The 56,515-nt window shown below is 61.1% G+C and carries 58 protein-coding genes (2 of these 58 only partly in view); 57 read left to right on the plus strand and 1 reads right to left on the minus strand.

Features of this window, described 5'->3' with window-relative positions; translation table 11 throughout:
* The 42 genes from rfbG to flhB all read left to right on the plus strand — a co-directional run.
* A protein-coding gene (gene rfbG / locus CAG25_RS12595; protein WP_011333026.1) for a CDP-glucose 4,6-dehydratase crosses the window boundary here: on the plus strand, positions 1–188 show its final stretch. 895 nt of this gene lie to the left of the window's left edge; the window shows 188 of its 1,083 coding nt (coding positions 896–1,083); the start codon falls outside the window, past its left edge; the stop codon is at positions 186–188.
* Positions 185–745: a dTDP-4-dehydrorhamnose 3,5-epimerase gene (gene rfbC / locus CAG25_RS12600; RefSeq protein WP_085611546.1), complete on the plus strand. Its 561-nt coding sequence runs from the start codon at positions 185–187 to the stop codon at positions 743–745. The genes rfbG and rfbC overlap by 4 nt, the downstream gene beginning before the upstream one ends.
* On the plus strand, positions 742–1,968 hold the full coding sequence (locus tag CAG25_RS12605) for a class I SAM-dependent methyltransferase (protein WP_085611545.1): 1,227 nt from the start codon (positions 742–744) through the stop codon (positions 1,966–1,968). The genes rfbC and CAG25_RS12605 overlap by 4 nt, the downstream gene beginning before the upstream one ends.
* Positions 1,965–2,816 (plus strand): NAD(P)-dependent oxidoreductase, encoded by an 852-nt coding sequence (locus CAG25_RS12610; protein ID WP_085611544.1) that lies wholly within the window; start codon positions 1,965–1,967, stop codon positions 2,814–2,816. Before CAG25_RS12605 ends, CAG25_RS12610 begins: the two co-directional genes overlap by 4 nt.
* Positions 2,813–3,886 carry a class I SAM-dependent methyltransferase gene (locus tag CAG25_RS12615; RefSeq protein WP_085611543.1) on the plus strand — a complete coding sequence of 358 codons (1,074 nt, stop codon included), beginning with the start codon at positions 2,813–2,815 and terminating at the stop codon, positions 3,884–3,886. The genes CAG25_RS12610 and CAG25_RS12615 overlap by 4 nt, the downstream gene beginning before the upstream one ends.
* 17 nt (positions 3,887–3,903) lie before the next feature.
* Complete coding sequence (locus CAG25_RS12620; RefSeq protein ID WP_064378606.1) at positions 3,904–4,641, plus strand: cephalosporin hydroxylase family protein; 738 nt, start codon at positions 3,904–3,906, stop codon at positions 4,639–4,641.
* 55 nt (positions 4,642–4,696) lie between these two features.
* Positions 4,697–7,612: a TIGR00180 family glycosyltransferase gene (locus CAG25_RS12625; protein WP_085611542.1), complete on the plus strand. Its 2,916-nt coding sequence runs from the start codon at positions 4,697–4,699 to the stop codon at positions 7,610–7,612.
* 30 nt (positions 7,613–7,642) lie between these two features.
* Positions 7,643–8,644, plus strand: a complete 1,002-nt coding sequence (gene pseB / locus CAG25_RS12630; protein WP_085611541.1) for a UDP-N-acetylglucosamine 4,6-dehydratase (inverting) — start codon at positions 7,643–7,645, stop codon at positions 8,642–8,644.
* Positions 8,641–9,798: a UDP-4-amino-4,6-dideoxy-N-acetyl-beta-L-altrosamine transaminase gene (gene pseC, locus CAG25_RS12635; RefSeq protein ID WP_085611540.1), complete on the plus strand. Its 1,158-nt coding sequence runs from the start codon at positions 8,641–8,643 to the stop codon at positions 9,796–9,798. The genes pseB and pseC overlap by 4 nt, the downstream gene beginning before the upstream one ends.
* A 31-nt stretch (positions 9,799–9,829) precedes the next feature.
* Positions 9,830–10,450, plus strand: a complete 621-nt coding sequence (locus tag CAG25_RS12640; protein WP_085611539.1) for a pseudaminic acid biosynthesis-associated methylase — start codon at positions 9,830–9,832, stop codon at positions 10,448–10,450.
* Complete coding sequence (gene pseF, locus CAG25_RS12645; protein ID WP_085611538.1) at positions 10,447–11,142, plus strand: pseudaminic acid cytidylyltransferase; 696 nt, start codon at positions 10,447–10,449, stop codon at positions 11,140–11,142. The genes CAG25_RS12640 and pseF overlap by 4 nt, the downstream gene beginning before the upstream one ends.
* On the plus strand, positions 11,139–12,641 hold the full coding sequence (gene pseG, locus CAG25_RS12650) for a UDP-2,4-diacetamido-2,4,6-trideoxy-beta-L-altropyranose hydrolase (protein ID WP_085611537.1): 1,503 nt from the start codon (positions 11,139–11,141) through the stop codon (positions 12,639–12,641). The genes pseF and pseG overlap by 4 nt, the downstream gene beginning before the upstream one ends.
* Positions 12,638–13,690, plus strand: a complete 1,053-nt coding sequence (gene pseI, locus CAG25_RS12655; RefSeq protein WP_085611536.1) for a pseudaminic acid synthase — start codon at positions 12,638–12,640, stop codon at positions 13,688–13,690. The genes pseG and pseI overlap by 4 nt, the downstream gene beginning before the upstream one ends.
* Before the next feature lie 226 nt (positions 13,691–13,916).
* Positions 13,917–14,843 carry a ketoacyl-ACP synthase III gene (locus CAG25_RS12660; protein WP_085611535.1) on the plus strand — a complete coding sequence of 309 codons (927 nt, stop codon included), beginning with the start codon at positions 13,917–13,919 and terminating at the stop codon, positions 14,841–14,843.
* An 86-nt stretch (positions 14,844–14,929) separates the two neighbouring features.
* Positions 14,930–16,222 (plus strand): motility associated factor glycosyltransferase family protein, encoded by a 1,293-nt coding sequence (locus CAG25_RS12665; RefSeq protein ID WP_085611534.1) that lies wholly within the window; start codon positions 14,930–14,932, stop codon positions 16,220–16,222.
* Positions 16,219–16,485, plus strand: coding sequence for a hypothetical protein (locus CAG25_RS12670; RefSeq protein WP_064594345.1), 267 nt, complete (start codon positions 16,219–16,221; stop codon positions 16,483–16,485). The genes CAG25_RS12665 and CAG25_RS12670 overlap by 4 nt, the downstream gene beginning before the upstream one ends.
* Before the next feature lie 243 nt (positions 16,486–16,728).
* A complete protein-coding gene (locus CAG25_RS12675) occupies positions 16,729–17,589 on the plus strand; it encodes a flagellin domain-containing protein (RefSeq protein ID WP_007958307.1) in 861 nt (286 codons plus the stop codon).
* A gap of 71 nt (positions 17,590–17,660) precedes the next feature.
* Positions 17,661–18,017, plus strand: a complete 357-nt coding sequence (locus CAG25_RS12680; RefSeq protein ID WP_085611533.1) for a flagellar protein FlaG — start codon at positions 17,661–17,663, stop codon at positions 18,015–18,017.
* 80 nt (positions 18,018–18,097) lie between these two features.
* Positions 18,098–19,564 (plus strand): flagellar filament capping protein FliD, encoded by a 1,467-nt coding sequence (fliD, locus tag CAG25_RS12685; RefSeq protein ID WP_085611532.1) that lies wholly within the window; start codon positions 18,098–18,100, stop codon positions 19,562–19,564.
* Positions 19,565–19,693: 129 nt separating this feature from the next.
* Positions 19,694–20,092, plus strand: coding sequence for a flagellar export chaperone FliS (gene fliS / locus CAG25_RS12690; protein ID WP_007958302.1), 399 nt, complete (start codon positions 19,694–19,696; stop codon positions 20,090–20,092).
* 10 nt (positions 20,093–20,102) lie between these two features.
* Positions 20,103–20,399 (plus strand): hypothetical protein, encoded by a 297-nt coding sequence (locus CAG25_RS12695; protein ID WP_039765621.1) that lies wholly within the window; start codon positions 20,103–20,105, stop codon positions 20,397–20,399.
* Positions 20,400–20,571: 172 nt separating this feature from the next.
* Positions 20,572–22,047: a sigma-54 dependent transcriptional regulator gene (locus CAG25_RS12700; protein WP_039765583.1), complete on the plus strand. Its 1,476-nt coding sequence runs from the start codon at positions 20,572–20,574 to the stop codon at positions 22,045–22,047.
* Positions 22,048–22,156: 109 nt separating this feature from the next.
* A complete protein-coding gene (locus CAG25_RS12705; protein ID WP_039765586.1) occupies positions 22,157–23,368 on the plus strand; it encodes a PAS domain-containing sensor histidine kinase in 1,212 nt (403 codons plus the stop codon).
* A gap of 5 nt (positions 23,369–23,373) precedes the next feature.
* On the plus strand, positions 23,374–24,765 hold the full coding sequence (locus CAG25_RS12710) for a sigma-54 dependent transcriptional regulator (RefSeq protein WP_064600713.1): 1,392 nt from the start codon (positions 23,374–23,376) through the stop codon (positions 24,763–24,765).
* A 128-nt stretch (positions 24,766–24,893) separates the two neighbouring features.
* Positions 24,894–25,223 (plus strand): flagellar hook-basal body complex protein FliE, encoded by a 330-nt coding sequence (fliE, locus tag CAG25_RS12715; RefSeq protein ID WP_011333048.1) that lies wholly within the window; start codon positions 24,894–24,896, stop codon positions 25,221–25,223.
* Positions 25,224–25,238: 15 nt separating this feature from the next.
* Positions 25,239–27,026, plus strand: coding sequence for a flagellar basal-body MS-ring/collar protein FliF (gene fliF, locus CAG25_RS12720; RefSeq protein WP_007958290.1), 1,788 nt, complete (start codon positions 25,239–25,241; stop codon positions 27,024–27,026).
* A complete protein-coding gene (fliG, locus tag CAG25_RS12725) occupies positions 27,019–28,038 on the plus strand; it encodes a flagellar motor switch protein FliG (RefSeq protein WP_007958288.1) in 1,020 nt (339 codons plus the stop codon). Before fliF ends, fliG begins: the two co-directional genes overlap by 8 nt.
* Before the next feature lie 4 nt (positions 28,039–28,042).
* Entirely contained in the window at positions 28,043–28,849 is an 807-nt protein-coding gene (gene fliH / locus CAG25_RS12730; protein ID WP_085611531.1) for a flagellar assembly protein FliH, read from the plus strand.
* Complete coding sequence (gene fliI, locus CAG25_RS12735) at positions 28,839–30,197, plus strand: flagellar protein export ATPase FliI (RefSeq protein ID WP_011333051.1); 1,359 nt, start codon at positions 28,839–28,841, stop codon at positions 30,195–30,197. The genes fliH and fliI overlap by 11 nt, the downstream gene beginning before the upstream one ends.
* 6 nt (positions 30,198–30,203) lie before the next feature.
* Positions 30,204–30,653 (plus strand): flagellar export protein FliJ, encoded by a 450-nt coding sequence (fliJ, locus tag CAG25_RS12740; protein WP_085611530.1) that lies wholly within the window; start codon positions 30,204–30,206, stop codon positions 30,651–30,653.
* A gap of 101 nt (positions 30,654–30,754) precedes the next feature.
* Complete coding sequence (locus CAG25_RS12745; protein ID WP_011333053.1) at positions 30,755–31,054, plus strand: STAS domain-containing protein; 300 nt, start codon at positions 30,755–30,757, stop codon at positions 31,052–31,054.
* Between the two features lie 5 nt (positions 31,055–31,059).
* Entirely contained in the window at positions 31,060–32,763 is a 1,704-nt protein-coding gene (locus CAG25_RS12750; protein ID WP_085611529.1) for a fused response regulator/phosphatase, read from the plus strand.
* A 30-nt stretch (positions 32,764–32,793) separates the two neighbouring features.
* Complete coding sequence (locus CAG25_RS12755; protein ID WP_085611528.1) at positions 32,794–33,141, plus strand: Hpt domain-containing protein; 348 nt, start codon at positions 32,794–32,796, stop codon at positions 33,139–33,141.
* Positions 33,142–33,246: 105 nt separating this feature from the next.
* A complete protein-coding gene (locus CAG25_RS12760; RefSeq protein WP_085611527.1) occupies positions 33,247–34,608 on the plus strand; it encodes a flagellar hook-length control protein FliK in 1,362 nt (453 codons plus the stop codon).
* A 224-nt stretch (positions 34,609–34,832) separates the two neighbouring features.
* Positions 34,833–35,336 carry a flagellar basal body-associated protein FliL gene (gene fliL, locus CAG25_RS12770; protein WP_064594377.1) on the plus strand — a complete coding sequence of 168 codons (504 nt, stop codon included), beginning with the start codon at positions 34,833–34,835 and terminating at the stop codon, positions 35,334–35,336.
* 9 nt (positions 35,337–35,345) lie between these two features.
* Positions 35,346–36,314, plus strand: coding sequence for a flagellar motor switch protein FliM (gene fliM / locus CAG25_RS12775; RefSeq protein ID WP_003222890.1), 969 nt, complete (start codon positions 35,346–35,348; stop codon positions 36,312–36,314).
* Positions 36,315–36,371: 57 nt separating this feature from the next.
* Positions 36,372–36,830: a flagellar motor switch protein FliN gene (gene fliN, locus CAG25_RS12780; protein WP_011333057.1), complete on the plus strand. Its 459-nt coding sequence runs from the start codon at positions 36,372–36,374 to the stop codon at positions 36,828–36,830.
* A complete protein-coding gene (gene fliO, locus CAG25_RS12785) occupies positions 36,831–37,289 on the plus strand; it encodes a flagellar biosynthetic protein FliO (protein WP_007951949.1) in 459 nt (152 codons plus the stop codon). It begins immediately after the preceding gene.
* On the plus strand, positions 37,289–38,047 hold the full coding sequence (fliP, locus tag CAG25_RS12790; RefSeq protein WP_039765605.1) for a flagellar type III secretion system pore protein FliP: 759 nt from the start codon (positions 37,289–37,291) through the stop codon (positions 38,045–38,047). Before fliO ends, fliP begins: the two co-directional genes overlap by 1 nt.
* The gene (gene fliQ / locus CAG25_RS12795; protein ID WP_007951951.1) at positions 38,044–38,313 is read left to right on the plus strand and encodes a flagellar biosynthesis protein FliQ; all 270 of its coding nucleotides are present in this window, start codon (positions 38,044–38,046) and stop codon (positions 38,311–38,313) included. The genes fliP and fliQ overlap by 4 nt, the downstream gene beginning before the upstream one ends.
* 3 nt (positions 38,314–38,316) lie before the next feature.
* On the plus strand, positions 38,317–39,102 hold the full coding sequence (gene fliR, locus CAG25_RS12800; RefSeq protein ID WP_085611525.1) for a flagellar biosynthetic protein FliR: 786 nt from the start codon (positions 38,317–38,319) through the stop codon (positions 39,100–39,102).
* Between the two features lie 3 nt (positions 39,103–39,105).
* Positions 39,106–40,245, plus strand: coding sequence for a flagellar biosynthesis protein FlhB (gene flhB, locus CAG25_RS12805; protein ID WP_074687541.1), 1,140 nt, complete (start codon positions 39,106–39,108; stop codon positions 40,243–40,245).
* A gap of 225 nt (positions 40,246–40,470) precedes the next feature.
* Here the strand turns inward: flhB and CAG25_RS12810 are convergent, their stop codons facing one another.
* The gene (locus CAG25_RS12810) at positions 40,471–40,845 is read right to left on the minus strand and encodes a DUF6124 family protein (RefSeq protein ID WP_085611524.1); all 375 of its coding nucleotides are present in this window, start codon (positions 40,843–40,845) and stop codon (positions 40,471–40,473) included.
* Between the two features lie 526 nt (positions 40,846–41,371).
* On the opposite strand from CAG25_RS12810, the gene CAG25_RS12815 reads away from it, so the two are divergent.
* The 15 genes from CAG25_RS12815 to CAG25_RS12885 form a co-directional block, all read left to right on the plus strand.
* Positions 41,372–42,040 (plus strand): hypothetical protein, encoded by a 669-nt coding sequence (locus tag CAG25_RS12815; protein ID WP_085611523.1) that lies wholly within the window; start codon positions 41,372–41,374, stop codon positions 42,038–42,040.
* A gap of 186 nt (positions 42,041–42,226) precedes the next feature.
* Complete coding sequence (gene flhA, locus CAG25_RS12820; protein WP_085611522.1) at positions 42,227–44,356, plus strand: flagellar biosynthesis protein FlhA; 2,130 nt, start codon at positions 42,227–42,229, stop codon at positions 44,354–44,356.
* Between the two features lie 11 nt (positions 44,357–44,367).
* A complete protein-coding gene (gene flhF, locus CAG25_RS12825) occupies positions 44,368–45,708 on the plus strand; it encodes a flagellar biosynthesis protein FlhF (RefSeq protein WP_064594406.1) in 1,341 nt (446 codons plus the stop codon).
* Positions 45,709–45,821: 113 nt separating this feature from the next.
* Positions 45,822–46,652 carry a flagellar synthesis regulator FleN gene (fleN, locus tag CAG25_RS12830; protein ID WP_003222917.1) on the plus strand — a complete coding sequence of 277 codons (831 nt, stop codon included), beginning with the start codon at positions 45,822–45,824 and terminating at the stop codon, positions 46,650–46,652.
* The gene (fliA, locus tag CAG25_RS12835; RefSeq protein WP_007951959.1) at positions 46,649–47,389 is read left to right on the plus strand and encodes an RNA polymerase sigma factor FliA; all 741 of its coding nucleotides are present in this window, start codon (positions 46,649–46,651) and stop codon (positions 47,387–47,389) included. Before fleN ends, fliA begins: the two co-directional genes overlap by 4 nt.
* A gap of 167 nt (positions 47,390–47,556) precedes the next feature.
* A complete protein-coding gene (locus CAG25_RS12840; protein ID WP_003183998.1) occupies positions 47,557–47,928 on the plus strand; it encodes a chemotaxis response regulator CheY in 372 nt (123 codons plus the stop codon).
* 18 nt (positions 47,929–47,946) lie between these two features.
* On the plus strand, positions 47,947–48,735 hold the full coding sequence (locus CAG25_RS12845; protein WP_011333071.1) for a protein phosphatase CheZ: 789 nt from the start codon (positions 47,947–47,949) through the stop codon (positions 48,733–48,735).
* Positions 48,736–48,789: 54 nt separating this feature from the next.
* Positions 48,790–51,060, plus strand: coding sequence for a chemotaxis protein CheA (locus CAG25_RS12850; RefSeq protein WP_085611521.1), 2,271 nt, complete (start codon positions 48,790–48,792; stop codon positions 51,058–51,060).
* Positions 51,061–51,109: 49 nt separating this feature from the next.
* Complete coding sequence (locus CAG25_RS12855; protein ID WP_085611520.1) at positions 51,110–52,246, plus strand: chemotaxis response regulator protein-glutamate methylesterase; 1,137 nt, start codon at positions 51,110–51,112, stop codon at positions 52,244–52,246.
* Positions 52,246–52,986, plus strand: a complete 741-nt coding sequence (locus CAG25_RS12860) for a flagellar motor protein (protein ID WP_064600715.1) — start codon at positions 52,246–52,248, stop codon at positions 52,984–52,986. Before CAG25_RS12855 ends, CAG25_RS12860 begins: the two co-directional genes overlap by 1 nt.
* A 12-nt stretch (positions 52,987–52,998) precedes the next feature.
* Positions 52,999–53,889 carry a flagellar motor protein MotD gene (gene motD, locus CAG25_RS12865; protein WP_011333075.1) on the plus strand — a complete coding sequence of 297 codons (891 nt, stop codon included), beginning with the start codon at positions 52,999–53,001 and terminating at the stop codon, positions 53,887–53,889.
* Between the two features lie 43 nt (positions 53,890–53,932).
* Positions 53,933–54,721, plus strand: coding sequence for a ParA family protein (locus CAG25_RS12870; RefSeq protein WP_011333076.1), 789 nt, complete (start codon positions 53,933–53,935; stop codon positions 54,719–54,721).
* Between the two features lie 2 nt (positions 54,722–54,723).
* Positions 54,724–55,677, plus strand: coding sequence for a CheW domain-containing protein (locus tag CAG25_RS12875; protein WP_085611519.1), 954 nt, complete (start codon positions 54,724–54,726; stop codon positions 55,675–55,677).
* Positions 55,678–55,763: 86 nt separating this feature from the next.
* A complete protein-coding gene (locus tag CAG25_RS12880) occupies positions 55,764–56,249 on the plus strand; it encodes a chemotaxis protein CheW (RefSeq protein WP_007959223.1) in 486 nt (161 codons plus the stop codon).
* Positions 56,250–56,515: the 5' portion of a DUF2802 domain-containing protein gene (locus tag CAG25_RS12885; protein WP_085611518.1), read on the plus strand. It continues 127 nt past the right edge of the window; the window shows 266 of its 393 coding nt (coding positions 1–266); its start codon is at positions 56,250–56,252; the stop codon falls past the right edge of the window.

A 56,515-nucleotide genomic window follows, 5' to 3' on the forward strand; every position in this document is an offset into this window, starting at 1 on the left:
ACCTGCACGAAGCCGGTCTGCTGCGCCTGGACAGCAGCCGCGCCCGTCAGGTGCTCGGCTGGCAACCGCGCTGGACGTTGCAGCAATGCCTGACCCAGACCCTCGACTGGCACTTGGCGTGGCAGAACGGCGACGACATGCGCACCGTGACCCTCGGCCAACTGAACCTGTACCGGGGCGCGCTGTGAGCGAGTTTTCCTTGAAACCGTTGCCGCTGGCCGGGTTGTTCAGCGTCCAGCACAGACGCTTCGAAGATCAGCGCGGGCACTTCGCCCGGCTGTTCTGCGAAGGCAGCCTGAAAGCGTTCGGCAGCGAATTCCACATCCGCCAGATCAACCATTCCTGCACCCGCGAGAAGGGCAGCGTGCGCGGTCTGCATTACCAGAATGCCAATGCGCCGGAAGCCAAGTTGATCACCTGCCTGCGCGGTGAAGTGTGGGACGTGGCGGTAGACCTGCGCCCGGACTCGGAAACTTTCCTGCACTGGCACGCCGAGCACCTGAAGGCCGGCGACGGACGCAGCCTGCTGATTCCGGCCGGCTTCGCCCACGGTTTCCAGACCCTCACCGAAGACGCCGAGCTGCTTTACCTGCACAGCGCTGATTACGCGCCGGAGCACGAGGGCGGTCTGTCGGTGAACGATCCACGGCTGGCGATTGCCTGGCCGTTGCCTGTCAATAATTTGTCAGCGCGTGATTCCAGCCATCCCGCGCTCGATCAACACTTTGCTGGAGTGCGTCTATGAACTGCCGTGGGTGCGCTGCACCGCTGAGCCTGCCGCTGATCGATCTCGGCACCTCGCCACCGTCCAACGCCTACGTGCATGCCGATCGGCTGGAGCAGGCCGAACAATGGGTACCGCTGAAGGTCGCCGTGTGCGAGCAATGCTGGCTGGTGCAGACCGAGGATTACACCTCGGCCGACAGCCTGTTCGACGCCGAGTACGCCTACTTCAGTTCGTTCTCCAGTACCTGGCTGGCTCACGCCGAGCGCTACGTGGCCGAGATGGTCGAGCGCTTCGGCCTGACCGCCGACAGCCGCATGGTGGAGGTCGCCGCCAACGACGGCTACCTGCTGCAATACGTGGCCGGTCGAGGCATCCAGTGCCTGGGCGTCGAGCCGACCCGCAGCACCGCGCAGGCAGCACGGGAAAAAGGTCTGGAGATTCGTGAACTGTTCTTCGGTCGCGACACCGCCGCCCAGCTGAAAAGCGAAGGCTGGGCCGCCGACCTGATGGCCGCCAACAACGTGCTCGCTCACGTGCCGGATATCAACGATTTCCTCGGCGGTTTCGCAACGCTGCTGAAGCCGACCGGCGTCGCCACCTTCGAGTTCCCGCAACTGCTGACGCTGATGGCCGGCGCGCAGTTCGACACGCTGTATCACGAACACTATTCGTACCTGTCGTTGACCGCCGTGCAGACCCTGTGCGAACGCAACGGCCTGGAAGTGTTCGACGTCAGCCAGCTGACCACCCATGGCGGATCGCTGCGGGTGTTCGTCCAGCGCAAGGATGGCGAACGCCGCGCAGTGCAGCCGACCGTGCAACAGCAGTTGCAGGCCGAGCTCGACGCTGGGGTGAAAACCTCCGGGTACTACGCGACGCTGGCGCCGGCTGCCGAACGTATCAAGCATGATCTGCTGCGTTTCCTGTTGCAGGCCAAGGCCTATGGCAAGCGTGTAGTCGGTTACGGCGCCGCTGCCAAGGGCAACACCTTGCTCAACTACGCCGGGGTCAAACCGGATCTGCTGGCCTGGGTCGCCGATGCCAACCCGCACAAGCAAGGCAAGTTCCTGCCGGGCAGCCGCATCCCGATTGTCGCGCCGTCGCAGATCGATATCGAGAAGCCGGATTACGTGCTGGTGCTGCCATGGAACCTGTTGCACGAAGTCAGTCAGCAATTGGCTCAGGTGCGTCAGTGGGGCGGACGCTTCGTGATCGCCGTGCCTGAGTTGAGCGTGCTGTGAAGGTTCTGGTCACCGGGGCCACGGGCTTCGTCGGTCGTCATCTGGTCGCGGCGTTGCTGGCTCGTGGCTGCACGGTGCGGGCGGTTGCGCGCGATGTGCAGAAAGCTGCGGACATGCCGTGGATCAAAGACGTCGAGTTCGTGAGCGCGGATATTCACGCGGCGGATCTGAATGTCGCGGCGCTGACCAAGGGCGTCGATGCACTCGCGCACCTGGCCTGGCCGGGGTTGCCGAACTATCGGGCGCTGTTCCATTTCGAGCACAACCTGATGGCTGACTACCGCTTCATCAAAGGCGCGGTAGAGGCGGGCGTGAAGCAGGTGTTGGTGACTGGCACGTGCTTCGAGTACGGCATGCAGAGCGGCCCGTTGAGCGAACAGAACGACGCGCAGCCGGCCAATCCCTACGGTCTGGCCAAGCACACGCTGCACCTGTTTTTGCAAAATCTGCAGCAGGAGTATCCGTTCACCCTGCAATGGGCACGGCTGTTCTACCTGCACGGTGAAGGGCAGAACCCCAACAGTCTGTTGGCGGCGCTGGACCGGGCAATCGACGCCGGCGATACGACGTTCAACATGTCGGCGGGTGAACAGTTGCGGGACTTCCTGGCGATTGAAACGGCTACCGCGTACCTCGCCGCGATCCTGCGCAAACGCGACTTCGACGGCACGATCAACTGCGCCAGCGGCCAGCCGGTTTCGGTGCGGGCACTGGTTGAACAGCGCGTACGTGAACGCGGCGCGACCATCGGCCTGAACCTCGGCCACTACCCGTATCCGACCCACGAACCGCTGGCGTTCTGGGCGGTGACCGAGCGCCTGCAACAGTTATTGGGAGAGCCGCAATGAGGCACGAGTTGTATCGGGTCACCGACCTGCCGGTGCTGCAAAACCGCACCTTTGCCGATCCCGAATCGGCGAAGGCATCGGCCAGCGCCGACATGTTGCTGGTGCAGGATGAGCGCAGCGGTCTGATCTTCAATGCGGCGTTCGACGCCGACAAGCTCAGCTACGACGCCGACTACCAGAACGAGCAGGCGCATTCCGGCCAGTTCCAGAAGCACCTGAGCGATGTCGAATGCATCATTGCCCGGCACTTCAAGGGTCAGGAACTGATCGAAGTCGGCTGCGGCAAAGGCTATTTCCTGGAGCTGCTCAAGGGCCTGGGTTATCGCATCACCGGCATCGATCCGGCCTACGAAGGCGAGAACGCCGACGTGATCAAGGCCCCGTTCACCCTAGGCCTGGGCCTGGAGGCGGACGCCATCGTGCTGCGTCATGTGCTGGAACACATTCAGGATCCGCTGGGTTTTCTGGCGGTGATCGCCGAAGCCAATCAGGGTGGCGGGCAGATCTACATCGAAGTGCCGTGCTTCGACTGGATCCTCGAACACCGCGCCTGGTTCGACCTGTTCTACGAGCACGTCAATTACTTCCGCCTCGATGACCTGCGCCGGATGTTCGGCACCGTGCACGAGGCCGGTCACCTGTTCGGTGGCCAATACCTGTACATCGTCGCTGACCTTGCCACGTTGCGCCTGACCCCGGAACAACCGGTGCCACGCCTGGCCTTGCCGGACGATTTCACCGCCAGCCTCGAGCGCGCGGTGCAGATCATCCAGGGTGCACCCGAGCAGGGTTCGGCGATCTGGGGCGCCTCGTCCAAAGGCGTGATCTATTCGCTGTTCCTGCAACGCGCCGGCGTGGCGGTGGATCGCGTGGTCGATATCAACCCAGCCAAGCAGGGGCGTTACCTGCCCCTGAGCGGCGCCCGGGTGTCCTCGCCGCAAGAGGCGATGGACGCCTTGCCCGAGGGCGCCAACCTGTTTGTGATGAATTCCAATTACCTCGAAGAGATCAAGCGGATGACCGGTGGACGTTACGTCTATCACGCCGTCGACAGCGCTTCGTTCCAGTGACCCTTGAGATTTTGAAAATGACCGACAACAGCATCAACAAAGCTTTCGAAGCCGAATGCCGCGAGCAGATCGCCCAGCAGGGTGACGACCAGAAACTCACCGGCCTGGCCCGCGATTTCTTCAACGAATCGGCCAAGCACAAGTACAGCTACCACTTCTCGTGGATGGGCCGTCCGATCATCCAGCTGCCGCAAGACATGATGGCCATGCAGGAAATCATCTGGCAGGTGAAACCGGATCTGGTCATCGAGTGCGGCATCGCCCACGGCGGTTCGATCATCTACTACGCCTCCCTGCTGGAACTGCAAGGTCACGGCGAAGTGCTGGGCATCGATCTGGACATCCGTGCGCACAACCGCGAAGCCATCGAAAGCCACCCGATGAGCAAGCGCATCAAGATGATCGAAGGTTCGAGCATCGACCCGGCCATCGCCGCCCAGGTTCGCGCTGCCGCCGAAGGCAAGAAAGTCATTCTGGTGCTCGATTCCAACCACACCCACGACCACGTGCTCGAAGAGCTGCGCCTCTACGCGCCACTGGTTTCGGTCGACAGCTACTGCGTGGTGATGGACACCGTGGTTGAAGACATGCCGGCCGATTTCTTCCCGGATCGTCCATGGGGTCCGGGCGACAACCCGAAGACCGCCGTTTGGAAATACCTGGAAGAGAACAAGGATTTCGAGATCGATGTGCAGTTGCAGAACAAGCTGTTGATCACCGTGGCGCCGGACGGCTATCTGCGTCGCGTTCGTTAATTCGCAACATCACCAAAGCGTTGTCTCGGCGAGTCGCCGGTTGTGGAGAGAAGTTATGCAAGGCAAGTACAGTTCTGAACTGACGCTACCGCTCAACGAGCTGTTGACCGTAGTGCTGATTACGCACAATCGTCCGGCGTTCCTGCGTCGGGCGGTGAAGTATTACAGCAGCCTGCCCTGCAGAATCATGGTGCTGGACTCCACGGCCGAGCGGCCGGAAGGCGACTTCTCCGCAGTTGATTACCACCACGTGCCGCAGTTCGCCTACTGGGGCATGCAGGCCAAGCTGGCCTATGGCGTGGAGCAACTGACCACGCCGTACATGGTGCTGGCGGCCGACGACGACTTCATCCTGCACGATTCGCTGGCCGAGTCGGTGGGCTTCCTGCAGGCGAATCCGGATTACGGCATGTGCCACGGTTACTGCATGATGTACCTGACGCTGGGCGGTGGCGTGAGCTACTACCGCCGCGACAAGAAAGTGCAGGAAGACTATGCGTCCGAACGGGCGCAGGACCGCGTCGTCGACTACATGAGTCAGTACATCCCGCCGTTCTACGCGGTCACCCGTACCGACCTGATGAAAACCTGGCATTCGGCATTGCCGCCGGGCACCAGTTTCCAGTGGCAGGAAATCGGCCATGTATATTTCCTGCTGGCCAGTGCCAAGGCGCGAATCCTGCCGATCCCGTATGTGGTTCGTGAGATCAACTATGGCAACTCTGAGCACAGCACAGAGGTCTACCACTCGCTGACCTATATCGATGCGAAATCCGTGGCCGAACGCGAAGCCTTCGCCGAGTTCCTCGCGGGTCTGCCAACCGGTATCAAAGACTTGAACGCAGAGCAGGGCAAGGCGTTTGCCCTGCAAAGTTTCGAGGCGATGGTCGACAGTCTGCAAAGCGGCCGCGCCCTGACGGCGGAGTTGATTATCCAGTCGACGTGGAACCAGGAGCTCAAGCGGCCGGACCGCCGCTTCGGCCCCCTGCAGTACGTCGAAATGCCGTTCTACAACCAGGCATTCTTCGATCGTCTGGAGCAGTTCGAATTCATGCTGCACGCGATGCCGGCCGGGCGCATTCAACTGGAAAAACTCGAGGGTGTGTGGACGCGTCAGGCGCACCTGATCCAGGCGCGCAACAACGATACCCCGGCCAGCGTGCTCGACCGTCTGTGGCAGGCCCATGATCTCAATGCGTTCAACCGCACCGTAGCCAAGCGCCTGGCCGAGCAACTGGAGCTGTCTGGCGAAAGTGAGGAAGCGCTGAAGATGCGTGACTGGATCGCACGTCTGGAAACGCTGACCGTCGCCGATCACCATCAGGTGTTCGACCAGATGCAATCCGGGCGTCTGCTCAAGTGGCTGGAGTCGCGTCAAGCCGATGCGGTGCAGATCGGGTCGATTGCCGAACATCTGGCCGTGAACGGTGGTGGTCCGCAATTCGGCATTTTCCTGCTGGATATGGATGACGACATCGACAAGTTGCAGGTCAGCCTCGACAGCCTGCTCGAAGGTCAATGCAAGGCGTTTCGCATTGTCGTGTTCACCACCGGTGAAGCACCGGCGGCGACCACTGCGCAGAACACGCTGCACTTTGTCCGCGTGACTCCCGAAAATCTGGTCGACAAGCTCAACCAGAGTGCTCGTCAGTCGCCTTGCGACTGGTTGCTTCTGGCTGAGGCGGGGGATGAGTTCACTGCCGGCGGCCTGTTGCGCGCCAGCCTGGAGCTGATGAACGCTGGCGGTATCAGCGCCGTGTCCACGGACGAGATTCAGCGCCGGGAAAACGGTGCGCTGATGGATGTGTTCCGTCCGGGCTTCAATCTCGACCTGTTGTTGAGCCTGCCGGGCCTGATGGCGCGGCACTGGCTGATACGGCGTGAAGTGTTGTTGGAAGTTGACGGCTACCGGGCCGATTTCAGCAAGGCGCTGGAGTTCGATCTGCTGCTGCGCATCATTGAACAGGGTGGCCTGAACAGCCTGGCGCACCTCGATGAGCCGCTGCTGATCACTCAGGCGCCGGAGCTTGAAGAGAATCCGCATGAGCGTCTGGCATTGCTGCGTCATCTGGGCAATCGCGGTTACAAGGCCAAGGTCACGTCGGCGGTGCCGGGGGTCTACCAGATCGATTATCACCATAGTGATCGCCCTCTGGTTTCGATCGTTATCCCGGCCGGGGACGATCTGTCTGCTCTGCAACGCTGCCTGGAAGGCGTGCTGTTGCGCAGCCGCTATCACAAGTACGAAATCCTGATTGCAACCACGGCTTCGCAATCGGCCGAGGTCAATGACTGGCTCGGGACTTATCAGCATCCGAAAGTCAGCGTGCTGCGCGCCGATCAATCGCTCAGCACGGCCGCGCTGTGCAACGCGGCCAGCCAGCAGGCTCAAGGCGAGTTTCTGGTGCTGTTGGCGGCGGACGCGGAAGTGGTCAATCCGAACTGGCTCGACTCGCTGCTCAACCATGCAATGCGTCCGGAAATCGGTGTGGTCGGTCCCAAACTGGTCGACCGCGACGGCAAGGTCAGCCAGGCCGGTCTGATCCTGGGCATGAACGGTGGTGTCGGCTCGGCATTCGTCGGCGAGAAACACGACGCCGAAGGCTATCTGTACCGGTTGTCCGTGGACCAGAACTACACGGCGGTTTCCAGCGTTTGCCTGATGGTGCGCAAAGAATTGTTCGAGGCGTTGGGTGGTCTGGACGACAACACGTTCGCTGCCGGCTTCAGCGATGTCGACCTGTGCCTGAAGGCCGGTCAGGCCGGCTACCTGACTGTCTGGACGCCATCGGTGCAAGTCATCCATCAGGGCGATATCGCCCAGGCTGATCAGGCACTGGCTGCATTGCAGGAAAAATGGGCGACGGCGTTCGCTCAGGATCAGGCGTACAACGCCAACCTGAGCCTGACTGGCAAAGGCTTTGTGCTGAACGACAGCGCTTCGCTGAACTGGGCGCAATTGATCGCCTAGGCCTGGCGTACAAGGAACGGAACTCAAGACATGTTCAACGGTAAATCGATTTTCATCTCCGGTGGCACCGGCTCGTTCGGGCGCAAGTTCATCGCGCGCCTGCTCGAGCAATACCAGCCCAAGCGCGTGGTGGTGTTCTCCCGGGATGAGCTCAAGCAATACGAAATGCAGCAGACGTTCAACGCGCCGTGCATGCGTTACTTCCTCGGTGACGTGCGCGACGCCGATCGCCTGCGTCAGGCCATGCGCGGCATCGATTACGTGGTGCATGCCGCGGCGTTGAAACAGGTGCCGGCGGCGGAATACAACCCGACCGAATGCATCCGCACCAACGTCAACGGCGCGGAAAACATCATCGCGGCTGCCATCGACAACGGCGTGAAGAAAGTCGTCGCGCTGTCCACCGACAAGGCCGCGAGCCCGATCAACCTGTACGGCGCCACCAAGTTGCTGTCGGACAAGTTGTTCGTCGCGGCCAACAATATCGCCGGTGAGCAACAAACGCGTTTTGCCGTGGTGCGCTACGGCAACGTCGCCGGTTCGCGCGGGTCAGTGGTGCCGTTTTTCAGCAAACTGATCGCCGACGGTGCGACTGAACTGCCGATCACCGACGAGCGCATGACCCGTTTCTGGATCACCCTCGATCACGGCGTGCAGTTCGTGCTCGACAGCTTTGCGCGGATGCACGGCGGTGAAGTGTTCGTGCCGAAGATCCCGTCGATCCGCGTGGTCGATCTCGCGCGGGGAATGGCCGAACACCTGCCGCACAAGAACGTCGGCATTCGTCCGGGCGAGAAGCTGCACGAATTGATGGTGCCGCTGGACGATGCGCGGATGACCCTGGAGTTCGCCGATCACTACACCATCCGGCCGTCGATCCGTTTCACCAGCGTCGACGTGGATTTCGCCGAGGACAAACTCGGTGAGCGTGGGGTGCCGGTCGGCGAAGACTTCGAGTACCGCTCCGACACCAACCCGCACTTCCTTTCGGTGGGGCAGATCGCCGAGCTGCACGCGAAGCTGTCGGTATGATTCCGTACGGTCGGCAAAGCCTCGACCAGGCGGACATCGACGCGGTCGTCGAGGTGTTGCAGTCCGACTGGTTGACCCAGGGGCCGACCATCGAACGCTTCGAGCAGGCGATGGCCGAGCGTTGCCAGGCCGATTTCGCCGTGGCGGTGTGCAACGCCACGGCGGCGCTGCACATTGCCTGTCTCGCGGCGGGGCTCGGCGCGGGCGACCGCTTGTGGACCACGCCGAACACCTTTCTCGCGTCGGCCAACTGCGGCCGTTATTGCGGTGCGGACGTTGACTTCGTCGACATCGACCCGCTGACCTGGAACCTCGATGCTGAAGTTCTGGCGAGCAAACTTGATGCTGCCGAGCGCGACGGCACCTTGCCCAAAGTACTGGTGGCGGTCGCGTTCTCCGGGCAGAGCTGCGACATGCGGCGAATTGCCGAACTGGCCGAGCGCTACAACTTCACCGTGATCGAAGACGCTTCCCACGCGGTCGGCGCCCGTTACGCTGGGCGCCCGGTGGGTTGCGGTGAATTTGCCGCGATGACCGTGTTCAGCTTCCACCCGGTGAAGATCATCACCAGCGGCGAAGGCGGCATGGTGCTGACCAATCGCCCGGAACTGGCCGAGCGCCTGCAACGCCTGCGCAGCCACGGCATGACCCGCGATCCGCAGCAGATGACCGAACCCAGCCACGGCCCGTGGTACTACCAGCAGGTCGAGTTGGGATTCAATTACCGGATCACCGATCTGCAAGCCGCGCTGGGCCTGTCACAGCTGAGCAAACTGGACGAGTTCATCGCCCGTCGCCGGGAGCTGGCCGCGCGTTACGACCGTCTGCTGGCGTACTTGCCGGTCACCGTGCCGAGCCTCCAGCCGGAGGCCGAATCGGCCTGGCATCTTTACGTGGTGCGTTTGCAGACCGAGCGCATCAGCCTCAGTCACCGTCAGGTGTTCGAAGGCTTGCGCGCCGCCGGCATCGGCGTGAACCTGCACTACATTCCGCTGCATCTGCAGCCGTACTATCGTGATCTGGGTTTTGCCGAGGGCGACTTTCCCGAAGCCGAGCGTTATTACGCCGAAGCGATCAGCCTGCCGCTGTTCCCGTTGCTGAGCGATCAGCAGCAGGACTACGTGGTCGAGCAATTGCGTCGGTTGACTGAATGATTGCCGCTGCGGCGGTGGATGGAAAACGGTAATGCGTGATCTGAGCGAGCAGGAACAATTCTGGCAGGGCGAATTCGGCAATCAGTACGTTGACCGTAACGTCGGCCAGCCACTGGTGGCGGCTAATCTGGCGTTGTTCGCCAAGGCGCTGACCCGGACCGGGCGGATCGACAGCCTGCTGGAACTGGGCACCAACGCCGGCAATAACCTGCAGGCGCTGCGTCAGTTGCTGCCGCGCTGCGAGCTGTTCGGGGTCGAGATCAATGCCAGTGCCTGTGCCCAGGCGCGTGCGCTGGAGATTGCGAACATCTGGCACGGTTCGCTGTTCGACTTTCCCCGTGAACGCCAATACGACCTGACCCTGAGCAAAGGCGTGCTGATCCATCTGACGCCGGAACTACTGCCGACGGCGTATGCGCAGTTGTATGCGTTGAGTTCGCGCTACATCCTGATCGCCGAGTACTACAATCCGTCGCCGGTGGAAGTGTCCTATCGCGGCAACAGCGGCAAGCTGTTCAAGCGTGATTTCGCCGGGGAAATGCTCGATCGCTATCCTGATCTGCAACTGCTGGACTACGGCTTCGGTTATCACCGCGATCCGCAATTTCCGGTGGACGACATCACCTGGTTCCTTTTGGAAAAACGTCCTTGAACAACGTCGCAATCATCCCGGCCCGCGGGGGCAGCAAACGCATCCCGCGCAAGAATCTCAAGCCGTTCGACGGTGTGCCGATGATTGTCCGTTCGATTCGCACGGCCCTCGATTCAGGGTTGTTCGAGCAGGTGGTGGTCAGCACCGACGACGCAGAGATCGCCGACGTGGCGCGGGCCAACGGTGCTCACGTGCCGTTCATGCGTCCGGTGGAGCTGGCCGATGATTTCACCGGCACCGCGGCGGTGATCATGCATGCCTTGCAGCAACTGCCGGCCTTCGAATACGCCTGCTGTGTGTACGCCACGGCGCCGCTGTTGCAGGCGCGGTTTCTGCGTCAGGGCCTGGAGTTGCTGGCGCAGCATCCGGACAAGTCCTTTGCTTTTTCAGTCACCGATTTCGGCTTTCCGGTGCAGCGCGCACTGACCCTGGACGGGCAGGGCGCACTGACGGCGTTGTACCCCGAGTTTCGCAATACCCGTTCGCAGGATCTGCCGGCTGCCTTTCAGGATGCCGGCCAGTTTTATTGGGGCCGCAGCGAGGCGTGGCTGGGTGGCGAGGTGCTGTATTCGCCGGCCAGTCTGCCGGTGATCCTGCCACGCCATCTGGTGCAGGACATCGATACCGCCGAAGACTGGAAGCGCGCCGAGTACCTTTACGCGGCGCTAAAGGCCGGCGGAGAACTGCAATGAGAGTGCTGATCCGCGCCGACGCCTCGCCGACCATCGGCAGTGGCCACATCGCCCGGTGCCTGACACTGGCGCGAGTACTGCGCACGCAAGGCAGTCATGTCGCGTTTGCCTGCCGTCGTTTGCCGGGGCATCGGCTCGATGCGTTGCAGAGCGAAGGCTTCGAGACCTTCGCGTTGCCGGATCGCTATGTGGATGAAGATCCCGATCAGGCCATCGAGTCGATGCTGCCGTGGCAGGCGGATATCGATGCACTGGCGGCGCAACTGGAAGGGCAGCCCGGATTTGACTGGGTCATCGCCGACCATTACGGCCTCGACCATCACTGGCAGACCGCAGCTCGTCGCTTCGCACCACGGATCGCCGCCGTCGATGATCTGGCGACCCGCCGCTACAGCGTGGATCTGCTGCTCAATCAGAACCTCTCTGGGCTCAGCGAAAATTATCAGCCGCTGCTGCCGGCCGGTTGCCGAACACTGCTCGGACCGCGCTTCGCCATGCTGCGTGAAGAATTCAGTGGCCCGGTCATCGAGATCAAACCGGTGGCGCGCCGGGTGCTGGTGAATTTCGGCGGCTTTGATGCGGCACGCCAGACTCATCACGCAATGCTGGCGCTGGCGGATTTTTCCGAGCTGGAAGTGGATTTCGTCGCTGGTGCCGACAACCCGGCCTGGGCAGAGATGCAGGCGCTGGCCGAACCCCGACCACACTGGCGCCTGCACAGTTTCGTCAGCGATTTTCATCGGCGCATGACCGAGGCCGACCTGTTTATCGGCGCCGGCGGTGGCACCAGTTGGGAACGCGCGGCCCTGGGCCTGCCGACGATCTGCATTGCGGTGTCGAACAACCAACAGGCCAACGGCGAGGTGATGGCGGCGGCCGGCGCGCATGTGTTCATGGGCGCGCGGGAGCAGGTCAGCGTCGAGCAACTGCGTGATGCGATTGGCTTTGTCGTGGGCAACTTTTATTTGCGCCAGAGCCTGGCCGAGCGTTCGCGGCAACTGGTCGACGGGCGCGGTGCGCTGCGGGTGGCGGCGGCACTGGCCGGCGCGGTGCTCAAGTTGCGTCTGGCGACGCCGGATGACGCGCAGTTGCTGTTCGATGGACGTAATGCCGAGGCCGTGCGCCGATGGTCGCTGGACAGCGCTGCGATTGATTGGACGCAACATGTGAACTGGCTGGGCGCGAGCCTGCGCAATCCTCAGCGGTGGCTGCTGGTGGCTGAGGCGGATGACGGCCCGGTCGGTGTCCTGCGCTACGATTTGCGCGGCTTTGAGGCAGAGGTTTCGCTGTATCTGATCGAGGGGCGTTTCGGCCTCGGCTGGGGCAGGGCGCTGCTGGCACAGGGCGAAGCCTTTGTGGCAGCGCACTGGCCGCAAATGACCGCCATTACCGCCCAAGTCTTGCCGGCCAATCAGCCCTCGATGAATGTTTTCCGTGACGCCGGGTTCACCCAGAGTGCCTGCGCGTTCACCAAGGTTTTGAAGGAATCCCGTCAATGAGCAGTTTCAAGATCGGCAACCGCCGGATCGGTGCCGATGCGCCGCCGTTCATCATCGCTGAAATGAGCGGCAACCATAACCAGTCGCTGGACGTCGCCTTGCAGATTGTCGAAGCGGCGGCAAAGGCCGGTGCCCATGCCTTGAAGCTGCAAACCTACACCGCCGAAACCATGACCCTGGATCTGGCGGAAGGCGAGTTCTTCATCAAGGATCCGAACAGTCTGTGGGCGGGCACTTCGCTCTACGACCTGTATGAGAAGGCCCACACACCCTGGGAATGGCATGCGCCGATCTTCGCCCGGGCCAAGGAGTTGGGCATGCTCGCGTTTTCGACACCGTTCGACGACAGTGCCGTGGACTTCCTTGAAAGCCTCGATGTGCCGGCCTACAAGATCGCCAGTTTCGAAAACACCGATCTGCCGTTGATCCGCCGTGTCGCAGCGACTGGCAAACCGTTGATCATTTCCACCGGCATGGCCAGCCTCGCCGAACTCGACGAAACCGTGCGCGCCGCCCGTGAAGCGGGGTGCAAGGATCTGATACTGCTCAAGTGCACCAGCACCTACCCGGCGACCCCGATCAACAGCAACGTGCGCACGATTCCGCATCTGCGTGAGCTGTTCGGTTGTGAGGTCGGGCTGTCAGACCATTCGATGGGTGTTGGCGTATCGGTGGCGGCGGTGGCGCTGGGGGCGACGGTGGTGGAAAAACACTTCACCCTCGACCGTGCGGCCGGTGGAGTGGACGCCAGTTTCTCGCTGGAACCGGCGGAACTGGCCAGTCTGGTGGTCGAGACCGAGCGCGCCTGGCAGGCCATGGGCCAGGTGCATTACGGCGTGACCGAGGCTGAGCAAAAGTCGCTGGTTTACCGTCGGTCGCTGTACGTCACAGCCGATATGGCGGCCGGTGAACCCTTCACGGCGGCCAACCTGCGCGCCATTCGTCCCGGTCTCGGCTTGCCGCCCAAGCACGCCGAAGCCGTCCTCGGGCGCCGTGCGCGCCAGCCGATCAAACGCGGTACGCCGCTGGACTGGTCATTGGTCGAATGACCCGATCTGTCATCGATTCGGCAAAATAGCGTGACCTGCGAGTCATAACGCGCATCTTCACTGTATTGTAATGACCGGGGAGATGGCGCCTGGCCCGTTTTCGGTTCCAGTGATAGCCCTTTGCGCTCCCCGTGGCTGCCCGTTGTGGCGGCCGTTTTCTGTTTGTCGGCGCCCCTCGAATCCTTGCGAGCGGTGGTATTGGGCTGTTTATTATTGGGAAGCCGTAATGATTGGCATAAAAAGCATTGCGAGCTACGTTCCTGTAGCCGGCGTGGACAATTACGCACAAGGTGCAAAATTCGAGAAGGATGAAGAATTCATCCTCGGCAAGATCGGTTCGGCCTTCCTTCCACGCAAAGACGCGGAACAGGAAACCTCCGATCTGTGCGTTGAAGCGGCCAATGCGCTGTTTGCCAACAACCCTGAACTGAAACGTGAATCCATTGATGCGCTGATCGTCGTCACCCAAAACGGTGACGAAGAAGGCCTGCCGCACACCGCGGCCATCGTCCAGGACAAACTCGGCCTGCCGACCAATGTCGCGGCGTTCGATATTTCCCTGGGTTGCTCCGGCTACGTCTACGGCATCTACGCGATCAAGGGCTTCATGGAAGCCGCCGGCCTGAAGAACGGCCTGCTGATCACTGCTGACCCGTATTCAAAGATCGTTGATCCGGAAGATCGCAACACCACCATGCTGTTCGGCGATGCCGCCACTGCCACCTGGATGGGTGAAGACCCGGTCTGGGCGCTGGGCAAGGCCAAGTTCGGCACCGACGGTTCCGGCGCACCGCACTTGAAAGTGACCGATGGCGTGTTCTTTATGAACGGCCGTCAGGTGTTCAACTTCGCACTGCTCAAGGTGCCTGCGCATCTGCACGAACTGCTCGACGATTCCGGTCTGAAGGCCGATGACATCGATGCCTTCTGCATTCACCAGGGCAGTGCGGCGATTGTCGACGCCGTGGCACGGCGCTTCGAAGGCGAGCCGGAGAAATTCATCAAGGACATGGTCGAGACCGGTAACACCGTGTCGTCCAGTGTGCCGCTGCTGCTGGAAAAACACGTGATGGATTCCGACTGGAACCGCATCGCGATCAGTGGTTTCGGCGTCGGTCTGTCGTGGGGTTCGGCGATTATTTATCGTCCTTGAATCGGTTAAAAACGGCGGATACAAAAATAGCGTTCAAGGGTTAACCTTGAACGCTATTTTTTTGCCTGAAGGGAGCGCGAGGCGCCATGAGTGAGTTTTTCCAGGCCAATGCTGAAGTCGTCGAGCGACGCTGGCCGGCGTTGTTCGCACGATTGCTCGGCGAAGACAGTTCGGCGATCGAGGCTGAGCTGGCGCAGGGGCTGGGCTCGACGCTGAGCATTGGCGGCATTCAGCTCACCAGCCGGCATGACCGTGTCCGCGAGGCGCAGATTCAGGCTGCCAGCCTGCCGGCGGACAAGCCGCAACTGCATGTCTACGGCACCGGCCTCGGGGACTTGCCCACGGTGCTGCTGGAGCGCACCGGGCTCGAGCGCCTGTATGTACACATCCTCAATGGCGCGCTGTTTACCCTGGTGTTGCAACTGCTTGATCAACGGGAGTGGCTGCAGGATCCGCGAGTTGAATTGCTCTACGCCGGCGACCTGCCCGACATCTGCACGCCGTTTTTCGCCTTGCCCGCCGAAATGCTGCTGGCCGATGACTTCAACGCGAAGATTCGTGATCGGCTGGTCAGCGAAGTGCACCTGAGCTTCAACAATCGTGAGTTCGATCCGCAGTCACCGTTCATTCAACAGCGTCTGCGCGACTGCTTGCCTGTGTTGCTCGCCGATGATGATGTGGCGACCTTGTTCGGCACCTGTGCCGGTCGGGAGATTTATGTGATCGGCACCGGGCCGACGCTGGAACAGCATTTCGAACGTCTGGCCGCGATCCGCGAGCGGGCCGTTCGTCCGTTGTACATTTGTGTCGATACCGCGTACCGGCCGCTGCGCGAGCATGGGATCGTGTCCGACTATGTGGTGAGTATCGATCAGCGCATCAGCTTCCGGCATTTGCCATTCGAGGAATCCGACGGCATCCCGCTGGTGTATCTGCCCATGAGTGATCCTGAGGTGCTGAGGGCCTGGAAGGGCAAGCGTTATGGTGGCTATTCGGCCAGTCCGGTCTACGCGGCATTGCGTGAGCAGCACCCGAGGGCGCTGCTGCATGTGGGTGGCAGTGTGATTCACCCGGCCGTGGACCTGGCGGTGAAGATGGGCGCTGCACGCATCACGCTGTTCGGTGCCGATTTTGCCTTCCCGATGAATAAGACCCATGCCGGCTGGAATGACGGTGACCTGGGGCCGTCGGTGAATCAGGCGCGGCACTGGGTGCGTGACGGGTATGGCCAGCGCGTCAGTACCCAGCTCAATTTTCGCGGCTATCTGTGCGTGCTGGAGCGATACATCGCCAGTCAGCCGCAGGTGGCGTTTTTCAATAGCAGCCGCGCGGGGGCACAGATTGCCGGGACGGGTTTCAATCAGGAGTTCGTGCAATGACTGCGCTGCAATCATGGGTAGATGAATGCCACCAGTGCGCCGGGCTGTTCCGCTTGGGGCGTGATGTCGAGGCCGCGTTGACCATGGTCGATGTGTTTGAGGGCGCGCAGCAGTCATTGCTGTTGGCCGGCGCGCAGACGCAGCAAGTCTGGGCGCAGTTGCTCACGCAAATGCTCGCGTGTCAGGAGCGTCAGGACTGGCTGGGTCTTGCCGATTTCATGGAGTACGAGTTGATTCAATTGCTGGAAGAATCGTCCGCCTGAAGAGGAGCGAAGGCGCTGGCCCGCCGGTTTGCGCCACGGACGGTTTTATGACGTCATTTTTTCGAAGGTAAAGTGCTGCTAAGTCTTTGTTTTCTAGGGGGTGGCAGGGTGATGGCAAATTTTTTCAAAAAAGCCCTCAAGCAACCTGCAAACCCGACGATAACTATTACGAAGGTTCTCTAGGCCATACCCGGCGGTTGCCAGGGCCGGAAGCCGCAGTACCCAACCAACGAGGAATTCGTCATGGCTTTAACAGTAAACACCAACACCACGTCGTTGAACGTTCAGAAAAACCTGAACCGCGCTTCCGACGCTCTGTCGACTTCGATGCAGCGCCTGTCTTCCGGCCTGAAAATCAACAGCGCTAAAGACGACGCCGCTGGCCTGCAGATCTCCAACCGTATGTCTTCCCAGATCCGCGGTAACACCCAGGCAATCCAGAACGCCAACGACGGTATCTCCGTTGCCCAGACCGCTGAAGGCGCTCTGCAAGCTTCGACCGACATTCTGCAGCGTATGCGTGAACTGGCTGTTAAAGCACGTAACGGTACCAACGGCACTGCTGACCAGACCGCTACCAACGCTGAATTCGCTCAGATGTCCGACGAGATCACCCGTATCTCGGCTGCTACCAACCTGAACGGCAAAAACCTGTTGGACGGTTCGGCTGGTACTGTGACCCTGCAAGTGGGCGCGAACACCGGTTCGGCTAACCACATCGACCTGGTACTGAGCTCCAAGTTCGACGCCGTCAGCCTGTCCGTAGGTAGCGGTACTGTAGTTCTGACCGGTACTACCGGTACTGGCGCTGGTTCTGCTTCGCAGAACATCGACAACGCGATCACTGCAATCGACGCCGCTATCGCTGCAATCGGTGCAACTCGTGCCAGCCTGGGTGCTTCGCAAAACCGTCTGACCAGCACCATCCAGAACCTGCAGAACATCACCGAGAACACCACTGCTGCACAAGGTCGCGTACAAGATACCGACTTCGCCGCAGAGACTGCTAACCTGACCAAGCAGCAAACCCTGCAACAGGCTTCGACCTCTGTTCTGGCTCAAGCCAACCAACTGCCTTCCGCTGTACTGAAGCTGCTTCAGTAATTTCGGAATGAGTTTTGGCGGGGGAGTGCGCTTGCGTGCTCTCTCGCTTTTTACGTTATGAGGTGATGAGCATGGACATGAGCGTCAAGCTTAACGTGTCTTATCCGGCTCCCAAGCCAGCCAATACCGTTGCCGACAAGCCGTCGGAAACCAAGCCTCAGACCGTTGATGCTGTTCCTGCCTCGAAAAAGAGTCAGGAGTCAGATGAGACCAAGCTGAAGCTGGCGGTGCAGGAGATCGAGAAGTTCGTTCAGTCGATCAAGCGCAATCTGGAGTTCTCGATTGACGAGCATTCCGGCAAGGTCATCGTCAAGGTGATCGCAAGCGAGACGGGCGAGGTCGTACGACAGATCCCTTCCGCAGAAGCCCTCAAGCTGGCAGACAGCCTCGCCAACGCAAGTCACGTGTTGTTCGACGCCAAAGTCTGATAGCTGGCATGAATAGTGTTTGAAGTTCTTTAGACGCAGGTATTGGTCAAAAGACTGGCAACAACCCAAGGGAGATGCACATGGCAAGTCCAATTTTACCGGGTTCTGGCCTGGGTTCCGGCCTGGACATCGGTGCGATCGTTACTGCGCTGGTCAACGCCGACAAGTCGCCGAAGCAGACGCAGATCGACAATGCGACGAAAACCAACACGCTGAAGATTTCCGGTGTAGGTACGCTGAAGAGTGCGCTGACGGCATTCCAGACCGCGATGACCAATCTGGGCAGCAAGACCAATCCTGCATTTGCCGGTTACACCGCCACATCGAGTACGCCTGCGGTTTTGGGTGTGACTTCGGATAACACTGCAGTTTCCGGTACTTACAGTGTTGTCGTGAGTAAGCTGGCCACCGGTTCGAAAGTTGCCAGTGCATCCTTTGCCGGCGGTGCGGCCAGTGCCATTCCGAGTGGTACCCTGAAAATCAGTCAGAATGGCACTGATTACAATGTCACGATCCCGGCCAATGCGACCTTGCAGAGCACTCGTGACGCCATTAACACGGCACAGGGCTCCAACGGTATTTCCGCCAACATCGTCACCGACAGTACTGGCGCTTCGCGGCTGGTGATCAGCTCCAGCAAGACCGGTTCGGGTTCCGACCTTTCCGTCAGCGGTATTGCCGGTCTGGAAATCGATGGCACCCAGGTGATGGGCGCCACTCCGGCGGCAGGTGCGTCCGGATCGGTCGGCGGCCTCGCTCAGGATGCCTCGCTGACCATTGACGGTCTGGCGGTAACCAGCAAGAGCAACACGGTAACCGGTGCAATCAGTGGTCTGACATTGAACCTGCTGACTGTTCCGGCGATACCCGGGACGCCTGTCACGGTGACTGTCGATACCAACACCAAGGGCTTGCAGACCTCGGTTCAGGCATTCGTTGATGCCTACAATACCTTGAAGAGCACCATTGACACCTTGTCCAAGGCAACACCGGATGAGGATGGCAAGCTGACCGTTCAGGCGGCCTTCACCGGTGACTCCCTGCCGCGTTCGTTGATCGCCGATATCCGTGCGCAGCTGACAGCTCCGGGTGCAGCTGCTGCGGGGAGTCCTATGGCCTATCTGTCGCAGCTGGGTGTGATGACCGACAAGCTCACCGGCAACCTGTCGCTCGATACGACGGCTTTCAACAAGGCCATGTCCACGCCGGGCATGACCGGTCAGGTCCAGCAGATGTTTACTGGTACCAACGACACCAACGGTCTGTTGGCGCGCATGAGCAAGGCGGTGGATCCGTACCTGAAGCCTCCTGCCGGTAGTCTCCCTACCGCCACGGGCTTGCTTGATCAGCGCATGGCCATCCTGAACAACAACACCAAGAGCCTGACCAGTCAGCAACTGGCGCTCGATCTGCGTGTTGCCAACCTGACCAAGACGTTGACTGCAAAATACAACGCCATGGACTTGCTGGTAGGTCAGATGAAGTCTACGGCGAGCAACATCACGTCGTTCTTCGCCTCGCTCAACGCTCAGCAATCCGCGAAGTAACATGCAAGAGCGACAAAAACCCGGCTACGCTTTCGAGCGTGCGCCGGGTTTTTGTCTTGTGGTCTAAAGTTTTTCGACTCGCTGGCGATACACTGTTCATACGAGTCATTGTGGCAAATGAGGTAGAACATGAATCCGATGTTAGCCCTTCGGCAATACCAGAAAGTAGGCGCGCACGCTCAGACATCTGAAGCGAGCCCTCATCGCCTGGTGCAAATGCTGATGGAAGGCGGCCTGGACCGTATCGCTCAGGCCAAAGGTGCGATCGAGCGCAAGGATATTCCTGCCAAGTGCACGTCGATCAGCAAGGCCATCGGCATCGTCAGCGGACTGCGCGAAGGCCTGGATCTGGAAAATTCCGCGGATACGCTGGCTGATCTGGACGGTCTTTATATCTACATGATGAAGCGTCTCGCCGAGGCGAACATCAGCAGCGATCCGCGCATTCTTGATGAGGTTGCCGGCTTGCTGAGCACCGTCAAGGAAGGCTGGGATGCGATCGCACCTGCGCCCGCTCCGCAGTTCTGAGGAGATCACCATGAGTCTTGTTTTGCAGCGAATCGAAGAAACCCGAGTAGCGCTGGTCGGTGCCCTGGCCGAGCGCAACTGGGAAGCCATCGGTCAATTGGACCTCGATTGCCGTTCCTGCATGGAAGATGTCTTGAGTGAAGCCTCGGTGGACGAGGTCGCGTTGCGCGATAATCTGGAAGAGTTGCTGCATGTCTACAAGCAGCTTCTGGAAGTGGCGATGGGTGAGCGTCAGGCGATAGTCGACGAGATGTCGCAGATCACCCAAGCGCAGAACGCGGCAAAGGTTTACCATCTGTTTGGTTAATTAACCCCCAGTTAATCCAGACATGTGCGCCATAAATTTGACTGTGCACGGTTTTTTGACTTAACTAGTGGCTGTTTTCAGATTTCAGGCGTCTACAGGCACAAGGTGTCCTGCAAGCGTCTCGCTTGCCCCTCATTTTGGGCATTGAGTTGACTAGGGAAGTTGCTATTGCATGTGGCGTGAAACCAAAATTCTGCTGATCGATGACGATAGCGTCCGCCGCCGCGACCTGGCGGTGATCTTAAATTTTCTTGGCGAAGAAAATTTACCCTGCGGAAGCCATGACTGGCAGCAGGCAGTCGGCTCTTTGTCGTCTAGTCGTGAGGTCATTTGCGTACTGATCGGGACGGTTAATGCTCCTGGTGCGCTTTTGGGCTTGCTAAAGACACTCTCAACCTGGGATGAGTTCCTTCCGGTTTTGCTGATGGGCGATAATTCTTCGGTGGACCTGCCCGAAGACCAACGCCGCCGGGTGCTTTCGACCCTCGAAATGCCACCGAGCTACAGCAAACTGCTGGACTCCCTGCACCGTGCCCAGGTCTATCGCGAGATGTACGACCAGGCCCGTGAGCGTGGTCGGCATCGCGAACCCAACCTGTTCCGCAGCCTGGTCGGCACCAGCCGCGCGATCCAGCACGTGCGTCAGATGATGCAGCAAGTGGCTGACACCGACGCCAGCGTTCTGATCCTCGGCGAGTCCGGTACCGGCAAGGAAGTGGTCGCACGCAACCTGCATTACCACTCCAAGCGCCGCGACGCGCCGTTCGTACCGGTCAACTGCGGGGCGATCCCGGCCGAGTTGCTGGAAAGCGAACTGTTCGGTCACGAGAAGGGCGCCTTCACCGGCGCGATCACCAGCCGTGCCGGCCGCTTCGAGCTGGCCAACGGCGGTACGCTGTTCCTCGACGAAATCGGCGACATGCCGCTGCCGATGCAGGTCAAGTTGCTGCGCGTGCTGCAGGAGCGCACCTTCGAGCGCGTGGGCAGCAACAAGACCCAGAGCGTCGACGTGCGCATCATCGCCGCGACCCACAAGAATCTCGAAAGCATGATCGAGATCGGCACCTTCCGCGAAGACCTTTACTATCGCCTGAACGTGTTCCCGATCGAGATGGCGCCGCTGCGTGAGCGCGTCGAAGATATTCCGCTGCTGATGAACGAGCTGATCTCGCGCATGGAGCACGAGAAGCGCGGTTCGATCCGCTTCAACTCCGCTGCAATCATGTCCCTGTGCCGCCACGGCTGGCCGGGCAACGTCCGCGAGCTGGCCAACCTGGTGGAGCGCATGGCGATCATGCACCCGTACGGGGTGATCGGCGTGGTCGAGTTGCCGAAGAAATTCCGCTACGTCGACGACGAAGACGAGCAGATGGTCGACAGCCTGCGCAGCGACCTGGAAGAGCGCGTGGCGATCAACGGCCATACGCCGGACTTCAGCGCCAACGCCCTGTTGCCGCCGGAAGGTCTCGACCTGAAGGACTACCTCGGTGGTCTGGAGCAGGGCCTGATCCAGCAGGCGCTGGACGATGCCAATGGTATTGTGGCTCGCGCCGCCGAGCGCCTGCGCATTCGCCGCACCACGCTGGTGGAGAAGATGCGCAAGTACGGCATGAGCCGTCGTGAAGGTGATGAACAGGCGGATGATTGACGCCTGTTTTTCAACTGCTTCATTTATAAGCGGTTTTTTTTAGGCACGGGTATTGCTATGTCCCTCGCAACGTTCCGTTTCACTGACGGTCAGCCAAGCGAGAAGCACAATGCCCCAAGCCTCCCAGATGTCTTCTGTTCCCGAGTCCTCGGGGCAACTGCCGTCCGTAGAGCAGGCGAGCCGCCAGGGGCTTGAGCAGGCATTCGCCCTGTTCAACCAGATGTCCAGCCAGTTGACCGACTCCTACAGCATGCTCGAAGCCCGGGTCACCGAGCTCAAGGGCGAGCTGGCCGTGGTCAGTGCCCAGCGCATGCAGGAACTGGCGGAAAAAGAACGCCTGGCCAACCGTCTGCAAAACCTCCTCGACCTGTTGCCCGGTGGCGTCATCGTCATCGACGGTCACGGCATTGTGTGCGAGGCCAATCCTGCCGCTATCGAATTGCTTGGCCTGCCGCTGGAAGGCGAGCTGTGGCGCCACGTCATCACCCGTTGCTTCGCGCCCCGTGAAGATGACGGTCACGAAATTTCCTTGAAAAACGGTCGACGCCTGTCGATTGCCACCCGCTCGCTGGATGCCGAGCCCGGGCAGTTGGTGCTGCTCAACGACCTGACTGAAACCCGTCACTTGCAGGATCAACTGGCGCGCCACGAGCGCCTGTCGTCCCTGGGGCGGATGGTCGCGTCGCTGGCTCATCAGATCCGCACACCGTTGTCCGCCGCGTTGCTGTACGCCAGTCATTTGACCGAGCAGGAACTGCCGGTCGCGACCCAGCAGCGTTTTGCCGGTCGCCTCAAGGAGCGTCTGCATGAGCTGGAGCATCAGGTGCGCGACATGCTGGTCTTCGCCCGTGGCGAGCTGCCGCTGACCGACCGTGTCACGCCGAATGCCTTGATGCAGTCGTTGCAGGCCGCGGCGCTGACCCATGTGCAGGATCTGCCGATCCGCTGGCAATGCGACAGCCATGCCGGCGAGTTGCTGTGCAATCGCGACACGCTGGTCGGGGCGCTGCTCAATCTGATTGAAAACGCCATTCAGGCGAGTGCCGGTGAGGTGCGTCTGAAGGTGCATTGCTATACCCGCGACAACACCTTGCGTTTGTGTGTCAGCGACAGCGGCAGCGGTATTGATGCGGCGGTGCTGGCGCGGCTGGGCGAGCCGTTTTTCACCACCAAAGTCACCGGGACCGGCCTGGGCCTGACCGTGGTCAAGGCCGTGGCGCGTGCGCATCAGGGAGAATTGCAGCTGCGTTCGCGGGTCGGGCGCGGTACGTGCGCGCAGGTCATCCTGCCGTTGTTTTCTGCTGTTCAGGGAGCTGAGTGAAGGTCATGGGCATCAAGGTTCTGCTGGTCGAGGACGACCGCTCGTTGCGTGAAGCGCTGGCCGATACGCTGCTGCTGGCCGGTCACGACTATCACGCAGTGGGTTCGGCCGAAGAGGCGCTGAGCGCCGTCGAGCGCGAAGCGTTCAGTCTGGTGGTCAGCGACGTCAACATGCCGGGCATGGACGGCCATCAATTGCTCGGCCTGCTGCGCGCGCGACAGCCGCAATTGCCGGTGCTGCTGATGACCGCCCATGGTGCGGTCGAGCGCGCGGTCGATGCGATGCGTCAAGGCGCGGCGGATTATCTGGTCAAGCCGTTCGAACCCAAGGCTCTGCTGGATCTGGTAGCCCGTCACGCCTTGGGCAGCCTTGGCGTCAGTGATGCCGAAGGCCCGGTCGCGGTCGAGCCTGCCAGTGCGCAATTGCTGGATCTGGCAGCGCGGGTCGCGCGCAGTGATTCCACCGTGCTGATTTCCGGCGAGTCCGGCACCGGCAAGGAAGTGCTGGCGCGCTACATTCACCAGCAATCCCATCGCGCCAGTCAGCCGTTCATTGCGATCAACTGTGCGGCGATCCCGGACAACATGCTCGAAGCCACCCTGTTCGGTCACGAAAAAGGCTCGTTCACCGGCGCCATTGCGGCCCAGGCCGGCAAGTTCGAACAGGCGGACGGCGGCACCATTCTGCTCGATGAAATTTCCGAAATGCCCCTCGGCCTGCAAGCCAAACTGCTGCGGGTGTTGCAGGAGCGGGAAGTGGAGCGGGTCGGCGCCCGCAAGCCGATCACCCTGGATATCCGCGTGGTAGCGACCACCAACCGTGATCTGGCCGGCGAAGTGGCGGCGGGGCGCTTCCGTGAAGACCTCTATTATCGTCTGTCGGTATTTCCGCTGGCCTGGCGTCCGCTGCGCGAGCGCACCGCCGATATCCTGCCGCTGGCCGAGCGTCTGTTGGCCAAACACGTCAATAAAATGAAGCATGCGACGGCGAAGTTCTCGCCCGAAGCGCAAGCGTGCCTGATCGGGTATCCGTGGCCGGGCAATGTGCGCGAGCTGGATAACGCGATCCAGCGGGCCTTGATTCTGCAGCAGGGCGGGTTGATCCAGCCGCAGGATTTCTGTCTCTCCGGGCCTGCGCTGTTCGCTCCATTGCCGGCGGCCGTTCCGGTTGCGCCGGTCATTCGTGAAGTCGAGATCGAGGCGGATTCGGCCGGTGCGCTGGGCGATGACCTGCGTCGCCGCGAGTTCCAGATGATCATCGACACCCTGCGTACCGAGCGCGGCCGGCGCAAGGAAGCGGCCGAAAAACTCGGCATCAGCCCGCGCACCCTGCGTTACAAACTAGCGCAAATGCGCGATGCGGGCATGGATGTCGAAGGCTACCTGTTCGCCACCTGACGGGTGGCGCAAACGTTTGAAACGGCTTTTCTGAAAGCGGTGCCCATGAGCTGGCACCGTTGTTGCTAACACCTGAGTACCCGCCGAGTGAGTGTCAAAAAATTGCGGGCCGCCCAAGAGAGTAGACCATGAGCCAAGGTATTGAATTTAATCGGTTGATGATGGATATGAAGGCCATGCAAATGGACGCCATGTCGAAGCCGAAATCGACTTCCGCTGTCCCGGAAGTGGCAGGCAGCAACTTTTCCGACATGCTCGGTCAAGCCATCAACAAAGTGAACGATACCCAGCAGGCGTCGAGCCAATTGGCCAACGCGTTCGAGATCGGCAAGAGCGGCGTCGATCTGACGGACGTGATGATTGCCTCGCAGAAAGCCAGCGTATCGTTCCAGGCCCTGACCCAGGTGCGCAACAAGCTGGTTCAGGCTTATCAAGACATCATGCAGATGCCGGTTTAAGGACGAGATTGAGTCATGGCAGAAGCAGTCGCCGATAACGTTCCGGCCAAGGCCACCCCGATAGACGGCAAACCGCCGCTGTTCGGCCTGTCCTTCCTGGAAAACCTCTCCGAGATGACCGTGCTGCGTCAGGTGGGCCTGTTGGTCGGCCTGGCCGCGAGCGTGGCGATTGGCTTTGCCGTGGTGCTGTGGTCGCAGCAACCGGACTACCGGCCTCTGTACGGCAGCCTTGCCGGCATGGACGCCAAGCAGGTCATGGACACCCTGGCCTCCGCCGACATTCCCTACACCGTCGAACCGAATTCCGGCGCCTTGCTGGTCAAGGCCGATGACCTGTCCCGTGCGCGGCTCAAGCTCGCGGCCGCTGGTGTCACTCCCAGCGACGGCAACATCGGTTTTGAAATCCTCGACAAGGAACAGGGTCTGGGCACCAGTCAGTTCATGGAAGCGACCCGTTATCGTCGCGGCCTCGAAGGCGAACTGGCCCGCACCATCTCCAGCCTGAACAACGTCAAGGGCGCACGTGTTCACTTGGCGATCCCGAAAAGCTCGGTGTTCGTGCGTGACGAACGCAAGCCAAGCGCTTCGGTACTGGTCGAGCTGTACTCCGGTCGTTCGCTGGAGCCAGGCCAAGTGGTTGCCATCATCAACCTGGTGGCGACCTCCGTTCCCGAGCTGAGCAAATCGCAGATCACCGTCGTCGACCAGAAGGGCAACCTGCTGTCGGATCAGGCGGAAAACTCCGAAATGACCATGGCCGGCAAGCAGTTCGACTACAGCCGCCGCATGGAAAGCATGCTCACCCAGCGCGTGCACAACATTCTGCAACCGGTACTGGGCAACGATCGCTACAAGGCTGAAGTCTCGGCCGACGTCGATTTCAGTGCCGTCGAGTCGACTGCCGAGCAGTTCAACCCGGATCAACCGGCCCTGCGCAGCGAACAGTCGGTCAACGAACAACGCACTGCCAGCAATGGCCCGCAAGGTGTGCCGGGTGCCTTGAGCAACCAGCCACCTTCGCCGGCTTCGGCGCCGCAGACCACCGGTGGCGCAGCCGCCCCGGCGAGCATGGTGCAGCCAGGCCAGCCACTGGTTGATGCCAACGGTCAGCAGATCATGGACCCGGCCACCGGCCAGCCGATGCTCGCGCCGTACCCGGCGGACAAGCGTCAACAATCCACCAAGAACTTCGAACTCGACCGTTCCATCAGCCACACCAAACAGCAGCAGGGTCGCCTGAATCGCCTGTCGGTGTCGGTGGTGGTGGACGATCAGGTCAAGATCAACCCGGCCAACGGCGAAACGACTCGCGCGCCGTGGAGCGCCGACGAATTGGCGCGCTTCACCCGTCTGGTACAGGACGCCGTCGGCTTCGACGCCAGCCGTGGCGACAGCGTCAGCGTGATCAACATGCCGTTCTCCGCCGAGCGCGGCGAAGTGATCGCCGACATTCCGTTCTACTCCCAGCCATGGTTCTGGGACATCGTCAAACAAGTGCTGGGTGTGCTGTTCATCCTGGTGCTGGTGTTCGGCGTGCTGCGTCCGGTGCTCAACAACATCACCGGTGGCGGCAAAAGCAAGGAGCTGGCCGGTCTGGGCGGCGACATGGAACTCGGTGGCATGGGCGGTCTGGATGGTGAACTGTCCAACGATCGCGTCAGCCTCGGCGGCCCGACCAGCATTCTGCTGCCGAGCCCGAGCGAGGGTTATGACGCACAGTTGAACGCAATCAAGAGTCTGGTGGCAGAAGACCCGGGTCGTGTGGCCCAGGTCGTGAAAGAGTGGATTAACGCAGATGAGTGATAACCGAGCCGCCGTCGCCAAACTGTCCCGGGTCGATAAAGCCGCGATTTTGCTGCTGTCCCTGGGTTCGACCGATGCCGCACAAGTGCTGCGCCACATGGGCCCCAAAGAGGTCCAGCGAGTTGGCGTGGCCATGGCCCAGATGGGCAACGTCCACCGTGAGCAGGTCGAGCAGGTCATGAGCGAGTTCGTCGACATTGTCGGCGACCAGACCAGCCTGGGCGTCGGCTCCGACGACTACGTGCGCAAAATGCTCACCCAGGCCCTGGGTGAAGACAAGGCCAACGGCCTGATCGACCGCATTCTGCTGGGCGGTAACACCAGTGGTCTCGACAGCCTGAAATGGATGGAGCCGCGCGCCGTTGCCGACGTGATCCGTTACGAACACCCGCAGATCCAGGCGATCGTGGTCGCGTACCTCGATCCGGATCAGGCCGGTGAAGTACTGGGCAACTTCGACCACAAGGTGCGTCTGGACATCATCCTGCGCGTCTCGTCGTTGAACACCGTGCAGCCGGCCGCACTGAAAGAATTGAACCAGATCCTCGAGAAGCAGTTCTCCGGCAACTCGAACGCTTCGCGCACCACCCTGGGTGGTATCAAGCGGGCGGCGGACATCATGAACTTCCTCGACAGCTCGATCGAAGGCCAGCTCATGGACTCGATCCGCGAAGTCGACGAAGACCTGTCCGGTCAGATCGAAGACCTCATGTTTGTGTTCAACAACCTGGCCGATGTCGACGACCGCGGTATCCAGGCGCTGCTGCGCGAAGTCTCTTCCGATGTGCTGGTGCTGGCCCTCAAGGGTTCGGACGAAGGCGTCAAGGAGAAGATCTTCAAGAACATGTCCAAGCGTGCCGCCGAACTGCTGCGCGACGACCTCGAGGCCAAGGGCCCGGTGCGCGTCAGCGACGTGGAGACCGCGCAGAAGGAAATCCTCACCATCGCCCGCCGTATGGCCGAAGCCGGAGAAATTGTGCTCGGTGGCAAGGGCGGCGAGGAAATGATTTAAGCCCATGGACAAGCATGACGACGATGTGACGGACCTGATCCGTGCCCGGGACGTCCGCGGCTTCGATACCTGGGCCTTGCCCAGCTTCGATCCGCCGGCGCCTGAGCCCGAGCCGGAACCGGAGCCCGAACCGCCGGAAATGGAAGAAGTGCCGCTGGAGGAAGTCCAGCCACTGACGCTGGAAGAACTCGAAAGCATCCGTCAGGAGGCCTACAACGAGGGCTTCGCCATCGGCGAAAAGGAAGGCTTTCACAGCGCCACCCTCAAGGTGCGCCAGGAAGCAGAAGTGGTCCTGACGGCCAAGGTCGATAGCCTTGAGCAACTGATGGCGCACCTGTTCGAGCCTATTGCCGAGCAAGACACCCAGATCGAAAAGTCGCTGGTCGACCTCGTGCAGCACATCGCCCGTCAGGTGATTCAGCGCGAACTGGCCATCGACTCGACGCAGATCGAACACGTCATGCGCGACGCCCTCAAGCTGTTGCCGCTGGGTGTGGGCAATGTGCGGCTGTACGTCAATCCGCAGGATTTCGAACAGGTCAAAGCCCTGCGCGAACGTCATGAGGAAACCTGGCGCATCGTCGAGGACGAAACCTTGCTGCCGGGCGGTTGCCGGGTCGAGACCGACCACAGCCGGATCGATGCGAGCATCGAAACCCGCGTCAGCCAGGTCATGGCCAAGCTGTTCGACCAGTTGCACGAGCAGGCCCTGCACCCGGCCGCGCCGGACCTGAGTCTGGACTTGCCGGAAACGCCGAAACCGGCACCGGTCGCAGAAGAGCCGCTCGCGGACGCCCCCGATGCGCCTTGAACGCACCAGTTTCGCCAAGCGCCTGAGCACTTACGCCGAGGCCACCGAAATCGCCGGTGCGCCGATCCTCGAAGGGCGCCTGCTGCGCATGGTCGGCCTGACGCTCGAGGCCGAAGGCCTGCGCGCCGCCATGGGCACCCGCTGCATGGTGATCAACGACGACACCTATCACCCGTCCCAGGTTGAGGCCGAAGTCATGGGCTTCTCCGGCAGCAAGGTGTTCCTGATGCCGGTCGGCAGCGTGGCCGGCATTGCCCCGGGCGCCCGCGTGGTGCCGCTGGCCGACACCGGACGCCTGCCGATGGGCATGAGCATGCTCGGTCGCGTGCTGGACGGCGCCGGACGGGCGCTGGACGGCAAGGGCGGCATGAAGGCCGAAGACTGGGTGCCGATGGACGGCCCGACGATCAACCCGCTCAACCGAGACCCGATCAGCGTGCCGCTGGATGTCGGCATTCGTAGCATCAACGGTTTGTTGACGGTCGGTCGCGGTCAGCGTCTGGGTCTGTTCGCCGGTACCGGTGTCGGTAAGTCGGTGTTGCTGGGCATGATGACCCGCTTCACCGAGGCCGACATTATCGTCGTCGGCCTGATCGGTGAGCGGGGTCGAGAAGTTAAAGAGTTCATCGAGCACATCCTCGGTGAAGAAGGCCTCAAGCGCTCCGTGGTGGTGGCGTCGCCGGCGGACGATGCGCCACTGATGCGTCTGCGCGCGGCGATGTACTGCACGCGGATCGCCGAATATTTCCGCGACAAGGGCAAGAACGTCCTGTTGCTGATGGATTCCCTGACCCGTTTCGCACAGGCCCAGCGGGAAATCGCCCTGGCCATCGGCGAGCCGCCGGCGACCAAGGGTTATCCGCCGTCGGTATTCGCCAAACTGCCGAAACTGGTGGAGCGTGCCGGTAACGCGGAGAAGGGCGGTGGTTCGATCACAGCGTTCTATACCGTGCTGTCCGAGGGCGATGACCAGCAGGACCCGATTGCCGACTCTGCGCGGGGTGTACTTGACGGGCACATCGTGCTGTCGCGGCGGCTGGCCGAGGAAGGGCATTACCCGGCCATCGATATCGAAGCCTCGATCAGCCGGGTGATGCCTGCAGTCGTGGCGCCGGAACACATGCAGCGCGCGCAATACTTCAAACAGCTGTGGTCGCGCTATCAACAGAGCCGCGACCTGATCAGCGTCGGCGCCTATGTCGCTGGCGGTGACCGCGAGACGGACCTTGCCATCAATCTGCAACCGCAACTGGTCAGATACTTGCGTCAGGGGCTCAACGACAAAATCAGCCTGGGTGAAAGCGAGGCGTACCTCGAAACGATTTTCGCCCCGGCGGCCGGCGGGTAACCGGTCATGGCCCTGAGTCGAGCCGCGCGTCTGGCGCCGGTGGTGGGCATGGCCGAGAAGGCCGAGAAAACCGCCGTGCAACGCCTGGGCTACTTTCAGGGGCAGGTGAAAGTCGCCGAGAGCAAACTCGCCGACCTCAACGCCTTTCGTCTGGAGTATTCGCAGCAGTGGATCGTGCGCGGCAGCACCGGCGTGACCGGTCAATGGCTGCTGGGTTTTCAGGGTTTTCTGGCGCAACTCGACACCGCTGTCGATCAACAGCGTCAAAGTCTGCAATGGCACCAGAACAACCTGGACAAGGCCCGTGACGCCTGGCAACAGGCATTCGCCCGGGTCGAAGGTTTGCGCAAACTTGTACAGCGCTATCGCGATGAAGCCCAGCGCGCCGAAGACAAGCGCGAACAGAAGCTGCTGGACGAGTTGTCCCAGCGTTTGCCGCGTCATGAGGCGTTTTGACGAGCCGATCTCTGACAGATCCCGACGCTATCGCGCCTTGCCCATGGTCCCTCCAAGTGCTAAACCTTGTACAAGTTCGTCAATGACAAGGAAGCCAGTACATGTCAGTCGTTACAGAAGTCTCTGCGGACAAGAAAAAACTGACGATTTCGGTCAAGGGGCGATTCGATTTCGCCAAGCATCAGGAATTTCGCCAATCCTACGAAAAAGAGCAGCCCGAATCGGTGATTGTCGACCTCAAGGAGGCGACCTATCTCGACAGTTCGGCGCTCGGCATGCTGCTTCTGCTGCGTGATCACGTCGGCGGTGACGACTCGGAAATTCGCGTGGTCAACAGCAGTTCCGACGTGAAAAAAATCCTCGCCATCTCCAACTTCGACAAATTGTTCGACATCAGTTGACGGCCATGCAGCCGCTAGAGCCGCTGACGATCCTGATCGCCGAAGACAGCGCCGCCGACCGGTTGTTGTTGTCGACCATCGTCCGTCGCCAGGGGCACGAGGTGCTGACGGCCACCCACGGTGCGGAGGCGGTCGAGACATTCATCCGGCAAAAACCGCATCTGGTGTTAATGGACGCCATGATGCCCGTCATGGATGGGTTCGAAGCTGCACGGCAGATCAAGAAGCTGGCGGGTGAAAACCTGGTGCCGATCATCTTCCTCACCTCGCTGACGGAAAGTGAAGCCCTGGCCCGTTGTCTTGAAGCCGGCGGTGACGACTTTCTGGCGAAGCCGTACAACCAGGTGATCCTCGCCGCCAAAATCAAGGCAATGGATCGCTTGCGACGTTTACAGGCCACGGTTCTTCAACAGCGCGACCTGATCGCCAAACACCACGACTATCTGCTCAACGAGCAACGGGTCGCCAAGGCCGTGTTCGACAAGGTCGCGCATTCTGGTTGCCTGAGCGCACCGAACATCCGTTACCTGCAATCACCCTATGCGCTGTTCAACGGCGATCTGCTGTTGGCCGCGTACACCCCGGCCGGCGACATGCATGTGTTGCTTGGCGACTTCACCGGGCATGGCTTGCCGGCGGCGGTCGGCGCCATGCCGCTTGCCGAGGTGTTCTATGGCATGACCGCCAAGGGTTACGGTCTGGCCGAGACCCTGCGGGAAATGAACGCCAAGCTCAAGCGCATCCTGCCGGTGGATATGTTCTGTTGCGCGACGCTGTTGTGCCTGAGTTTTCAGCGACGCTCGGTGGAGGTCTGGAACGGCGGCATGCCGGACGGCTATCTGCATTGCCTCGCCACCGGGGAGCGCACGCCGCTGGCGGCACGCCACCTGCCGCTGGGGGTGCTCAGCCCGCAGACTTTCGATGACCGCACCGAAGTTCACCCGATGGCGGTGGGCGACCGCGTGTTCCTGCTCTCGGACGGGGTCATCGACACCTGCGATGCCAACGATCAGTTGTTTGGTGTCGAGCGCCTGCACAAGGTGTTCGCTGCCAATCGCCAGCCGGATCGGCTGTTCGAGGACATCGAGCAGGCGTTGCAGGACTTTCGCGGTGAGGCCCGGGACGATGTGAGCATGGTCGAGGTCAGCCTGCTGGAGGCCGAGCAGATCAATCCATCGGCGCCGGTGTATTCCGACAGTGGCCAGTCCTGTCCGCTGGACTGGTCGGTGAGCTTCGAATTTCGCGGTGCCACGCTCAAGCGTTTCAATCCGCTGCCTTACCTGTTGCAGTTGCTGCTTGAGGTGCATGGCTTGCGGGCGCAGAGTGGCGCACTGTACAGCGTGCTGGCCGAGCTTTATTCCAATGCGCTGGAGCATGGTGTACTGGGCCTGGACTCGAGCCTCAAGCGCGATGCCTCGGGTTTCGCCCATTATTACGAGCAGCGCAATGCGCGCCTCGAGGCCCTGCAGGACGGTTACGTGCGCGTGCATTTGCAGGTGCGGCCGGAAGGCGAGGGCGGTTGTCTGGTGGTGCGGGTCGAAGACAGCGGTCAGGGATTTGACGTCGCGCGCGTGATGGAGCGGCCGCTCGACGAAGTCCGTCTGTCAGGGCGCGGTGTCAGTCTGATCCGCCAATTGAGCAAAAATCCAAGCTGGTCAGACGATGGTCGCAGTGCCCGCGTGGAATTTTTCTGGGAGGCTCTGGCATAATCCGCGCATTCTTGATCAAGGAGTGAACAAGTGGCTGATACACAGGTGGACCACAAAGCGCTGAGCGCGCTGCGGGAAGTGATGGAAGACAGCTATCCGGAACTGCTGGATACCTTTCTCGCCGATTCCGAAAATCGCCTGCGGGAGTTGCAGCAGACTGCCGATGCCGACGCATTGTCTCGCGTTGCGCACAGCTTCAAGGGCAGCAGCAGCAACATGGGGGCGACCCGTCTTGCGGTGCTGTGCCAGGAGCTGGAACAGCATGCCAAAGACAAAAGCCCTTCTGAAATCATCAAACTGGTCGCCGATATTCATCGCGAATTCGACGATGTGCGGCCCGTATATGTCGCCGAGCGGCAGCGCTCGCTGACGCACTGATTCTGCCGTCGGGCGGTTTTGCAGGTTTCCTGGCGAAACTGGCCCGGCACTTGCAGTCATCTATCCCAACTGTACCTACGATCCCAGTGCAGCGGAGACCGTGCCATGCCTGCAAGCCCCAACATTCTTCTTCAGACCGCCGCCCAGGCCAAGGCGCAAGCTGCCTCGGCCAAGTCATCGGCAGTGGCCGCAGAGCCCGGGGACAAGGCCTCCAGCTTCGCTCAGGTGTTCGCCGATCAAGGCCCGAACAAGCCCTCGGTGACCGTCGACAATTCGGTCAAGCCTGCCCGTGACAAGGTTGCCGACAACAGCGGCAAGAAAGACCTCGGCAAGGATCAGTCTGCCGCCCCGACGCCGGAGGTTGCCGATAGCGGCAAAGCCTTGCCCGCCGACAAACCGGCGACGGCGGCAACGGACGACAAGACCACGGCCGATAACGAAATGGCTGAAACAGCGCCGGCCCCCGTTGCCGAAACGGCGCCGGTGGACCCGGCACTGGTGGCGGCGGTGGAGCCCGTCGTCACGGTACCGGTGGTGGACACGCCGGTCGTCGAGACAGCTGCGCAACCGGAAACCGACAAACCTGCCGTGGCGGCATTGCCAGGAATGGTCAAGGATCCGGCGCCGGCCACTGACCCGGCCTTCGACCCCGAGGCGGATCCGCTGGATTCGCTTCCCGCCGTGCGCCTGGCGATGGAGCAGAGCGGTCACATTTCCGCTTCCAGCCAGTCCCAGCCCAAGGCCACCCCGGCCCAGGCTCAGGCCGACGGTGAATTGACCTCGGCGCAGAATTTCGCTGCCGGCATGGCCAGCATGCTGGATGTGCAGGCGGACAAGGACAGCACCAGTCAGGGCGGTGAAAAGGCGTTCAGCGGTTTGATCGATGACGGCCTGAAAGATCTGAAGACCGCCACCAGCGACACCCGCGTGGATGATTTCGCCAACCGTCTGGCGGCACTGACCCAGGCTGCCACACCGAAAACCGCCAATGCGGTGCCGGTGAACCAGCCGATCGCCATGCACCAGAACGGCTGGACCGAAGAAGTAGTCAACCGGGTCATGTACCTGTCGAGCAACAACCTGAAGGCCGCCGACATCCAGTTGCAGCCAGCCGAGCTTGGGCGTCTGGATATCCGGGTGAACATGGTGCCGGACCAGCAGACCCAGGTGACCTTCATGAGCGCGCATCCGAGCGTGCGTGAAGCCCTCGACGGTCAGATGCACCGCCTGCGCGACATGTTCAACCAGCAAGGCATGGGGCAGGTCGATGTCAACGTTTCCGACCAGAACCGTGGCTGGCAGGGCCAGGGCCAGGAACAGGCGCAGCAGGGGCAGAGTGGTCGCACCAGCGCTGCCGGCGGTCGCCTGGATTCGGCTGAAGAAGAGTTGACGCCGACTGCCGTGGCTGAATCCGCCGTTCAGACCACTAGCGTGATCGGCAGCAGCGCCGTCGACTACTACGCCTGACACGACGCTGTACTCCTGTGGGAGCGGGCTTGCTCGCGAAATCGGTAAGACAAACAACACATCTGTTGAATGTTGAACCGCATTCGCGAGCAAGTCGAATCGTCGCACCGCCGCTCCCACATTGGTTTGTGGTGCTCTCCACGATGCTCCGACACTTCTGGCATAACACTTGCTCTTGCCTTGCCGTGCGACTGTGAAAACCCGATTAGTGACGGATTATTGGCATGGCGAAGAGCGAAGCTGCAGCAGTAAAAGACCCCGCAACCAAAGGCAAACTCAAGCTGATCATCATGATCGTGTTGGGTCTGTTGCTGGCCATCGGTACGTCCGTGGGGGCGACGTGGTTCTTCATGCACAGTGCCCAGAGCAAGCCTGCGGCGGCCGCCGAAGCGGCCCCGGTCGGCAAGCAGCCGGCGATTTTCGAGCCGATGGCGCCGGCCTTCGTGGCCAACTACAACCAGAACGGCCGTCAGCGCTACATGCAGGTGAGCATCACCATGCTGGCGCGCAATCAGGCGGATCTGGAAGCGCTCAAAGTGCACATGCCGGTGATCCGCAACAACCTGGTGATGCTCTTCTCCGGTCAGGATTTCGCCACGCTGGCGACCCCGGTCGGTCAAGAGATGTTGCGCCAGAAGGCCACAGCCAGCGTCCAGGAAGTGGCGCAGAAAGAGCTGGGCAAAGTGGTGATCGAACAGTTGCTTTTCACTAATTTCGTACTGCAGTAGGAACACGACATGGCCGTGCAGGATCTGCTGTCCCAGGATGAAATCGACGCGCTGTTGCATGGTGTCGACGATGGTCTGGTACAGACCGATAACGCTGCCGAACCCGGCAGTGTCAAAAGCTACGACCTGACCAGCCAGGATCGCATCGTCCGTGGACGCATGCCGACTCTGGAAATGATCAACGAGCGTTTTGCCCGCTACACCCGCATCAGCATGTTCAACATGCTGCGCCGCTCGGCGGACGTTGCCGTCGGTGGCGTACAGGTGATGAAGTTCGGCGAATACGTGCACTCGCTGTACGTGCCGACCAGCCTCAACCTGGTCAAGATCAAACCCCTGCGCGGCACCGCGCTGTTCATCCTCGACGCCAAACTGGTGTTCAAACTGGTGGACAACTTCTTCGGCGGCGACGGCCGTCACGCCAAGATCGAAGGGCGTGAATTCACCCCGACCGAGCTGCGCGTGGTGCGCATGGTGCTGGAGCAGGCGTTCGTCGACTTGAAGGAAGCCTGGCAGGCGATCATGGAAGTCAACTTCGAGTACATCAACTCGGAAGTGAACCCGGCCATGGCCAACATCGTCGGCCCGAGCGAAGCGATCGTGGTTTCCACGTTCCACATCGAACTCGACGGCGGTGGCGGCGATCTGCACGTGACCATGCCGTACTCGATGATCGAGCCGGTGCGCGAAATGCTCGACGCCGGTTTCCAGTCGGACCTCGACGACCAGGACGAACGCTGGGTCAATGCCCTGCGCCAGGACGTGCTCGACGTCGACGTGCCGATCGGTGCCACCGTGGCCCGCCGCCAGTTGAAGCTGCGCGACATCCTGCACATGCAGCCGGGTGACGTGATTCCGGTCGAGATGCCGGAAGACATGATCATGCGCGCCAACGGCGTGCCGGCCTTCAAGGTCAAGATGGGCTCGCACAAAGGCAACCTTGCGTTGCAGGTGATCGAGCCGATCGAGCGCCGCTGAAGCGGCGCCCTCACTCCCTGATTCTTTTACCGGTTTTTTGCCCGCCGAGGACAAATGATGAACGACGATATGAACACCCAGGACGATCAGGCACTGGCCGATGAATGGGCTGCCGCCCTGGAAGAAACCGGTGAAGCCGGGCAGGCCGACATCGACGCGCTGCTGGCCGCCGACGCAGGTACTTCGAGCTCCAACCGTCTGCCGATGGAAGAGTTCGGCAGCGTGCCGAAGAACAACGACCCGGTGACCCTCGACGGTCCGAACCTGGACGTGATCCTCGACATTCCGGTGTCGATCTCGATGGAAGTGGGCAGCACCGACATCAACATCCGCAACCTGCTGCAACTCAACCAGGGTTCGGTGATCGAGCTTGATCGTCTGGCCGGCGAGCCGCTGGACGTGCTGGTCAACGGCACCCTGATCGCTCACGGTGAAGTGGTGGTGGTCAACGAAAAGTTCGGCATCCGTCTGACCGACGTGATCAGCCCGAGCGAACGCATCAAGAAGCTGCGCTGAGTGAAAAAGGTTCTGGGGGCTTTGTTCGGCCTGGCACTGGCGTTGCCGTTCAGCGTGCTGGCGGCCGAGCCGGTGGCGACCACGGCAGCGGCGGCTGCGCCAGCCGTCAACAGCGGCGTGGCGGGGCAGTTGACGCAGCTGGTGCTGGGGCTGTTGCTGGTGCTGGGCTTGATCTTCTTCCTCGCCTGGCTGTTGCGCCGGGTGCAGCAGGCAGGTCCCGCCGGCAAGGGCCAGGTGATCGAGTTGATCGGTTCCCGCGCGCTCGGGCCGCGTGACCGTCTGATGCTGGTGCAGGTCGGTAACGAGCAGATTCTGCTGGGTCTCAGCCCCGGAACCATCACTGCGTTGCACGTGCTCAAAGAGCCGGTCGAGGTGCCGAGCACCGCCGACAAAGCGACTCCGGAATTTGCCCAGCATCTGTTGAAGATCCTCGGCAAGGATCAGAAGGATAAGAAGTAATGGGTGCGTTGCGCATCGTCTTGACCCTGGCCTTGATGTTGGCCGCGCCGCTGGCATTCGCCGCTGATCCGTTGTCGATCCCGGCGATCACCCTGGGCACCAACGCCGAGGGCGCGCAGGAGTACTCGGTCAGCCTGCAGATCCTGCTGATCATGACGGCGCTGAGCTTCATTCCGGCGGCCGTCATCCTGATGACCAGTTTCACCCGGATCATCATCGTCTTCTCGATCCTGCGTCAGGCCCTGGGCCTGCAGCAGACACCGTCGAACCAGATCCTCACCGGCATGGCGCTGTTCCTGACGCTGTTCATCATGGCGCCAGTGTTTGATCGCGTGAACAACGATGCCTTGCAGCCGTACCTCGCGGAAAAGCTGACGGCCCAGCAGGCAGTGGAAAAGGCTCAGGTGCCGATCAAGGACTTCATGCTCGCCCAGACCCGCTCCAGCGACCTGGAGCTGTTCATGCGCCTGTCCAAACGCACCGACATCGCGACGCCGGATGCTGCGCCGCTGACCATTCTGGTGCCGGCCTTCGTGACGTCTGAGCTGAAGACCGCGTTCCAGATCGGCTTCATGATCTTCATCCCGTTCCTGATCATCGACCTGGTGGTCGCGAGCGTGCTGATGGCGATGGGTATGATGATGCTGTCGCCGCTGATCATCTCGCTGCCGTTCAAAATCATGCTGTTCGTGCTGGTGGATGGCTGGGCGCTGATCATCGGCACCCTGGCCAGCAGTTTCGGAGGTGTATCGCCATGACGCCAGAAGTAGCGGTCGACATCTTTCGCGAGGCCCTGTGGCTGACCACCATGATGGTGGCGATCCTGGTGGTGCCGAGTCTGTTGGTGGGCCTGCTGGTGTCGATGTTCCAGGCCGCCACCCAGATCAACGAACAGACCCTGAGCTTCCTGCCGCGTCTGCTGGTGATGCTGGTGACGCTGATCGTCGCCGGCCCGTGGCTGGTGCAGACGTTCATGGAATACATCACCCAGTTGTACAAAAACATCCCGATGGTCATCGGCTAAGCCATGCAATCGCTGCTTCAGCTGACCGATACCCAGATCAGTACCTGGGTGGCGACGTTCATGCTGCCGCTGTTTCGCGTCGCCTCGATGTTGATGGTGATGCCGGTCTTCGGAACCACGCTGGTGCCCCGGCGGATCCGTCTTTACTTTGCCTTCGCGATCACCGTGGTGATCACGCCCAACCTGCCGCCGATGCCGGCGGTCAGCCCTCTGGACCTCAGCGGTCTGCTGCTGATCGCCGAGCAGATTCTGGTGGGGGCGGTGCTGGGCTTCTCTCTGCAACTGTTCTTTCAGGCTTTCGTGGTGGCGGGGCAGATCGTCGCGATCCAGATGGGCATGGGCTTCGCGTCGATGATTGACCCTACCAACGGCGTGTCGGTGGCGGTGATCGGGCAGTTCTTCACGATGCTGGTGACCTTGCTGTTCCTGTCGATGAACGGGCACCTGGTGGTGTTCGAAGTGCTCACGGAAAGCTTCACCACGCTGCCGGTCGGCGGCGGGCTGATGACCACGCATTACTGGGAGCTGGCCGGCAAGCTCGGCTGGGTGCTGGGCGCCGCGTTGTTGCTGGTGCTGCCGGCAGTCACCGCGCTGCTGGTGGTCAACATCGCCTTTGGCGTGATGACCCGCGCTGCGCCACAGCTGAACATTTTCTCCATCGGCTTTCCGCTGACCCTGGTGCTCGGCCTGTTCATCGTCTGGGTCGGGCTGGCGGACATTCTCAATCAGTATCAACCGCTGGCCACCGAGGCCTTGCAGTTTTTACGCGAACTGGCAAAGGCGCGCTGAGTCATGGCTGAGAGCGAAAGCGGTCAGGACAAAACAGAAGACCCCACGGAGAAGCGCAAAAAGGACTCCCGGGAAAAGGGTGAGATTGCCCGTTCCAAGGAGCTCAACACCCTGGCGATCATGCTCGCCGGCTCTGCCGCACTGCTGATCTTTGGCGGGATGCTGGCGCAGGATTTGATGGACCTGATGCGCCAGAACTTCACGCTGTCGCGGGAAGTGATCATGGACGAGCGCTCCATGGCGACGTTCCTGATGAGCAGCGGATTGCAGGCGTTGCTGGCGATACAGCCGATCATGATCACCCTGTTGCTGGCCGCTTTCCTCGGGCCGATCGCGCTGGGCGGCTGGCTGTTCGCCGCCGGTTCGCTGGCCCCCAAGTTCAGCCGGATGAACCCGGCGGCAGGCCTCAAGCGGATGTTCTCGATGAAGGCCGTGGTCGAGTTGCTCAAGGCGCTGGCCAAGTTTCTCATCACCTTGGGTGTGGCGCTGGTGGTACTCAATTCGGACATCGACGACCTGCTGCGCATCGCTCACGAGCCGCTGGACCGGGCGATCATCCACAGCTTGCAACTGGTGGGCTGGAGTTCCCTGTGGCTGGCCTGCGGGTTGATCATCATCGCCGCCGTCGACGTGCCCGTGCAGATCTGGGAGAGCATCAAAAAGCTCAAGATGACCAAGCAGGAAGTGCGCGACGAGCACAAGGACCAGGAAGGTCGGCCAGAGGTCAAGCAGCGCATCCGCCAGCTCCAGCGCGAGATGTCGCAGCGCCGGATGATGGCGGCGATCCCGGATGCCGACGTGGTCATCACCAACCCGACCCACTACGCGGTGGCGCTCAAGTACGACGCCGAGAAGGGCGGGGCGCCAATGCTGCTGGCCAAGGGCAGCGACTTCCTGGCGCTGAAGATCCGCGAAATCGCCGTGGCCAACAACGTCATGCTCCTCGAATCGCCAGCCTTGGCGCGTTCCATCTACTACTCCACGGAGCTGGAAGAAGAAATCCCCGGTGGCCTGTACCTGGCGGTCGCTCAGGTCCTGGCCTACGTCTACCAGATCCGCCAGCACCGCGCGGGCAAGGGCAAATTCCCGGAACCGCTCAAGGACGATCTGCCGATCCCGCCGGATCTGCGGCGCGATTCCTGATGCTGATGAAGTAAAAAAAACCGCCTCCGGTTGAAACTGGTGGCGGTTTTTTCATGCCTGATGACCTGTGTTGCTTGTGCGGTCGCTTTCGCGGGCAAGTCGAATCGTCGCACCGCCGCTCCCACAGTGATTTGTGGTGTGCTCATATTTTCCGAGCGACGCCAAACCTGTGGGAGCGGGCTTGCCCGCGAAGGCGTCAATCGCCACGGCACATCTATCAAGCCTTTACGCGGAAGTCTGCGACGGCGGTATTTCCAGATTATCCAACACCCGATTCACTGCCAGCTCACCGAGCATGATCAGTTGCGCAATCCCCACCAGCGTCCGGCGCTGGGAGGCGGGCATGAGATGGGTGAAGTCATTGACGATGGTCCTGGCTGAGGCCAGGGTTTCGCAGGCATCGGCCAGCAGTTCTTCGTTTTTGAAGTCCGCGGTGACGGCGTACATTCTGCGGGTTTTGCGCGGTGGTGGCCTGGAGCCGGGCGGGCAGAGATAGTGATCGAGGGCGCGGTCGGCGGCTTCGTGAAGTTTTCTGGAATCGACGGATTCGTAGGGCGAGGCGGGGTCGGTTTCGGGCGGGTTGGGTGTTGGTTTGATCATGGTGAAGCTCCTTTGGGGTGGAGCCGCCAAATCCAGTCGCTAAACAGGAAGGGTGGCGGCTGTACGCAGGTTAGCGAACCGGTCAAAGGCACCCGGCAGACCGCAAGGGTCTCCCGCATACAGCCACCATAACGAAATTGCAGACATACAGATCCGCAACGAAGCCTGGAACGCTGGTGCACCTTTAATTCGAACCGAGTCGCTAAACCCGATCGCTGATTCGTCAGCGACCGACCCACAATAGAACCCGACCCCACAGCGCACAAGCCGGCGGATTCTGGCGTAGCCGTAGGCAATGGCGCAAGGATTCGTAGCCTCAAAGGCGTGTCTTGAGGTGTCTTTTAAACGCCAGAGTTTAAAAGACAATGGGTGCCGTCGGTCTGAAACGTCCCGCGACCTGTTAGTTCTGACAGTAGACGCGTGTTGTGCCCGGGCGCCTTATAAATCCGGAATTCACGCCGTTGCCTATTCGCACTCCGCGAACGCAGTGGTTGATAACTCATTCACTTGAAATCGGGGATAGAACATGACAAGGCGCGTTTACCGAAAACTGCCGGGCATGGAGATGGAGTTCGTTTCAGGGAAACTGGAAAGGGACGCAGACGAGCGGGCCATCTTCTATGAGGCGACGTTCGACCTGAAGCTGGACTTTCTCAACTTTCTGGTCATGGCTAATCAGTTCATTGCGAATTATCTGGATAAGCCCATCAATGCGATTCGGCCTGAACTGGCCGGGTTTGCGTATCACTACTCCTACAACTACTTCTTTGGTGCGGCCGGTAATATCAGCGATAACCCGTCGTTGTTCGCTCTCTTCACCGACCCTGGTTACTACATGGACCAATGGGCGAGTGATGGCGGGCCCGTAGAGCAACGATATGGAAAACCCTCGTTCACGGTGGTCGGCAACCAATTGCGCATCACGACGCGGCAGTACTTTCGGCTGGATGCGGGGGCTCCTCCGATTGAAATCAGCGACCTGCCATTCATGCGTTTCGAATGGGCATTGAATCTGATGGAAGGTCATGCGAAGTCCACTGATGTCGCGCCTGTCACCATGGTGGTACTGATGTATACGGAGGAGGACGTTGTCGATGTTGGTGGTCACAGCGTGTTCAGGGGCGCGCGCTATCTGGATAATGCAGCCCTCTCTTTCGGACCGATCACTTCGGCGCACATTCTGGTAGCCAGTTGACTATCGGGAATTCATCTCAGTGAACATCGCTGAACAGGGGCGGGCGCACGACGTGCGTGCCGCCCCTTTGTGCATTCATCACCCCTCTGTTTCAAGCCTTGGCAAAAGTTGGAAGGCTTCTTGCAGTAGCCGCCGTGCGCCTGCTTCGGGCGTCAAAAGTTTGCTTTAAAGGAACGGGGAAAACCGGTGGATCGCACTCAGTTATTCAACACTGCTCGCACAAACGTTGCCGACCTCAGTCGAGGCAATCTGGGTGTGCCGCTGTTGCTGCTGGTCATGCTGGCGATGATGATGTTGCCGGTGCCGCCGTTCCTGCTCGACGTGTTCTTCACCTTCAACATTGCCCTGTCGATCGTCGTGCTGCTGGTCTGCGTGTACGCCTTGCGGCCGCTGGATTTTGCGGTGTTCCCGACGATCCTGCTGGTAGCGACGCTGTTGCGACTGGCGCTGAACGTGGCGTCGACGCGGGTGGTGATGCTCCACGGTCAGGACGGCCACGCCGCTGCCGGTAAGGTGATTCAGGCCTTCGGTGAGGTGGTGATCGGCGGTAACTACGTGGTCGGTATCGTGGTCTTCGCGATCTTGATGATCATCAACTTCGTCGTGGTGACCAAGGGTGCGGGCCGGATCTCCGAGGTCAGCGCGCGTTTCACCCTCGACGCGATGCCCGGTAAGCAAATGGCGATTGACGCCGACCTCAACGCCGGTCTGATCGATCAGGCCCAGGCCAAGGCCCGTCGTCAGGAAGTGGCCCAGGAGGCGGAGTTCTACGGTTCGATGGACGGTGCCAGCAAGTTCGTGCGCGGTGACGCCATCGCCGGCCTGCTGATTCTGTTCATCAACCTCATCGGCGGCATGGCCGTCGGTATCTTCCAGCACAACATGACTTTCGCCGACGCCGGCAAGGTTTACGCCTTGCTGACCATCGGTGACGGTTTAGTGGCGCAATTGCCATCACTGTTGTTATCTACAGCGGCGGCGATCATGGTGACCCGTGCTTCCGGTTCGGAAGACATGGGCAAGCAGATCAATCGGCAGATGTTCGCCTCGCCCAAAGCGCTGGCGGTGGCTGCCGGTCTGATGGCGGTCATGGGCCTGGTGCCGGGCATGCCGCACTTCTCGTTCCTGACCATGGCTGCACTGGCGGCCGGTGGCGCTTACCTGTTCTGGAAGAAGCAGAACGTGGCCAAGGTCATCGCGCTGGAAGAGGTCAAGCGCCAGCAGGAACTGCTGCCGTCGCCGGCCCGCGCCATGGAAACCAAGGAGCTGGGCTGGGACGACGTGACTCCGATCGACATGATCGGCCTGGAAGTCGGCTACCGCCTGATTCCGTTGGTGGACCGCAACCAGGGCGGGCAATTGCTGGCGCGGATCAAGGGCGTGCGCAAGAAGCTCTCGCAGGATCTGGGCTTTTTGATGCCGACCGTGCACATCCGCGACAACCTCGACCTGGCGCCGAGCGCCTATCGCCTGACCCTGATGGGCGTGATCCTGGCCGAAGCCGAGATCTACCCGGATCGCGAACTGGCGATCAACCCGGGTCAGGTCTACGGCTCGCTCAACGGCATTACCGCCAAAGATCCGGCTTTCGGCCTGGAGGCGGTGTGGATCGAAGTCAGCCAGCGCGCGCAGGCGCAATCGCTCGGTTACACCGTGGTCGATGCCAGCACCGTGGTTGCGACTCACTTGAACCAGATTCTGTACAAGCACTCCAGCGAGCTGATCGGCCACGAAGAAGTGCAGCAATTGATGCAATTGCTGGCCAAGAGCTCGCCGAAACTGGCTGAAGAGCTGGTGCCGGGCGTGGTCACGCTGTCGCAGTTGCTCAAAGTATTGCAGGCGTTGCTGGCCGAACACGTGCCGGTGCGCGATATCCGCAGCATTGCCGAAGCCATCGCCAACAATGCCGCCAAGAGTCAAGATACCGCCGCTTTGGTGGCCGCTGTGCGGGTCGGCGTATCTCGCGCCATCGTCCAAAGCATTGTAGGGACTGAGTCGGAGCTGCCAGTTATCACGCTGGAGCCAAGGTTGGAACAAATATTGCTCAATAGTCTGCAGAAGGCAGGACAAGGCTCGGAAGAGGGCGTTCTGCTGGAGCCGAGCATGGCCGAGAAGCTGCAGCGTTCGCTGATCGAAGCGGCGCAGCGCCAGGAAATGCAAGGTCAGCCGGTGATCCTGTTGGTAGCAGGCCCGGTACGCGCGATGCTCTCGCGCTTCGGTCGCCTGGCAGTTCCCGGACTGCACGTGCTGGCCTACCAGGAAATTCCGGACAACAAGCAAGTGACCATCGTTGCGACAGTAGGGCCCAACGGCTGAGGTAGTGGTTTATGCAAGTTAAGCGTTTTTTCGCCGCCGATATGCGTCAGGCCATGAAGCTGGTTCGTGATGAGCTGGGCGCTGATGCCGCCATCATTGGCAACCGCCGCATCGCCGGCGGCGTCGAGCTGACGGCGGCGCTCGATTACAAACTGTCGGCGCTGGCCCCGCGCGTTCCGAACATGGAACTCGAGGATGAGCTGCGCAAGACCCAGTCGCGCATCGTCACCGCCCAGGCCGAACTGAGCCTGCGTGGCGAAGCCGACGGCAACACCAATCGCCAGTTGTTCGCCGGGCTGCCGTTGACGGCCGGCCTGCCGCTGACCGCTGCCGAACCCCTGACCGAACCCACTTACGAGGCGCCGGCCCGCCCAGCCCCGGCGCCTGCACCGGCCGCCGCTGGCGTCGACCCGCGTGCACTGGACTCGATGCGCTTCGAGCTCAACAGCCTGCGCGAACTGATGGAAGTGCAACTCGGCACCCTGGCCTGGAACCAGCTGCAAGGCAGCCGTCCGGCTCAGGCCAATCTGTACCGTCGTCTGCAACGCATCGGTTTGTCCGGCCCGTTGTCCCGCGATCTGCTGTCGATGATCACCGAGATCGACGAACCGCGTCAGGCCTGGCGCATGTTGCTGGCGCACCTGGCACGAATGATTGCCGTACCGGAAGTCGAGCCGTTGGAAGAGGGTGGGGTGATTGCCATGGTCGGCCCGGCCGGCATGGGCAAGACCACCACCCTGGCCAAACTGGCCGCCCGCTACGTGCTCAAGTACGGCGCGCAGAACATCGCGCTGGTGAGTATGGACAGTTTCCGTATCGGCGCGCAGGAGCAGCTCAAGACTTTGGGTCGCATCCTCAATGTGTCGGTGACCCACGTCGATCCGGGCCAGTCCCTGGTGCAGGCGCTGGATCCACTGCTGCGCAAGCGCGTGGTGCTGATCGATACCGCCGGCCTGCAAGCCAGCGATCCGGCCCTGCGCATGCAGCTGGAAAGCCTGGCCGGTCGTGGCATTCGGTCGAAAAATTATCTGGTGCTGGCAACCACCAGCCAGAAACAGGTTCTAACCGCCGCGTATCACAGTTACAAGCGTTGCGGGCTCGCCGGCTGCATCCTGACTAAACTGGATGAGACGGCCAGCCTTGGCGAAGTGCTGAGCCTGGCGATCAGTCACGAACTGCCGGTCGCCTACCTGACCGATGGGCCGCGTATTCCGGATGATCTGCATCTGCCGCGCCGTCATCAACTGGTCAGCCGCGCCGTCAGTGTGCAAATGCAGGAAGAACCCAGCGAAGAAGCCATGGCTGACATGTTCGCTGATATCTACCACAGTCCGACCAAGCAGGTTGGCTGAGGTAATGAACCGTTTTTGTACCTACATCGATGGTCTGCCATGCATTGTTCCGGTTGTGAACGCGCAGCCAGTAATGTGGCCTCCGTCTATGCAAGACAAGGTAAAGAAATAACATGGGCAGCATGCATCCCGTACAGGTGATCGCGGTGACCGGCGGCAAAGGTGGCGTCGGCAAGACTAATGTGTCAGTGAACTTGTCCCTGGCGCTGGCAGAGCTTGGCCGTCGGGTCATGCTGCTGGACGCCGACCTGGGGCTGGCGAACGTCGACGTTCTGCTGGGCCTCACCCCCAAACGTACCCTGGCCGACGTGATCGAAGGCCGCTGCGAGCTGCGCGACGTGCTGTTGCAAGGCCCCGGCGGGATCCGCATCGTGCCGGCCGCTTCCGGCACCCAGAGCATGGTTCACCTGAGCCCGGCCCAGCATGCCGGCCTGATCCAGGCGTTCAGCGACATCGGCGACAACCTCGACGTGCTGGTGATCGATACCGCTGCGGGTATTGGTGACTCGGTAGTCAGTTTCGTTCGCGCAGCCCAGGAAGTGTTGCTGGTGGTCTGCGACGAGCCGACCTCGATCACCGACGCTTACGCGCTGATCAAACTGCTCAACCGCGACTACGGCATGAACCGCTTCCGCGTCCTGGCCAACATGGCCCAGAGCCCGCAGGAAGGTCGCAATCTGTTCGCCAAGTTGACCAAGGTCACGGATCGCTTCCTGGACGTCGCCCTACAATACGTCGGTGCGGTGCCTTACGACGAAAGCGTGCGCAAGGCGGTGCAGAAGCAGCGTGCGGTCTATGAAGCCTTCCCGCGTTCCAAGTGCGCGCTGGCGTTCAAGGCGATCGCACAGAAGGTCGACACCTGGCCGCTGCCCGCCAACCCGCGCGGCCACCTCGAATTTTTCGTCGAGCGCCTCGTGCAGCAAACGGCAGGACCTGTGCTATGACCGCCAGCGGTATGAACCTTTACAAAAAGTCGGCGCGTGACGCGCAGTACGAGCTGATCGAGCGTTACGCGCCACTGGTCAAACGCATCGCCTACCACTTGCTGGCGCGATTGCCGGCCAGTGTGCAAGTCGAAGACCTGATCCAGGCCGGGATGATCGGCCTGCTCGAAGTCTCGACCAAATACGACGCCAGCAAGGGCGCCAGTTTTGAAACGTACGCGGGCATCCGGATCCGCGGTGCGATGCTCGATGAAGTCCGAAAAGGGGATTGGGCACCGCGCTCGGTTCACCGCAACACCCGTATGGTCAGCGACGCAATTCGCTCGATTGAAGCTAAAACCGGCCGTGACGCTAAAGATCACGAAGTTGCGGCCGAACTCCAATTGAGTCTCGACGATTACTACGGGATTTTGAACGACACCCTGGGCAGCCGGCTGTTCAGTTTCGACGACCTGTTGCAGGACGGCGAACACGAAGGGCTGCACGAGGATGGCGCCAGTGCTCATCTGGAGCCGTCGCGCGATCTGGAAGACGAACGTTTCCAGGCCGCGCTGGCGGACGCGATTGCCAATTTGCCGGAGCGTGAGCGACTGGTGTTGGCGCTGTACTACGACGAAGAGCTGAACCTCAAGGAGATCGGTGAAGTCCTTGGCGTCAGTGAATCGCGGGTCAGCCAGTTACACAGCCAGTGCGCGGCCCGCTTGCGGGGGCGTTTGGGGGAGTGGCGAGCGCGCTGAAGGCAGTGTGGGGACACTGCGAACGAGGCTGGTGCGGTGGTGAACGGCACCGGTCTCGATCTGTTGTGCTCCAGACAGTCATCGAGTGTTTTGCCGGATTGATTGAAATGGCGCGTCCAGGTGCTGGGCGCGTTTAAGACTGCTTGGAGGTCGAATTGAACAAAGACATGAAAATCCTCATCGTTGATGACTTCTCAACGATGCGGCGGATCATCAAGAACCTGTTGCGTGATCTGGGGTTCACCAACACCGTTGAAGCCGACGATGGCACCACTGCCATTCCGGTGCTCAACAGCGGCAGCATCGACTTTCTGGTGACCGACTGGAACATGCCCGGCATGACCGGTATCGACCTGCTGCGCCACGTGCGCGCCGATGAAAAGCTCAAGCACCTGCCGGTGCTGATGGTGACCGCTGAAGCCAAGCGCGAGCAGATCATCGAGGCGGCCCAGGCCGGCGTGAACGGCTATGTGGTCAAACCTTTCACGGCCCAGGCGTTGAAAGAAAAAATCGAGAAGATTTTCGAACGCATCGGCTGATGAACGCGCGGGGGAGCTATGGAGCATAACGAATCTTCACAGGGCGATTTTGAGTCGACCCTGAAAAAACACGCGGTCGAACTGGTCGAAAGCCTTGAAAAAGGCAAGTTCGGCGACGCGGTGCAACTGATCCATGAGCTCAATCAGACCCGTGACCGTGGCCTGTACCAGGAAGTGGGCAAGCTCACACGTGAACTGCACAGTGCGATCGTCAATTTCCAGATCGATCCGCACATGCCGCAGGCTGAGGAAGTGTCGCAGATTACCGACGCTACCGAGCGCCTGGGCTACGTGGTCAAACTGACCGAAGCTGCCGCCAACCGCACCATGGATCTGGTGGAAAGCGCGACCCCTGTGGTCAATGGCCTGGCTGACGAAGCCCAGGCCTTGAGCGCCGATTGGGGCCGTTTCATGCGTCGTGAGGTCGGGGCTGAAGAGTTCCGTGAACTGGCGCGCCGGGTCGACGGTTTTCTGGCACGCAGCAGCGCGGACAACCGCGCGGTGTCGAGCAATCTGAATGACATTCTGCTCGCCCAGGATTACCAGGACCTCACCGGCCAGGTGATCAAGCGCGTGACCCAATTGGTCACCGAAGTCGAAAGCAACCTGCTCAAGCTCGTGCTCATGGCCAGCCAGGTGGACCGCTTTGCGGGCATCGAACATGACCGTGCGGCGATGCTTGCTGAAAAAGATCCACAAAAACATCTCTCGCAGGGTGAAGGTCCGCAGATTCATGCCGATAAACGAGAAGACGTTGTGTCCGGTCAGGACGATGTGGACGATTTGTTATCCAGCCTTGGATTCTAGAGTTTTGGAATTATAGGTTTTTTGGGTTTTTAGACCTGTAGGAGCACCCCATTAATGAGCTTCGGCGCCGATGAAGAGATCCTTCAGGATTTCCTGGTTGAGGCCGGCGAGATTCTTGAGCAACTGTCCGAACAACTGGTCGAGCTGGAAAGCCGCCCGGATGACGCAGATCTGCTCAACGCAATTTTTCGCGGTTTCCACACTGTAAAAGGGGGCGCCGGCTTCCTTCAGCTCAACGAGCTGGTGGAGTGCTGTCACATCGCCGAAAACGTGTTCGACATCCTGCGCAAGGGTGAACGACGCGTCGATGCAGAACTGATGGACGTGGTGCTCGAAGCGCTGGACGCGGTGAACAGCATGTTCAGCGAAGTCCGCGATCGCAGCCCGATCACCGCCGCCACCCCGGAACTGCTGGCTGCCCTGGCGCGTCTGGCCGAACCGCAATCGGCGGATGAAGCCCCGGCTTCGCCGGTTGCCGAGATGATCGAAGAGCTGGTCGTCGAAGGCGATTCGGGCGACATCACCGATAACGAATTTGAACAGTTGCTGGACTCGCTGAACGCCGTCAAGGCCGAAGCCGAAGCCCCGGCGGCTGCCGCTGCGCCTGCTTCCACCGAAGCGGCCAGCGATGAAATCACCGACGCCGAGTTCGAGTCGCTGCTCGACCAGTTGCATGGCAAAGGCCAGTTCGCGGCCGACGCCGTAGCTCCGGCGGCCGCTGCACCTGCTGCCCCGGCGGCGGGCGACAGCTCGGACATTACCGACGACGAATTCGAAGCCTTGCTCGATCAGTTGCACGGCAAGGGCAACTTTGCCGTCGATGCGCTGGAGTCGGCGATTGCTTCGGTGCCTGCGCCGGCTGCTCCGGCAGCCGCTGCGGCCGGTAGCGATCTGATCAGCGACCACGAGTTCGAATCGCTGCTCGACGATCTGCATGGCAAAGGCAAATTCACTGACGTCGCCACCGGTGCGGTCGTGACTGCTGGCAATGCTTCGGCTGTTGCAACGCCTGCTGCGAAGGCCCCGGCCGCCGCGGCAAAACCTGCTGCGAAAGCGCCTGAGCCGAAAGCTGAACCGGCCAAGCCAGCCGCCGCTGCTGCACCGGCTCCGGCCCGTGCTCCGGCGAGCCCTCCACCGGAAAAACCGGCGAGCGAAGCCGAAACCACCGTTCGCGTTGATACCGCGCGTCTCGACGAAATCATGAACATGGTCGGCGAGCTGGTGCTGGTACGTAACCGTCTGGTGCGTCTGGGCCTGAACAGCGGCGACGAGTCGATGCAGAAGGCTGTGTCGAACCTCGACGTGGTCACTGCCGACTTGCAGACCGCCGTCATGAAGACCCGGATGCAGCCGATCAAGAAAGTCTTCGGCCGCTTCCCGCGTCTGGTTCGCGACCTGGCACGCCAGCTCAAGAAAGAGATCAACCTGGAACTGGTGGGCGAAGAGACCGACCTCGACAAGAACCTCGTCGAGGCCCTGGCCGACCCGCTGGTCCACTTGGTGCGCAACGCGGTCGACCACGGCATCGAGTCGCCGGAAGAACGCGAAGCCTCGGGCAAGGCCCGTGGCGGCAAGGTGATCCTGGCGGCCGAGCAGGAAGGCGACCACATCCTGCTGTCGATCTCCGACGACGGCAAAGGCATGGACCCGAACGTCCTGCGTGCCATCGCCGTGAAACGCGGTGTGATGGACAAGGATGCCGCCGATCGCCTGAGCGACACCGAGTGCTACAACCTGATTTTCGCCCCGGGTTTCTCGACCAAGACCGAGATCTCCGATGTGTCCGGCCGCGGTGTCGGCATGGACGTGGTGAAGACCAAGATTTCCCAGCTCAACGGTTCGATCAACATCTACTCGACCAAGGGCCAGGGCTCGAAGATCGTCATCAAGGTGCCGCTGACGCTGGCGATCATGCCGACCCTGATGGTGATGCTCGGCAATCAGGCGTTCGCGTTCCCGCTGGTGAACGTCAACGAAATCTTCCACCTCGACCTGTCGACCACCAACGTGGTGGATGGTCAGGAAGTGGTGATCGTGCGGGACAAGGCGCTGCCATTGTTCTACCTCAAGCGCTGGCTGGTCAGCTCCGCCGCTCACGAAGAGCAGCGCGAAGGCCATGTGGTGATCCTTTCGGTGGGCACCCAGCGGATCGGCTTCGTCGTCGATCAACTGGTCGGCCAGGAAGAAGTGGTCATCAAGCCATTGGGCAAGATGCTCCAGGGAACTCCAGGCATGTCCGGCGCCACCATCACCGGTGACGGCCGCATTGCACTGATTCTCGATGTTCCGAGCATGCTCAAGCGTTACGCCGCACGGCGTATTTGAATCCGGGGTGGCGGGGCGACAACGTCCCGCCGCACCTAATGGAGTGTTTATGGCAGTCAAAGTCCTGGTGGTGGACGATTCGGGTTTTTTCCGCCGCCGCGTCTCGGAAATTCTTTCATCGGATCCGAGCATCCAGGTTGTCGGCACGGCAACCAACGGTAAAGAGGCGATCGATCAGGCCCTGGCCCTCAAGCCGGACGTGATCACCATGGACTACGAGATGCCGATGATGGATGGCATCACGGCCGTGCGGCACATCATGCAGCGCTGCCCGACGCCGGTGTTGATGTTCTCCTCGCTGACGCACGAAGGCGCCCGGGTGACCCTGGATGCGCTGGATGCCGGCGCGGTGGATTTCCTGCCGAAGAATTTCGAAGACATCTCCCGCAACCCGGAGAAGGTCAAGCAACTGCTGTGCGAGAAGGTTCACAGCATCTCGCGCAGCAACCGTCGTTTCAGTGCCTACAGTGCGCCGGCGCCTGCCGCTGCACCGACGCCTGCGCCGGCTGCTCCTGCACCGTCGAGCTTCAGCAGTCACAGCAGCGCTCCGGCCCGTCCGGCACCTGCGCCGGCACCGACTCGCGCGCCAGCGGCCAGCGCTTCGTCGCCGGCGCCGAAACGCAAGAACTACAAACTCGTCGCCATCGGTACATCGACTGGCGGCCCGGTCGCGCTGCAACGGGTCCTGACCCAGTTGCCGGCCAGCTTCCCGGCGCCGATCGTGCTGATCCAGCACATGCCGGCGGCCTTCACCAAGGCCTTCGCCGAGCGTCTGGACAAGCTGTGCCGCATCAGCGTCAAGGAAGCCGAGGATGGTGACATCCTGCGTCCGGGCCTGGCGCTGCTGGCACCGGGTGGCAAGCAGATGATGATCGACGGCCGTGGCGCGGTGAAAATCCTGCCGGGCGACGAACGTCTGAACTACAAGCCGTGCGTGGACATCACTTTCGGTTCCGCAGCCAAATCCTACAGTGACAAAGTTCTGGCGGTGGTACTGACCGGCATGGGCGCCGACGGCCGTGAAGGTGCACGACTGCTCAAGCAGGGCGGCAGCACGGTCTGGGCTCAGGACGAAGCCAGTTGCGTGATCTACGGCATGCCGATGGCCATCGTCAAAGCTGACCTCGCCGACGCGGTGTACAGTCTGGACGATATCGGCAAGCACATCGTCGAGGCATGCGTCTGATGGATGTTCTAAGCCTTATCGGGATCATCATGGCGTTCGTCGCCATCATCGGCGGCAACTACCTGGAAGGTGGTCACCTCGGCGCGCTGGCCAACGGCCCGGCGGCGCTGATCGTGCTCGGTGGCACCGTCGGTGCCGCGCTGCTGCAATCGCCGATGAGCGCGTTCAAGCGCGCCATGCAGATTCTGGCCTGGATCTTTTTCCCGCCGCGGGTGGACCTGGCCGGCGGCATCGACCGCGTAGTCAACTGGAGCCTCACCGCCCGCAAGGAAGGCCTGCTGGGTCTGGAAGGCGTGGCGGATGCCGAGCCCGACGCCTACTCGCGCAAGGGCCTGCAACTGCTGGTCGACGGCGCCGAGCCGGAAGCGATCCGCAGCATCCTCGAAGTGGATTTCTACACTCAGGAAGCCCGCGATGTCGAAGCGGCCAAAGTGTTTGAAAGCATGGGCGGCTACGCGCCGACCATCGGCATCATCGGTGCGGTAATGGGCCTGATCCACGTGATGGGCAATCTGGCCGATCCGTCGCAACTGGGTAACGGGATTGCGGTGGCGTTCGTCGCCACCATCTACGGTGTGGCCAGTGCCAACCTGATCCTGTTGCCCGTTGCCGCCAAGCTCAAGTCAATCGCGTTGCGACAGTCGCGTTATCGCGAAATGTTGTTGGAAGGTATTTTGTCGATCGCTGAAGGTGAAAACCCACGCTCCATCGAGTTGAAGCTTCAGGGCTTCATGGATTAAGGGACTGACCTCATGGCACGTCGTCGCCAGCATGAAGAGCACGTAAACCATGAACGCTGGCTGGTTTCCTACGCCGACTTCATCACCTTGCTCTTTGCCTTTTTCGTGGTGATGTACTCCATCTCGTCGATCAACGAAGGCAAATACAAGATCATCTCCGAAGCGCTGATCGGGGTCTTCACCGACTCCGACCGCGCGCTCAAGCCGATTCCGATCGGTGAAGAACGACCGAAGACCGTGACCCCGGCCAAGCCGCTGGTCAAGGACGCCGAACAGGTCGATGCCGGTATCGCCGGAGCCAGCGATCCGCTGAAAAGCATCGCCGATGACATCAGCGCTGCGTTCGGCGACCTGATCTCCTCAAACCAGATGACCGTGCGCGGCAACGAGCTGTGGGTCGAGATCGAACTCAACTCCAGCCTGTTGTTCGGCAGTGGTGATGCGATGCCGAGCGACATCGCGTTCAACATCATCGACAAGGTCGCGGCGATCCTCAAACCGTTCGACAACCCGATTCACGTCGAAGGCTTCACCGACGATCAACCGATCCGCACCGCGCAGTACCCGACCAACTGGGAGCTGTCCTCGGCGCGTTCGGCGAGCATCGTGCGCATGCTGGCGATGCAGGGTGTGAATCCTGGCCGCTTGGCTTCGGTGGGCTACGGCGAATTCCAGCCGGTGGCCAACAACGCCACCGCTGAAGGCCGGGCGAAAAACCGTCGTGTGGTGCTGGTGGTGTCGCGCAATCTCGATGTGCGCCGCAGCCTCACCGGCACCGGAACCGCTCATGCGCAACCGGATGCCGCGTTGAAGCGTGCTGGCACACAAACTGCACCGACCCCGGTCAAGACGCCGGGACGCGAGAGTGCCGTCAATTCTCCGTCGCCCGCATTAATACGCTGAACCATGTCTCGGCCGAGTATCCCGGCCGGGAGGAACGATCCGAATGAGAGTCTGGGCAGTCGCCAATCAAAAGGGTGGTGTTGGTAAAACCACTTCTTCCATCGCTTTAGCCGGTTTGCTGGCAGAGGCGGGCAAGCGCGTGGTCGTGGTCGATCTCGATCCGCACGGCTCGATGACCAGCTATTTCGGTTACGACCCCGACAGCCTGGAACACAGCAACTACGACCTGTTTCTGCACAAGGGCGGCGTGCCGCAAGGCCTGCCGGGCCAGCTGCTGTTGTCGACCAGCGATGAACGCATTTCCCTGTTGCCGTCGAGCACCGCGCTGGCCACCCTCGAGCGCCAGTCGCCAGGGCAGAGTGGCCTGGGTCTGGTGATCGCCAAGAGTCTGGCGCAGCTGTGGCAGGACTTCGATTACGCGATCATCGACAGCCCGCCATTGCTCGGCGTGCTGATGGTCAACGCGCTGGCCGCCAGTCAGCAACTGGTGATCCCGGTGCAGACCGAGCACCTGGCCGTCAAAGGCCTGGAGCGCATGGTCAACACCCTGGCGATGATCAACCGCTCACGCAAACAGGCGCTGCCGTTCAGCATCGTGCCGACCCTGTTCGACCGCCGCACCCAGGCGTCGATGGGCACCTTGCGCGTGCTGCGCGACAAATTCCCCGACGAGATCTGGCAGGGTTACATCCCGGTCGATACCCGTCTGCGCGACGCCAGTCGTGCCGGTGTCACCCCTTCGCAGTTCGACGGCAAGAGCCGTGGCGTGCTGGCTTACCGCGCGCTGCTCAAGCATCTGCTGGCGCAGCAACTCGTTCCGCAGGTGGCTTGAGCATGAATCGGCCGATCAAGCTGACGTCCAAGCCGCAACTGGCGCTGCAGTCCTATCTGGACGGCTTGCTGCAGGAAGTGACGGACGAGGTCGAGCAGGAAATCGCAGCGCCGGTCGAGGTGGTCGAGACCGCTGCGGCGCTCGATGAATTCCAGGCTGCCGTGCTCGAAGAGCAGGCCCGGGATGCGCAAAAAGCCGCCCGGCCGGTGGCCCCGGTTGCAGCGCCTGCCGCTGTAGTAGCGAAGGCAACTGCGACGTTGATCAAAGAGCCTGAGCCGGTGCGCGTGGTATCGACCCTGGCACCGCTGCTGCAAACCCAACTTCTGCAAACGCCTCCGGCTCCCGTAGTACCAGAGCCGGAACCTGAAGCGCCTGCGCCAGCCCCGGTCGAACCAACCCTGGTTGCGCCGCTGGTCGAAGTGCATCTGCCGCCAAGCAATACGCCGCCACCGGTGGAAACCGACGGCCGTCCGGCCTGGGCTTCGGAAGCGTTCGAATGCCTGCTGTTCGACGTCGCCGGGCTGACGCTGGCGGTGCCGCTGGTGTGTCTGGGCTCGATCTATTCGCTGGCCGGCCATGAGCTGACGCCGCTGTTCGGTCAGCCGGAATGGTTCCTCGGGATCCTGCCGAGCCAGGCCGGCAACCTGAAAGTGCTGGACACCGCACGCTGGGTCATGCCGGATCGCTATCGCGACGATTTCCGTCAGGGCCTGCAATACGTGATTTCGGTGCAGGGTTACGAGTGGGGCCTGGCGGTGCATCAGGTCAGTCGCTCGTTGCGTCTGGACCCGAATGAAATCAAATGGAGAAGTCACCGAGGTCAGCGGCCATGGCTCGCCGGCACGGTGATTGAACACATGTGCGCCTTGCTCGATGTTTCCGCACTGGCCGAGTTGATCGCCAGCGGTGGGGCAAGGCACATGTCCGGCAGTAAGCCGAACCACAAACCGACATAACACTTACATAACAGACATGTACCGGTATTCAAATGCCGGCGAACGAAACACACACCGCCAGGCGCGGTTTTTCGAGGGGCTAGGGTATGAACGACAAGGCTACGGCGGCAAAGGGTTCCGAAGATCCGATCCTGCAATGGGTGACCTTCAAGCTGGACAACGAAACCTACGGCATCAACGTGATGCGCGTTCAGGAAGTCCTGCGCTACACCGAGATCGCTCCGGTGCCGGGTGCGCCAAGCTACGTGCTGGGCATCATCAACCTGCGCGGCAACGTGGTGACCGTGATCGATACCCGTCAGCGCTTCGGCCTGATGAGCGGTGAGATCAGCGACAACACCCGTATCGTCATCATCGAAGCCGACAAACAAGTGGTCGGCATCATGGTCGACAGCGTGGCTGAAGTGGTTTACCTGCGTCAGTCGGAAATCGAGACCGCACCGAACGTCGGTAACGAAGAGTCGGCCAAGTTCATCCAGGGCGTGTGCAACAAGAACAACGAGTTGCTGATCCTGGTCGAGCTGGACAAGATGATGAGCGAAGAAGAGTGGTCGGAACTGGAGAACATCTGATTGATTCTCGAGGTAGCGGTCATTGTCCTGTTCCTGTTCTGGGCAGGCACGCTGGCGATGTTTCTGGCGTACATCAAGGCGCAGCGCGTAATCGCTGCGCAACAGGCCCAGGGTGATGCGCTGCGTGATCAGCGCATCAGGGACTTGGCCAAGCGTGTCGACGATTACCAGAATGGCAACGTGCGCATGGGCGAAGCCCTGCACGAACTGCGCGCGGTGGTCGGTCCGATCCCGGACAAGCTCTCCCAGCTCGAACAGCGCGATCC

It is taken from the genome of Pseudomonas sp. B16(2017), assembly GCF_002113205.1.
GTDB lineage: Bacteria > Pseudomonadota > Gammaproteobacteria > Pseudomonadales > Pseudomonadaceae > Aquipseudomonas > Aquipseudomonas pharyngis.

What these genes read in the sequence shown, in the direction of transcription:
- CAG25_RS12705 (WP_039765586.1), top strand. Translation starts at nt 22,157, where the DNA reads ATGCCCCAAGCCTCCCAGATGTCTTCTGTTCCCGAGTCCTCGGGGCAA.
- motD (WP_011333075.1), top strand. Translation starts at nt 52,999, where the DNA reads ATGGCACGTCGTCGCCAGCATGAAGAGCACGTAAACCATGAACGCTGG.
- flhB (WP_074687541.1), top strand. Translation starts at nt 39,106, where the DNA reads ATGGCTGAGAGCGAAAGCGGTCAGGACAAAACAGAAGACCCCACGGAG.
- CAG25_RS12695 (WP_039765621.1), top strand. Translation starts at nt 20,103, where the DNA reads ATGAGTCTTGTTTTGCAGCGAATCGAAGAAACCCGAGTAGCGCTGGTC.
- CAG25_RS12760 (WP_085611527.1), top strand. Translation starts at nt 33,247, where the DNA reads ATGCCTGCAAGCCCCAACATTCTTCTTCAGACCGCCGCCCAGGCCAAG.
- CAG25_RS12665 (WP_085611534.1), top strand. Translation starts at nt 14,930, where the DNA reads ATGAGTGAGTTTTTCCAGGCCAATGCTGAAGTCGTCGAGCGACGCTGG.
- fliD (WP_085611532.1), top strand. Translation starts at nt 18,098, where the DNA reads ATGGCAAGTCCAATTTTACCGGGTTCTGGCCTGGGTTCCGGCCTGGAC.
- CAG25_RS12875 (WP_085611519.1), top strand. Translation starts at nt 54,724, where the DNA reads ATGAATCGGCCGATCAAGCTGACGTCCAAGCCGCAACTGGCGCTGCAG.
- CAG25_RS12840 (WP_003183998.1), top strand. Translation starts at nt 47,557, where the DNA reads ATGAAAATCCTCATCGTTGATGACTTCTCAACGATGCGGCGGATCATC.
- CAG25_RS12860 (WP_064600715.1), top strand. Translation starts at nt 52,246, where the DNA reads ATGGATGTTCTAAGCCTTATCGGGATCATCATGGCGTTCGTCGCCATC.
- CAG25_RS12615 (WP_085611543.1), top strand. Translation starts at nt 2,813, where the DNA reads ATGAGGCACGAGTTGTATCGGGTCACCGACCTGCCGGTGCTGCAAAAC.
- CAG25_RS12660 (WP_085611535.1), top strand. Translation starts at nt 13,917, where the DNA reads ATGATTGGCATAAAAAGCATTGCGAGCTACGTTCCTGTAGCCGGCGTG.
- CAG25_RS12625 (WP_085611542.1), top strand. Translation starts at nt 4,697, where the DNA reads ATGCAAGGCAAGTACAGTTCTGAACTGACGCTACCGCTCAACGAGCTG.
- pseG (WP_085611537.1), top strand. Translation starts at nt 11,139, where the DNA reads ATGAGAGTGCTGATCCGCGCCGACGCCTCGCCGACCATCGGCAGTGGC.
- fliI (WP_011333051.1), top strand. Translation starts at nt 28,839, where the DNA reads ATGCGCCTTGAACGCACCAGTTTCGCCAAGCGCCTGAGCACTTACGCC.
- fliF (WP_007958290.1), top strand. Translation starts at nt 25,239, where the DNA reads ATGGCAGAAGCAGTCGCCGATAACGTTCCGGCCAAGGCCACCCCGATA.
- CAG25_RS12620 (WP_064378606.1), top strand. Translation starts at nt 3,904, where the DNA reads ATGACCGACAACAGCATCAACAAAGCTTTCGAAGCCGAATGCCGCGAG.
- CAG25_RS12745 (WP_011333053.1), top strand. Translation starts at nt 30,755, where the DNA reads ATGTCAGTCGTTACAGAAGTCTCTGCGGACAAGAAAAAACTGACGATT.
- fliP (WP_039765605.1), top strand. Translation starts at nt 37,289, where the DNA reads ATGGGTGCGTTGCGCATCGTCTTGACCCTGGCCTTGATGTTGGCCGCG.
- flhF (WP_064594406.1), top strand. Translation starts at nt 44,368, where the DNA reads ATGCAAGTTAAGCGTTTTTTCGCCGCCGATATGCGTCAGGCCATGAAG.
- pseC (WP_085611540.1), top strand. Translation starts at nt 8,641, where the DNA reads ATGATTCCGTACGGTCGGCAAAGCCTCGACCAGGCGGACATCGACGCG.
- CAG25_RS12810 (WP_085611524.1), bottom strand. Translation starts at nt 40,845, where the DNA reads ATGATCAAACCAACACCCAACCCGCCCGAAACCGACCCCGCCTCGCCC.
- fliS (WP_007958302.1), top strand. Translation starts at nt 19,694, where the DNA reads ATGAATCCGATGTTAGCCCTTCGGCAATACCAGAAAGTAGGCGCGCAC.
- pseB (WP_085611541.1), top strand. Translation starts at nt 7,643, where the DNA reads ATGTTCAACGGTAAATCGATTTTCATCTCCGGTGGCACCGGCTCGTTC.
- CAG25_RS12670 (WP_064594345.1), top strand. Translation starts at nt 16,219, where the DNA reads ATGACTGCGCTGCAATCATGGGTAGATGAATGCCACCAGTGCGCCGGG.
- fleN (WP_003222917.1), top strand. Translation starts at nt 45,822, where the DNA reads ATGGGCAGCATGCATCCCGTACAGGTGATCGCGGTGACCGGCGGCAAA.
- CAG25_RS12605 (WP_085611545.1), top strand. Translation starts at nt 742, where the DNA reads ATGAACTGCCGTGGGTGCGCTGCACCGCTGAGCCTGCCGCTGATCGAT.
- CAG25_RS12710 (WP_064600713.1), top strand. Translation starts at nt 23,374, where the DNA reads ATGGGCATCAAGGTTCTGCTGGTCGAGGACGACCGCTCGTTGCGTGAA.
- CAG25_RS12680 (WP_085611533.1), top strand. Translation starts at nt 17,661, where the DNA reads ATGGACATGAGCGTCAAGCTTAACGTGTCTTATCCGGCTCCCAAGCCA.
- fliL (WP_064594377.1), top strand. Translation starts at nt 34,833, where the DNA reads ATGGCGAAGAGCGAAGCTGCAGCAGTAAAAGACCCCGCAACCAAAGGC.
- CAG25_RS12750 (WP_085611529.1), top strand. Translation starts at nt 31,060, where the DNA reads ATGCAGCCGCTAGAGCCGCTGACGATCCTGATCGCCGAAGACAGCGCC.
- CAG25_RS12845 (WP_011333071.1), top strand. Translation starts at nt 47,947, where the DNA reads ATGGAGCATAACGAATCTTCACAGGGCGATTTTGAGTCGACCCTGAAA.
- fliM (WP_003222890.1), top strand. Translation starts at nt 35,346, where the DNA reads ATGGCCGTGCAGGATCTGCTGTCCCAGGATGAAATCGACGCGCTGTTG.
- fliN (WP_011333057.1), top strand. Translation starts at nt 36,372, where the DNA reads ATGAACGACGATATGAACACCCAGGACGATCAGGCACTGGCCGATGAA.
- fliH (WP_085611531.1), top strand. Translation starts at nt 28,043, where the DNA reads ATGGACAAGCATGACGACGATGTGACGGACCTGATCCGTGCCCGGGAC.
- CAG25_RS12870 (WP_011333076.1), top strand. Translation starts at nt 53,933, where the DNA reads ATGAGAGTCTGGGCAGTCGCCAATCAAAAGGGTGGTGTTGGTAAAACC.
- CAG25_RS12855 (WP_085611520.1), top strand. Translation starts at nt 51,110, where the DNA reads ATGGCAGTCAAAGTCCTGGTGGTGGACGATTCGGGTTTTTTCCGCCGC.
- fliG (WP_007958288.1), top strand. Translation starts at nt 27,019, where the DNA reads ATGAGTGATAACCGAGCCGCCGTCGCCAAACTGTCCCGGGTCGATAAA.
- CAG25_RS12815 (WP_085611523.1), top strand. Translation starts at nt 41,372, where the DNA reads ATGACAAGGCGCGTTTACCGAAAACTGCCGGGCATGGAGATGGAGTTC.
- fliQ (WP_007951951.1), top strand. Translation starts at nt 38,044, where the DNA reads ATGACGCCAGAAGTAGCGGTCGACATCTTTCGCGAGGCCCTGTGGCTG.
- fliE (WP_011333048.1), top strand. Translation starts at nt 24,894, where the DNA reads ATGAGCCAAGGTATTGAATTTAATCGGTTGATGATGGATATGAAGGCC.
- CAG25_RS12640 (WP_085611539.1), top strand. Translation starts at nt 9,830, where the DNA reads ATGCGTGATCTGAGCGAGCAGGAACAATTCTGGCAGGGCGAATTCGGC.
- CAG25_RS12700 (WP_039765583.1), top strand. Translation starts at nt 20,572, where the DNA reads ATGTGGCGTGAAACCAAAATTCTGCTGATCGATGACGATAGCGTCCGC.
- fliA (WP_007951959.1), top strand. Translation starts at nt 46,649, where the DNA reads ATGACCGCCAGCGGTATGAACCTTTACAAAAAGTCGGCGCGTGACGCG.
- fliR (WP_085611525.1), top strand. Translation starts at nt 38,317, where the DNA reads ATGCAATCGCTGCTTCAGCTGACCGATACCCAGATCAGTACCTGGGTG.
- fliJ (WP_085611530.1), top strand. Translation starts at nt 30,204, where the DNA reads ATGGCCCTGAGTCGAGCCGCGCGTCTGGCGCCGGTGGTGGGCATGGCC.
- CAG25_RS12880 (WP_007959223.1), top strand. Translation starts at nt 55,764, where the DNA reads ATGAACGACAAGGCTACGGCGGCAAAGGGTTCCGAAGATCCGATCCTG.
- pseI (WP_085611536.1), top strand. Translation starts at nt 12,638, where the DNA reads ATGAGCAGTTTCAAGATCGGCAACCGCCGGATCGGTGCCGATGCGCCG.
- CAG25_RS12850 (WP_085611521.1), top strand. Translation starts at nt 48,790, where the DNA reads ATGAGCTTCGGCGCCGATGAAGAGATCCTTCAGGATTTCCTGGTTGAG.
- CAG25_RS12675 (WP_007958307.1), top strand. Translation starts at nt 16,729, where the DNA reads ATGGCTTTAACAGTAAACACCAACACCACGTCGTTGAACGTTCAGAAA.